Annotated in this window: 44 protein-coding genes and 2 pseudogenes (1 of these 46 running past the window's edge); 26 read left to right on the forward strand and 20 right to left on the reverse strand. The window is 61.9% G+C overall.

Annotated elements, in window-relative coordinates; genetic code table 11:
* A partial coding sequence (locus AACY42_RS17855; RefSeq protein WP_339481320.1) for a retention module-containing protein occupies positions 1-1,093 on the reverse strand: 1,093 nt, incomplete at its 3' end.
* 358 nt (positions 1,094-1,451) lie between these two features.
* On the opposite strand from AACY42_RS17855, the gene AACY42_RS17860 reads away from it, so the two are divergent.
* The 9 genes from AACY42_RS17860 (at position 1,452) to AACY42_RS17900 (ending at position 13,030) form a co-directional block, all read left to right on the forward strand.
* A complete protein-coding gene (locus AACY42_RS17860) occupies positions 1,452-2,801 on the forward strand; it encodes a TolC family outer membrane protein (protein ID WP_339481322.1) in 1,350 nt (449 codons plus the stop codon).
* Positions 2,802-2,838: 37 nt separating this feature from the next.
* Positions 2,839-4,995, forward strand: a complete 2,157-nt coding sequence (locus AACY42_RS17865; RefSeq protein ID WP_339481324.1) for a type I secretion system permease/ATPase — start codon at positions 2,839-2,841, stop codon at positions 4,993-4,995.
* Positions 4,985-6,352 (forward strand): HlyD family type I secretion periplasmic adaptor subunit, encoded by a 1,368-nt coding sequence (locus AACY42_RS17870; RefSeq protein WP_339481326.1) that lies wholly within the window; start codon positions 4,985-4,987, stop codon positions 6,350-6,352. The genes AACY42_RS17865 and AACY42_RS17870 overlap by 11 nt, the downstream gene beginning before the upstream one ends.
* Positions 6,353-6,767: 415 nt before the next feature.
* Positions 6,768-7,670 (forward strand): TauD/TfdA dioxygenase family protein, encoded by a 903-nt coding sequence (locus AACY42_RS17875; protein WP_339481328.1) that lies wholly within the window; start codon positions 6,768-6,770, stop codon positions 7,668-7,670.
* A gap of 37 nt (positions 7,671-7,707) precedes the next feature.
* On the forward strand, positions 7,708-8,037 hold the full coding sequence (locus AACY42_RS17880) for a hypothetical protein (RefSeq protein WP_445261519.1): 330 nt from the start codon (positions 7,708-7,710) through the stop codon (positions 8,035-8,037).
* A 301-nt stretch (positions 8,038-8,338) separates the two neighbouring features.
* Entirely contained in the window at positions 8,339-9,115 is a 777-nt protein-coding gene (locus tag AACY42_RS17885) for an efflux RND transporter periplasmic adaptor subunit (RefSeq protein ID WP_339481330.1), read from the forward strand.
* Complete coding sequence (locus AACY42_RS17890) at positions 9,112-10,431, forward strand: efflux RND transporter periplasmic adaptor subunit (protein WP_339481332.1); 1,320 nt, start codon at positions 9,112-9,114, stop codon at positions 10,429-10,431. The genes AACY42_RS17885 and AACY42_RS17890 overlap by 4 nt, the downstream gene beginning before the upstream one ends.
* A gap of 1 nt (position 10,432) precedes the next feature.
* Positions 10,433-12,529 carry a biotin/lipoyl-binding protein gene (locus AACY42_RS17895; protein WP_339481334.1) on the forward strand — a complete coding sequence of 699 codons (2,097 nt, stop codon included), beginning with the start codon at positions 10,433-10,435 and terminating at the stop codon, positions 12,527-12,529.
* A 9-nt stretch (positions 12,530-12,538) separates the two neighbouring features.
* On the forward strand, positions 12,539-13,030 hold the full coding sequence (locus AACY42_RS17900; protein ID WP_339481336.1) for a GNAT family N-acetyltransferase: 492 nt from the start codon (positions 12,539-12,541) through the stop codon (positions 13,028-13,030).
* 214 nt (positions 13,031-13,244) lie between these two features.
* Here AACY42_RS17900 and AACY42_RS17905 read toward each other — a convergent pair whose 3' ends face one another.
* Together AACY42_RS17905 and AACY42_RS17910 are read right to left on the reverse strand one after the other, a co-directional pair.
* Positions 13,245-13,556 carry a DUF6916 family protein gene (locus AACY42_RS17905; RefSeq protein ID WP_339481338.1) on the reverse strand — a complete coding sequence of 104 codons (312 nt, stop codon included), beginning with the start codon at positions 13,554-13,556 and terminating at the stop codon, positions 13,245-13,247.
* Positions 13,557-13,602: 46 nt separating this feature from the next.
* Positions 13,603-14,190: a phage tail protein gene (locus AACY42_RS17910; protein WP_339481339.1), complete on the reverse strand. Its 588-nt coding sequence runs from the start codon at positions 14,188-14,190 to the stop codon at positions 13,603-13,605.
* Between the two features lie 287 nt (positions 14,191-14,477).
* On the opposite strand from AACY42_RS17910, the gene AACY42_RS17915 reads away from it, so the two are divergent.
* Genes AACY42_RS17915 through AACY42_RS17935 form a run of 5 tightly spaced genes read left to right on the forward strand, consistent with a single transcriptional unit; the run spans position 14,478 to position 25,906 of the window.
* Positions 14,478-15,323: a sulfotransferase family protein gene (locus AACY42_RS17915; protein WP_339481340.1), complete on the forward strand. Its 846-nt coding sequence runs from the start codon at positions 14,478-14,480 to the stop codon at positions 15,321-15,323.
* Between the two features lie 51 nt (positions 15,324-15,374).
* The gene (locus AACY42_RS17920; protein ID WP_339481341.1) at positions 15,375-22,613 is read left to right on the forward strand and encodes an Ig-like domain-containing protein; all 7,239 of its coding nucleotides are present in this window, start codon (positions 15,375-15,377) and stop codon (positions 22,611-22,613) included.
* A gap of 39 nt (positions 22,614-22,652) precedes the next feature.
* Positions 22,653-24,167, forward strand: a complete 1,515-nt coding sequence (locus AACY42_RS17925) for a TolC family protein (RefSeq protein ID WP_339481342.1) — start codon at positions 22,653-22,655, stop codon at positions 24,165-24,167.
* A gap of 12 nt (positions 24,168-24,179) precedes the next feature.
* On the forward strand, positions 24,180-24,965 hold the full coding sequence (locus AACY42_RS17930; RefSeq protein WP_339481343.1) for an aspartyl/asparaginyl beta-hydroxylase domain-containing protein: 786 nt from the start codon (positions 24,180-24,182) through the stop codon (positions 24,963-24,965).
* Complete coding sequence (locus tag AACY42_RS17935) at positions 24,953-25,906, forward strand: sulfotransferase family protein (RefSeq protein ID WP_339481345.1); 954 nt, start codon at positions 24,953-24,955, stop codon at positions 25,904-25,906. Before AACY42_RS17930 ends, AACY42_RS17935 begins: the two co-directional genes overlap by 13 nt.
* A 34-nt stretch (positions 25,907-25,940) precedes the next feature.
* On the opposite strand, the gene AACY42_RS17940 is transcribed toward AACY42_RS17935, so the two are convergent.
* Together AACY42_RS17940 and AACY42_RS17945 are read right to left on the reverse strand one after the other, a co-directional pair.
* A complete protein-coding gene (locus AACY42_RS17940) occupies positions 25,941-26,702 on the reverse strand; it encodes a slipin family protein (RefSeq protein WP_339481347.1) in 762 nt (253 codons plus the stop codon).
* A gap of 1 nt (position 26,703) precedes the next feature.
* Positions 26,704-27,228 (reverse strand): NfeD family protein, encoded by a 525-nt coding sequence (locus AACY42_RS17945; protein WP_339481348.1) that lies wholly within the window; start codon positions 27,226-27,228, stop codon positions 26,704-26,706.
* Between the two features lie 148 nt (positions 27,229-27,376).
* Between AACY42_RS17945 and AACY42_RS17950 the strand changes: the two genes are divergently transcribed.
* The 4 genes from AACY42_RS17950 (at position 27,377) to AACY42_RS17965 (ending at position 30,493) form a co-directional block, all read left to right on the forward strand.
* A complete protein-coding gene (locus AACY42_RS17950; protein ID WP_339481349.1) occupies positions 27,377-27,622 on the forward strand; it encodes a DUF2789 domain-containing protein in 246 nt (81 codons plus the stop codon).
* A 211-nt stretch (positions 27,623-27,833) separates the two neighbouring features.
* The gene (locus tag AACY42_RS17955) at positions 27,834-28,415 is read left to right on the forward strand and encodes an alpha/beta hydrolase (RefSeq protein WP_339481350.1); all 582 of its coding nucleotides are present in this window, start codon (positions 27,834-27,836) and stop codon (positions 28,413-28,415) included.
* 46 nt (positions 28,416-28,461) lie between these two features.
* Entirely contained in the window at positions 28,462-29,394 is a 933-nt protein-coding gene (locus AACY42_RS17960) for a sigma 54-interacting transcriptional regulator (protein WP_339481351.1), read from the forward strand.
* Positions 29,395-29,710: 316 nt separating this feature from the next.
* Positions 29,711-30,493, forward strand: a complete 783-nt coding sequence (locus tag AACY42_RS17965) for a MetQ/NlpA family ABC transporter substrate-binding protein (RefSeq protein ID WP_339481352.1) — start codon at positions 29,711-29,713, stop codon at positions 30,491-30,493.
* 93 nt (positions 30,494-30,586) lie between these two features.
* Here AACY42_RS17965 and AACY42_RS17970 read toward each other — a convergent pair whose 3' ends face one another.
* On the reverse strand, positions 30,587-31,747 hold the full coding sequence (locus AACY42_RS17970) for an AAA family ATPase (protein WP_339481353.1): 1,161 nt from the start codon (positions 31,745-31,747) through the stop codon (positions 30,587-30,589).
* Positions 31,748-31,987: 240 nt separating this feature from the next.
* Here AACY42_RS17970 and AACY42_RS17975 point away from each other — a divergent pair, with 240 nt between their 5' ends.
* The 3 genes and pseudogenes from AACY42_RS17975 to AACY42_RS17985 all read left to right on the forward strand — a co-directional run bounded on the left by AACY42_RS17975 (position 31,988) and on the right by AACY42_RS17985 (position 37,196).
* Positions 31,988-33,091 carry an efflux RND transporter periplasmic adaptor subunit gene (locus AACY42_RS17975; protein WP_339481355.1) on the forward strand — a complete coding sequence of 368 codons (1,104 nt, stop codon included), beginning with the start codon at positions 31,988-31,990 and terminating at the stop codon, positions 33,089-33,091.
* A pseudogene (locus tag AACY42_RS17980) lies at positions 33,088-34,152 on the forward strand (efflux RND transporter periplasmic adaptor subunit). The gene AACY42_RS17975 and the pseudogene AACY42_RS17980 overlap by 4 nt, the downstream one beginning before the upstream one ends.
* Positions 34,149-37,196 (forward strand): efflux RND transporter permease subunit, encoded by a 3,048-nt coding sequence (locus tag AACY42_RS17985; RefSeq protein ID WP_339481356.1) that lies wholly within the window; start codon positions 34,149-34,151, stop codon positions 37,194-37,196. Before AACY42_RS17980 ends, AACY42_RS17985 begins: the two are co-directional and overlap by 4 nt.
* Positions 37,197-37,351: 155 nt before the next feature.
* Here AACY42_RS17985 and AACY42_RS17990 read toward each other — a convergent pair whose 3' ends face one another.
* Complete coding sequence (locus tag AACY42_RS17990) at positions 37,352-39,571, reverse strand: heavy metal translocating P-type ATPase (RefSeq protein WP_339481358.1); 2,220 nt, start codon at positions 39,569-39,571, stop codon at positions 37,352-37,354.
* An 86-nt stretch (positions 39,572-39,657) separates the two neighbouring features.
* On the opposite strand from AACY42_RS17990, the gene cadR reads away from it, so the two are divergent.
* Positions 39,658-40,104 carry a Cd(II)/Pb(II)-responsive transcriptional regulator gene (cadR, locus tag AACY42_RS17995; RefSeq protein ID WP_339481360.1) on the forward strand — a complete coding sequence of 149 codons (447 nt, stop codon included), beginning with the start codon at positions 39,658-39,660 and terminating at the stop codon, positions 40,102-40,104.
* Positions 40,105-40,319: 215 nt separating this feature from the next.
* On the opposite strand, the gene AACY42_RS18000 is transcribed toward cadR, so the two are convergent.
* The 4 genes from AACY42_RS18000 to AACY42_RS18015 all read right to left on the reverse strand — a co-directional run bounded on the left by AACY42_RS18000 (position 40,320) and on the right by AACY42_RS18015 (position 43,826).
* Positions 40,320-40,664, reverse strand: coding sequence for a hypothetical protein (locus tag AACY42_RS18000; RefSeq protein WP_339481361.1), 345 nt, complete (start codon positions 40,662-40,664; stop codon positions 40,320-40,322).
* 481 nt (positions 40,665-41,145) lie between these two features.
* Positions 41,146-42,117 carry a thymidylate synthase gene (locus tag AACY42_RS18005; RefSeq protein ID WP_339481363.1) on the reverse strand — a complete coding sequence of 324 codons (972 nt, stop codon included), beginning with the start codon at positions 42,115-42,117 and terminating at the stop codon, positions 41,146-41,148.
* Positions 42,118-42,165: 48 nt separating this feature from the next.
* Positions 42,166-42,975: a prolipoprotein diacylglyceryl transferase gene (lgt, locus tag AACY42_RS18010; RefSeq protein ID WP_339481365.1), complete on the reverse strand. Its 810-nt coding sequence runs from the start codon at positions 42,973-42,975 to the stop codon at positions 42,166-42,168.
* Between the two features lie 68 nt (positions 42,976-43,043).
* Positions 43,044-43,826 (reverse strand): sulfite exporter TauE/SafE family protein, encoded by a 783-nt coding sequence (locus AACY42_RS18015; RefSeq protein ID WP_339481366.1) that lies wholly within the window; start codon positions 43,824-43,826, stop codon positions 43,044-43,046.
* A gap of 316 nt (positions 43,827-44,142) precedes the next feature.
* On the opposite strand from AACY42_RS18015, the gene AACY42_RS18020 reads away from it, so the two are divergent.
* Positions 44,143-44,889, forward strand: a complete 747-nt coding sequence (locus AACY42_RS18020; protein ID WP_339481367.1) for an NRDE family protein — start codon at positions 44,143-44,145, stop codon at positions 44,887-44,889.
* Between the two features lie 189 nt (positions 44,890-45,078).
* Here the strand turns inward: AACY42_RS18020 and ptsP are convergent, their stop codons facing one another.
* Both ptsP and AACY42_RS18030 read right to left on the reverse strand, forming a co-directional pair.
* On the reverse strand, positions 45,079-47,358 hold the full coding sequence (gene ptsP / locus AACY42_RS18025) for a phosphoenolpyruvate--protein phosphotransferase (protein ID WP_339481369.1): 2,280 nt from the start codon (positions 47,356-47,358) through the stop codon (positions 45,079-45,081).
* A gap of 22 nt (positions 47,359-47,380) precedes the next feature.
* Positions 47,381-47,860, reverse strand: coding sequence for an RNA pyrophosphohydrolase (locus AACY42_RS18030; RefSeq protein ID WP_003186867.1), 480 nt, complete (start codon positions 47,858-47,860; stop codon positions 47,381-47,383).
* Between the two features lie 303 nt (positions 47,861-48,163).
* Here AACY42_RS18030 and AACY42_RS18035 point away from each other — a divergent pair, with 303 nt between their 5' ends.
* Entirely contained in the window at positions 48,164-48,820 is a 657-nt protein-coding gene (locus tag AACY42_RS18035) for an HAD family hydrolase (RefSeq protein WP_046065246.1), read from the forward strand.
* A 104-nt stretch (positions 48,821-48,924) separates the two neighbouring features.
* On the opposite strand, the gene AACY42_RS18040 is transcribed toward AACY42_RS18035, so the two are convergent.
* Together AACY42_RS18040 and ilvA are read right to left on the reverse strand one after the other, a co-directional pair.
* Positions 48,925-49,350: a DUF2269 family protein gene (locus tag AACY42_RS18040; RefSeq protein ID WP_339481372.1), complete on the reverse strand. Its 426-nt coding sequence runs from the start codon at positions 49,348-49,350 to the stop codon at positions 48,925-48,927.
* Positions 49,351-49,395: 45 nt separating this feature from the next.
* Entirely contained in the window at positions 49,396-50,910 is a 1,515-nt protein-coding gene (ilvA, locus tag AACY42_RS18045) for a threonine ammonia-lyase, biosynthetic (RefSeq protein ID WP_339481374.1), read from the reverse strand.
* Positions 50,911-51,047: 137 nt separating this feature from the next.
* On the opposite strand from ilvA, the gene rpiA reads away from it, so the two are divergent.
* Positions 51,048-51,722 (forward strand): ribose-5-phosphate isomerase RpiA, encoded by a 675-nt coding sequence (gene rpiA / locus AACY42_RS18050; protein WP_014336005.1) that lies wholly within the window; start codon positions 51,048-51,050, stop codon positions 51,720-51,722.
* A gap of 97 nt (positions 51,723-51,819) precedes the next feature.
* Here rpiA and AACY42_RS18055 read toward each other — a convergent pair whose 3' ends face one another.
* The 4 genes from AACY42_RS18055 to AACY42_RS18070 all read right to left on the reverse strand — a co-directional run bounded on the left by AACY42_RS18055 (position 51,820) and on the right by AACY42_RS18070 (position 56,120).
* On the reverse strand, positions 51,820-52,734 hold the full coding sequence (locus AACY42_RS18055; RefSeq protein ID WP_339481376.1) for an SdiA-regulated domain-containing protein: 915 nt from the start codon (positions 52,732-52,734) through the stop codon (positions 51,820-51,822).
* Between the two features lie 121 nt (positions 52,735-52,855).
* On the reverse strand, positions 52,856-53,788 hold the full coding sequence (locus AACY42_RS18060) for an SdiA-regulated domain-containing protein (RefSeq protein ID WP_339481377.1): 933 nt from the start codon (positions 53,786-53,788) through the stop codon (positions 52,856-52,858).
* A gap of 229 nt (positions 53,789-54,017) precedes the next feature.
* Entirely contained in the window at positions 54,018-54,683 is a 666-nt protein-coding gene (locus AACY42_RS18065) for a fumarylacetoacetate hydrolase family protein (RefSeq protein ID WP_339481378.1), read from the reverse strand.
* A gap of 42 nt (positions 54,684-54,725) precedes the next feature.
* Positions 54,726-56,120, reverse strand: a complete 1,395-nt coding sequence (locus tag AACY42_RS18070; RefSeq protein WP_339481379.1) for an FAD-binding oxidoreductase — start codon at positions 56,118-56,120, stop codon at positions 54,726-54,728.
* Between the two features lie 205 nt (positions 56,121-56,325).
* On the opposite strand from AACY42_RS18070, the gene serA reads away from it, so the two are divergent.
* Positions 56,326-57,555, forward strand: a complete 1,230-nt coding sequence (serA, locus tag AACY42_RS18075) for a phosphoglycerate dehydrogenase (protein WP_339481380.1) — start codon at positions 56,326-56,328, stop codon at positions 57,553-57,555.
* Between the two features lie 108 nt (positions 57,556-57,663).
* On the opposite strand, the pseudogene AACY42_RS18080 reads toward serA, so the two are convergent.
* Positions 57,664-57,671, reverse strand: a pseudogene (locus tag AACY42_RS18080) (DUF4399 domain-containing protein) (it continues 418 nt past the right edge of the window).

The following is a 57,671-nucleotide window of genomic DNA, read 5'->3' on the forward strand; positions in this document are numbered from 1 at the left end:
TGACCGCAGGCGTGGTGCTTGGTACCAGGTTTTCAAAGTTGCCACCCGTCGCACCGGTAATGGTGGTGCTGACCGTGCTGCCGTTGTTGTAGACGTCATTGGCTGGCGTCTCGACGGTCACGGTGCCAGTGCTCTGGCCGGCGGCGATGGTGATGACCGAGCCGTTGCTCAAGGTCACGGTCACCGGGGTTTGGGCTGGGTTAGTCAGGGTGGCGGTGTAGGTGATCTGGCCGCCTTCGGTCACGGTGTTGCCCGCCGTCAGGGTGACGGTGGTGGTGTCGATGGTATCGGTGATCTGAGTCACGGCCGGCGTGGTCGGCAGGGTGACGGCGATGCCGCTACCGCCAGTGGTGCCGGTGACGGTCACGCTGATCTGGCTGGCGTCGTTATAGACGGTGTCGTTCGGCGCCAGTGGTACGTTGACGCTGCCAGTGGTTTGTCCGGCAGTGATTACGATCACGGAGCCGTTGGACAGGGTCACGGTCAGGTCGGTCCGGGGCGCCTGGGTGACAGTGGCGGTGTACACCAGCACACCGCCGGCCTCGGTCAGGGTCGGGGTGGCGCTCAAGGTCAGCGTCGCGTCGAGCACTGCGTTGGCTGTGGTATCGGTGTCCAGAGCAGTAATGTCTGTGTCGGTTATCGCGGCTGTGCTCAACCCTTCAGTCGGAAAGCCGATGGTAGGGTCGACGCTGCCAGCGGTAGCATCCAGCACCACAAAACTGTGCCCGCCACCGGCAGCTCCACCCGTACCTGCGGCAGTGGCGCCAGCGGCGGTGGCTTCCAGGGCGGTCGTCGGATCGACGCCCGCGGCGATGGCTTGTTGCAGCTCTTCTACCGACGGCGCGGCCTGCGCTGCGGCCTGTTGAAGATCGGTAGACGAGTCTGGGGCATTGGCGCTCCACTGGGTGTCGCGGCCCAGGTCCAGGGTACGGCCATCGGCCAGGTCCAATGTGACGGCGCCAGAAGGGCCAGTGTCCAACTGATCGCCGGTGTACAGGCGATCACCTTCAATGAGTACGCGTCGGATACCTTCTGGGGATACGACGAAAACCTGACCAACAATGCTTTTGACGATGGCAATAACACTGCTCATTGAAGACTCTCCCGGTGCAACGCTCAGTAGACTTCCATGTACCCGCCAGCTTGTAGGCAGCAGGGGTCTGGACGTTCATGTTCACAGAATAAGATTATTTGACGCTTTTGCGTGTCAATATTTTGGCAATTTTTTTTTCAGGTTTTTGTTTGTGCCAAACTATTGACCTTATGCTGGCCATCCTAAACAATCGCTGCCGCAATGTCACATTGATATTTAAGCGGCGACCTGTTCTTCCGGTGCATGTTCCAGCTCCTGCTTTGAACTTTCCGATATACGGTCATTCCGGTTGCCATCATCCGATGCAGCGCCACGTTTCGCTGTGATCCAAGACAAGTGTTTCAGGAAGAAATCCACCATGCGTTCGCCTCTGTTCATGGCTTTACCCTTCGCCCTCGCCGCCAGTTTCGTACAAGCACAAACCTTGCCGCAGGCCATGCAACAGGCGCTGGATGTCCATCCTGAGATCCAGGCCGGCGTGAACAGTCGCCTCGCGGCGGATTACCAGCTCAAGGCGGCCAAGGGCGGCTATCTGCCCAGGGTGGACCTGGCAGCCGGATATGGTCGTGAAGGCACCGACAGCGTCACCACCCGTTCGGGTGGGACTAATCATTGGGAGACCCTGAACCGCAGCGAGTCGAGCCTGCGCTTGACGCAAATGGTCTTTGACGGTTTTGCGACGTCCAGCGAAGTGGGGCGTCAACAAGCCACCGTGAATGCTCGTGCCTACTCGTTGCTGGACGCGTCCGAGCGCACCGGGTTGACGGTGGCCCAGGTCTACCTGGACGTGCTGACCCGTCGCGAATTCGTGCGCCTGGCCGAGGCAAACCTCAAGAGCCACGAGCGCATCTTCGACCAGATCAAACTGCGCACTTCCCGCGGCGTGGGCAGCGGTGCCGACCTGGACCAGGCCGAAGCGCGCATGGCCCAGGCCCGCAACAACCTGATCACCGAACAAACCAACCTGGCCGATGCCGAGACCAACTACCTCAGCGCCGTCGGCCAACTGCCCGATCAACTGGAGCGTCCTGCCGATTTTCTGGCGTTGCTGCCGGCCAATCTGACCGAAGCCCGCGCCCAGATGCTGGACAACAGCCCGGTGCTGCGTTCGGCCGAAGCTGACATTGCCGCTGCCGAGCAACAGTACGAAGCCGCCAAGTCGAGCTTCTACCCACGCTTTGACGCCGAGTTGGGCCGCACCGCCGACAATGACCTGGACGGCCAGAACGGGCACAATAATGAATGGCAAGCCATGCTGCGCATGCGTTTCAACCTGTATGCCGGCGGCAGCAACAAGGCGGACCTGGAATCCAAGTCGTACCTGTCCAACCAGGCCTTGGACATCCGCAACAACGCCCTGCGCCAGCTCAATGAAGAGCTGGGCCTGGCCTGGAATGCCTTGAACAACGCCAACGCCCAAGTGCCGATCGCCCAGCAATATGTCGATCACAGTACCAGCGTGCGCACTGCCTACCAGAAGCAGTTTAGCCTCGGCGAGCGTACCCTGCTCGACTTGCTCGACAGCGAAAACGAGCTGTTCAGCGCTTCCCGTCGCCTGGCGGAAATCAAGAATGTGCAGCTGTTTACCCAGTACCGGATCAAGGCAACCATGGGGCAGTTGTTGAAAAGCCAGGGTGTTGTCGCGCCGTTGGCATCGGTTGTGCAGAACGACGTGAAGCCCAGGGTTCAGTTGCCTGGGATGAATTGAGTCCTACCACCCGTTTTAATCAGTCAGAGTGCCGAGCGTGGAATCAGAAGTCAGTCCAGTCGAACTAGTTCATGACCCGCGCACGCTGCACGACGACCCGCTGCTGGACGGTTTGCTGGCACTCTGCATGCTGCATCAGAAGCCGGCCAGCGCGGCGATGCTCACCACCGGCCTGCCACTGCCCAAGCAACGGCTGAGCGTCGAATTATTGTCGCGCGCGGCGGCCCGGGCCGGTTTGCAAGGCCGGGTGCTGCAACGCAAGCTTGAGCAAATCCCGGCCATCGCCATGCCGGCGCTGTTGCTGCTCAAGGATGGTCGCAGCGCCGTGCTGCTGGGCTGGGTCGGCGACGACCAGGCTCGGTTGCTGCTCAGCGAAAGTGACGGCGGTGAAGTCACGGTCAACCGCGAGCTGCTGTCCGATGACTACAGTGGCAAGGTCTTCTTCGCCCAACCGCAGCATAAATTTGACGTGAACCACGGCACGCTAATCCCTCGGGCGCGTTCGTGGTTTCGCGACACCCTCAAACGGTCCCGCTGGCTGTATGCCGACGCTATCGCGGCGAGCCTGTTGATCAACATCATTGCCATGGCCGCGCCGTTGTTCGTGATGAACGTCTACGACCGCGTAGTGCCGAACCAGGCTGAAGCGACACTGTGGGTGCTGGCCGTTGGGATCACCGGTGCCTATGTATTCGACCTGATCCTCAAGATGTTGCGCAGCCTGTGCCTGGACCTGGCCGGCAAGAAAACCGACCTGATCATTTCGGCGACGCTGTTCGAGCGTATCGTCGGCATGGCCATGAAATACCGCCCGGCGCGGGTCGGCAGCTTTGCCCAGAACATCCATGAATTCCAGAGCCTGCGGGACTTCCTCGCCTCGCTGACCCTCACCAGCCTGATCGATCTGCCATTTACCCTGCTGATCTTTACGGTCATCGCGATCCTCGGTGGGCACCTGGTGTGGATTCCGGTGTTGGCGTTCCCTATTGCCCTGCTGATCGGCTACGCGTTGCAAAAACCCTTGGTGGCGACCATGGAGCGAACCATGGCCTTGGGCGCCGAGCGTCAGTCCAGCCTGATCGAAACCCTGGCCGGCCTGGACGCCGTGAAGGTCAACAACGCCGAAAGCGAGCGCCAGTACCAGTGGGAACAGACCATCGGCACCCTCAGCCGTCTCGAACTGCGGGTGAAGATGCTGTCCGGCCTGGCGATGAACATCACTTTGCTGATTCAGCAATTGGCCGGGGTGATCATGATCGTCTTCGGCGTGTACCAGATCATCGCTGGTGACTTGAGCATGGGTGGGCTGATCGCCTGCTACATGCTCAGCGGTCGTGCCCTTAGCCCATTGGCTTCGCTGTCGGGCCTGCTGACTCGTTACCAGCAGGCGCGGGTGACCATGACCTCGGTCGACCAGATGATGGAGCTGCCCCAGGAGCGCAATTTCGACGAGCGCCCGTTGAGTCGCAAGGTCCTGCAGGGCGCCATTGAATGCCGCCAGTTGAATTTCACCTACCCGAACCAGCAGCACGCCGCGCTGAAGAACATCAACCTGGTAATCAAGCCGGGCGAGAAAGTCGGCATCATCGGCCGCAGCGGTTCGGGCAAGAGCTCCCTGGCCAAGTTGCTGGTGGGCCTTTACCAACCCGATGACGGTGCCTTGCTGGTGGACGGCATGGACATCCGCCAGGTCGATGTCAGCGAGCTGCGCTACAACATTGGCTACGTGCCCCAGGACATCCAGCTGCTGGCCGGTACGCTGCGGGACAACCTGACCTCCGGCGCCCGGTACGTCGAAGATGAGCTGGTGCTCCAGGCCGCTGAGCTGGCGGGGGTGCATGAGTTTGCCCGCCTGCACCCGCAAGGCTATGAACTGCAAGTCGGTGAGCGCGGGCAGAACCTGTCCGGTGGTCAGCGCCAGAACGTCGCCCTGGCCCGCGCATTGCTGCTCAACCCGCCCATCCTGTTGCTGGACGAACCCACCAGCGCCATGGACAACACCGGTGAAGAACGCTTGAAACAGCGCCTGGCCGCCGTGGTGGAAAACAAGACGGTGCTGTTGGTGACGCACCGGGCATCCCTGCTGTCGCTGGTGGATCGCCTGCTGGTGATCGACCGTGGACAGATCCTCGCCGATGGCCCGAAAGCGGCCGTCATGGAAGCGTTGAAGAAGGGGCAGATCAGTGTTGCTTAAAACCGGTTTAAAGGGCGCTGTGGGTCGCTATTTCAAAGGTTCCGACTCGCTGCACGGCCAACCGCTGCCCGAGGTCAACAAGGCGCTGATCGAGGACGCACCCCGGGTGGTGCGCTTGACGATCTGGAGCATCATCGGCTTCTTTATATTCCTGATGTTGTGGGCCAACTTCGCCGTGATCGACGAAGTGACCAAGGGTGACGGCAAGGCGATTCCCTCGTCCAAGATCCAGAAAATCCAGAACCTGGAAGGCGGCATCGTCGCTGAACTGTTCGTCAAGGAAGGGCAGATCGTCGACGCCGGCGCCCCGTTGATTCGCCTGGACGACACCCGGTTTGTCTCCAACGTCGGTGAAACCGAGGCGGATCGCCTGTCCATGTTGTTGCGGGTCGAGCGCCTGAGTGCCGAGGTCGATGACCGGCCGCTGAATTTTCCGGCCGATGTGCTCAAGGCGGTGCCGCGCCAGGCTGCCAGCGAGGAGTCGCTGTACATCAGCCGCCGGCAGCAGTTGCATGATGAAATCGGCGGTTTGCAGGAGCAGTTGATCCAGCGCCAGCAGGAACTGCGCGAATTCGTGTCCAAGCAGGCGCAGTACCGCGCCGGCCTGGCGCTGCAACGCCAGGAAATCAACATGTCCGAGCCGCTGGTGGCCCAGGGGGCGGTGTCGCCGGTGGAAGTGCTGCGGCTCAAGCGCGCCGAGGTCGAGACCCGTGGGCAACTGGACGCCACGACGCTGGCGATCCCTCGTGCCGAGTCGGCGATCAAGGAAGTGCAGCGCAAGATCGACGAGACTCGCGGCAAGTTCCGCAGCGAAGCGCTGACTCAGCTCAACGAAGCTCGCACCGACCTGAACAAGGCCCAGGCCACCGGCAAAGCCCTGGAAGACCGGGTGAGCCGCACCCTGGTGACGTCGCCCGTGCGCGGCATCGTCAACAAGTTGTTGGTGAACACCATCGGCGGCGTGATCCAGCCCGGCAGTGACCTGGTGGAAGTCGTGCCGCTGGACGACACCATTCTGGTGGAAGCGAAAATCCGTCCCCAGGACATCGCCTTCCTGCACCCCGGCCAGGACGCCACGGTGAAATTCACCGCGTACGACTACACCATCTACGGCGGTATGAAAGCCAAGCTGGAACAGATCGGCGCCGACACCATCACCGATGAAGACAAGAAAACCACCTACTACGTCATCAAGCTGCGCACCGAACGTAGCCACCTGGGCACCGATGACAAGCCGCTGCTGATTATTCCGGGCATGGTGGCGTCGGTGGACATCATCACCGGCAAGAAAACCGTGCTCAGTTACCTGCTCAAGCCAATCATCAGGGCCCGGTCCGAGGCGCTGCACGAGCGGTAGCACCTCAGAGCTGACTCCCCAAACTGCCGATTTGTGGCTTGAGGGTTTGAGGACTTGAGGCTTTTGTGGCGGGGCGAGGGAGCTTGCTCCCGCTTGAGTGCGCACCGCTCATCGCTTTTTTGGGGCCGCTGCGCGCCCCAGCGGGAGCAAGCTCCCTCGCGAAGGCGGTTTGTCAGTCAATGTATATGTAGCTGCCCCGACGCATTCGCGAGCACATTTGGTTTTGCAACTCTAGCCAAAAGCCATATGGTTATTCGCTAACGGTATTTAAATTGCTGTTCTTATGCCTTTAAAGTCATCCCCCTGCGTACCTGCCGACCAATCGGCGCGCCGCACGACACAAACCAACACGGTTACGCCGTGAGTTTTGATCGACTGCGCGCCCATTGAAGCGCGCCGTGCGTGGGAGTGATGTATGCCAGCCGTCTCTTTTTCTCCAGATTCAAATGCCGCGAACAGCGCGCCGCAATCGTTCGAAATTCTCCCGTTCCGCGATGCCGTAGGCGTCGAGATCGTCGGGCTGGACCTGTCCCGCCCCATCAACGACCAGGATTTCACCCGAATCCACCGCGCCCACCTGGACTATCACGTCGTGGTGTTCCGCGACCAACGCATCACTCCCGAACAACAGATCGCCTTCAGTCGCCGCTTTGGCGTGCTGCAGATCCATGTGCTCAAGCAGTTCCTGCTGGCCGGGCATCCGGAAATCCTCATCGTCTCCAACATCATCGAAAACGGCCAATCCATCGGCCTGGGGGATGCCGGCAAGTTCTGGCATTCGGACCTTTCCTATAAAGAACTGCCCAGCCTCGGCTCGATGCTTCACGCCCAGGAGTTGCCGAGTGAAGGCGGTGACACGTTGTTCGCCGACATGCACAAGGCCTGGGACGCTCTGCCCGAAACGTTGCGTCAAGCGGTCGAGGGCCGTTCGGCGGCGCATTCCTACACCGCGCGCTACAGCGAAAACAAATTCGAAGGTAACTGGCGCCCGACGTTGACGCCTGAGCAACTGGCCCAGGTGGCCGAAGTCGTGCATCCGATCGTGCGCACGCATCCGGAAACCGGGCGCAAGGCGTTGTTCGTCAGCGAAGGCTTCACCACCCGCATCGTCGGCCTGCCGGAGGATGAAAGCAAAGCCATCCTGGCCGAGCTATATGCCCACAGCGTGCGGCCCCAGAACATCTATCGCCATCAATGGCAGCCCCATGACCTAGTGTTCTGGGACAACCGCTCGCTGATCCACTTGGCCACCGGTTGCCCGAGCCATCTGCGCCGCAAGCTGTATCGCACCACCATCCAGGGCGACGCCCCTTTCTGATCGGCTGCGCAGCGCGCAAAGAGCCCGGAGGCTCATCATGTCCAAACGCATTGCTTTTGCACCGCTGGCCGCCGCCGTCGGCCTCGGCTTCAGTTTGCTCGTCAGCCGCCTGGTCGCGCCGGCCAGCGCCCACGCCGAGGGCGAGATTCGGATCGCCGAGCAGTTCGGCATCGTCTACCTGTTGCTGAACGTGGTCCGCGACCAGCAATTGATCGAGAAACACGGCAAGCAAGAGGGCATCGATATCAAGGTCGACTGGACCCAACTGTCTGGCGGCGCGGCGGGTAATCCGGCCCATGACTGGAAGAACGCCATGAATCAGTTCGCGGTTTTGTACGGAGATCGATTTATCAGGCCGACCTGGTGAAAATAAAGGCCTGCCTGACGGCAGGCCATTACCGGCTCGCACACAAAAAATCTGACACTCTCGCTAATGGCTGTTCTCAATCCCCAGAAACGAAAAAACCGGCCGAAGCCGGTGTTTTCACCCCAACGGCCAGAGAATTTAATCTCTGCGTACGGGGTTGAGCAGTGAGCGACTCCTAAGTTGAAGAAATCACGAGGTCAACACTACCGTTGCCACAGAGATTTCCCTCTCTTCACCGCTACTCCCTTGACGCCCCCCACCGCTGTCGTAGACTCCGCCCATCCGTCAGGGAGTAACGGTCATGCGACGTTTGAGTAGTTGGGTTGTGGGATTGGCCTTTGTAACGTGCGGGGTCCAGGCGCAAACGCCGGCTTTCGACGATCCGTTGCTTGAGAGCAACGTGTCGGCCAGTGCGCCTGGCAATGAGGCGCGAGGGGTGCTTCGAGCGCGGGATCAGGCGGTGCTGGCCAGCGAGTTGGCCGGGCGGATTGTCGAGTTGCCGTTCAGTGAGGGCGAGTCGTTCAAGAAGGGCGACACCCTGGCGCGTTTCGATTGCTCGGCCTATCAGGCCCAGCTCAATGCGGCCCAGGCCGCCAGCCGTGGTGCGGGTGAAGAGCTGGCGCATAACCGGCAGTTGGCGGCGTTGAAATCCGTTGGGCGTTTCGAGGTGTCGCGGGCCGAAGCCCGGCTCAGCGAGGCCCAGGCGCAGTCCCAGGTGTATCAGGTCCAGGTCAAGCGCTGCAGCGTGATCGCCCCGTTCGACGGGCAAGTGGTGGCGCGCAAGGTCCAGCGTTATGAAAGCGTCGCGGCCGGTGCGCCGTTGCTGGACGTGGTCGACAACCGCACCCTGGAGATTCACCTGCTGGTGCCTTCCCGCTGGATGGACAGGCTCAAGCCCGGCCAGCCCTTCACCTTTGTCCCCGATGAAACCGGCAAGCCGTTGCAAGCGACGGTCAAGCGCCTGGGCGCGCGTATCGACGAGGGTAGCCAGACCCTGCTGCTGGTGGCGAACGTGCCGGATGCCAGCGGCTTGCTGTCGGGCATGAGCGGCACGGCGCGTTTCGCGGAGCTCAAGTGAACGCGCCGATTTCAGGCAGCGCCGAGCAGGTGTTTGCCCGCTTCCTCGACCTTGAGCGCCAGACACGGGCAGCGCGGACACCGGCACAATTGAGCTACAGCCTCGTCAACGACGGCCAGGCCCTGTTCGGGTTTCGCCACGTTGCGTTATTGATTGCCGGCAAGGTCCAGGCCGTGACCGGCGTCAGCACCGTGGAGCCGAATGCGCCGTTCGTGGCGTTTGTCGAGCAGGCTGTGGCGCAATTGTTCAAACAGGGCCTGTTGAATCAGGCCCGAGTGATTGCCGCCGATGGGGTGAGCGAATCCGTCCGGGCAGACTGGCACAGCCTGTCGGCCGGACAAGTGTTCTGGCTGCCGTTGATCGATCATCAGGGCCAGGTGTTCGGCGGTTTGTGGCTAGCTCGCGACCTGCCTTGGACTCCTCCCGAACAAGTGCTGCTGTCGCAGCTGGGCGACACCTACAGCCATGCGTGGCTGGCGCTGCAACCGCGCAAGCCGTGGCGCCTGCGCTGGACGCGCAAGCGCCAGGTCGCCCTGGTGGCGGTGTTGCTGCTGGGCTTGCTAATCCCTGTGCGCCAGTCGGTGTTGGCCCCGGCCGAAGTGGTGCCGCTGGGCGGACAGGTGGTGGCGGCGCCGTTGGATGGCGTGATCGCCGAGTTCCTGGTCAAGCCCAACCAGACCGTCAAGAACGGCGACCTGCTGCTGCGTTTCGAAAGCACCAGCCTCAAGGCCCAGGCCGATGTGGCCGAACGTGCGCTGGGCGTGGCCGAGGCGGAACTCAAGGCCAACTCTCAGCGCTCGTTTGCCGATGCGGAGTCGAGTTCGAAGATTGACTTGCTGGCCGCCCGCGTCGAACAGAAACGCGCCGAGCACAACTACGCGCTTGAGCTGCTCAAGCGCAGCGAAGTACGTGCCGAGCGGGACGGCATCGCGGTGTTCGCCGATGCTGAGCGCTGGCTTGGCAAGCCCGTGCAAACCGGCGAGCGGCTGATGGAAATCGCCGATCCGAACCAGGCCGAGTTGCGTATTGAGTTGGCGGTGGGCGACGCGATTGCCCTGGAGCCCGGTGCGCAAGTGGCGTTGTTTCTCGACAGCGACCCGTTGCAGCGACACCTGGCCTGGCTCGAGCGCTCGGCCTATGAAGCGCAGCCTACCGCCGCCGGGCAACTGGCGTATCGGTTGGATGCGCGTTTCGATGCTCAAGCGCCGCGTATCGGCCTGCGGGGCACGGCGAAGGTCTTCGGCGACCGCGCGCCGCTGGCGTTGTACCTGTTGCGTCGGCCACTGGCCGGCTTGCGCCAGAGCGTAGGCCTGTAGTATGGCGCTGCCGAGCCTGCGGCCGGACCTGCAACTGTCCCCGGCGGCGCCGGACCCGGACGGTTCGCCGCAGTGGACCTTGGCCGATCCGGTGCGTGGGCGCTATTTCAAGCTTGGCGCGGCGGCGATGCGCATGTTGCGGCACTGGTCCCTGGGTGATCCGCAGCAGGTGCTGCAGGCCGCGAACCGCGAGCCGGGCCTGCCACTCAATGGTGAATCGCTGGAGCAGTTGCTGGGCTTCTTGCGCGGCCATGATCTGATCAGCGCGATGGACCCGCAACAGCGCGACAGCTACCTCTTCAAGACCGCCGCGCAGCGCCAGAGCCTATGGCAGATCTTGCTGCATCAATACCTGTTTTTTCGCATTCCGCTGTGGCGACCGGACGCTTTTCTCAATCGTGCCTGGCCCTGGTTGGCGCGGTTTGGCCCCGGGATCCTGCGCTATGGCCTGCCGCTGACCCTGGGCGTCGGCATCTTCCTGGTGTCGCGGGACTGGCAGCGTTTTATCGCCACGTTCCCGCATTTGTTCAGCCTGGGTGGTGCGTTGGCGTTCGGGGTGGCGTTGCTCTTCGCCAAGCTGTGCCACGAATTTGGCCATGCCTTCATGGCCAAGCGCGCGGGCTGTCGTGTGCAAAGCATGGGCGTGGCGTTCATGGTGCTGTTGCCAATGTTCTACACCGACGTCAGCGACGCCTGGCGGATCAATGATCGCCGCGCGCGGTTGCTGATCGGTGCCGGCGGGGTCCTGGCCGAACTGCTACTGGCGTGCATCGCGCTGCTGGCCTGGTCGCTGCTGCCCGACGGGCCGGCGCGCACCGCGGCGTTCATGCTCGCCAGCGCCACCTGGATCACCACGTTGATCATCAACCTGAACCCCTTCATGCGCTTCGATGGATATTTCCTGCTCAGTGATTTCTGGGCGGTGGATAACCTTCAGGGCCGTGCGTTCGCCCTGTGCCGCTGGCGCCTGCGCGAAGCCTTGTTCGGTTATGGCGCGGCTGCACCGGAACCCTGGTCGCCGAAGATGCGTCGTCGTTTGCTGGTGTGGGGCTATGGCTCCTGGCTGTGGCGGGCGCTGTTGTTTTTCGGGATTGCCCTGGCGGTCTATCACCTGTTCTTCAAGGTGCTGGGCATTTTTCTGATGATGGTGGAATTGGCGTGGTTCATTTTTATGCCCATCGTGAATGAATGGCGGCAATGGTGGAGTCGTCGTGAGCAAGCCCATGGTGCTCGGGTGTTCCTGAGCGGCCTGGTCGTGCTGGCGGTGCTGTTGGTGCTGTTGCTGCCTTGGCGCAGCGCGGTGGAAGTGCCGGCCATGCTCGAGGCCGGGCGCGCCAGTGCCTTGCATGCGCCGGTGGCGGCGCGGGTCAAGCAGGTGAATGTGCACGATGGCCAGACCGTGGCCCAGGGCGATGTGTTGATTGAGCTGGCGTCGCCGGACATGGCGTCGCGCCTGGCCATCGTGCGTCGGGAAATCCAGATCCAGCAGTTGCAGATGCGCCGTCAGGCCGGGCGCAGCGAAACCGCTGCCGATGCTGGCATCATCGAGCAGCAACTGGCCGAAGCGGTGGCCGAGTACCGCGGCCTGGTCGCCCAGCGCGAACGGCTGTTGTTGCGCGCACCCCATGCCGGTCAGGTGCGCGATTTGATGCCGCAGCTGGCGGTAGGGCGCTGGCTGTCACCGACGCAGGCGCTGGCGCGGGTGGTGCAGACCGATTCGCGGTTGCGCGGCTACCTGACCGAAGCCGAGCTTTGGCGGGTCGCGCCGGGCGCTACGGGGCGGTTCATTGCTGACGATCCGATGCACACCTCCATTGCTGTGCAACTGAATGAAATCGATACCAATGGCGTGGCCTGGGTCGAACAGCAAGCGTTGACGTCTGACCATCACGGGCCGATTGCGGTGCGCCGCGACTCGCAGCAACGGGCCGAGCCGGTGCAGGCGCAATACGGCGTGCGCCTGAGTGCGGTGGACGACACGTCGGCCCCGGTGCAACCGCTGCGTGGTGTGGCGGTGTTGCAGGGCAAGGGCGAGTCGGTGTTGGGAGCGGCCTGGCGCCGGTTGGCGGCGTTGGGTGTCAGGGAAAGCGGGTTCTAAGGGGCGAGCATGGATTCAGTGGCAGCAGAGGGATTGGTGGTGCGTCCATCGCGGGTCAGTGATGGGCCGTTCTTGCAGGGCCTGTACCAGGCGGCGCGACCGGACCTGCAATGGATCGATGGCGAGCATGAACAGGTGCAGCAGGTGATTGCCCAGCAGTTCCAGGTGCAGGAGCAGGGGTTGGGCGAAAATTTCCCCAACGCTATGCATTACGTCGTGGAAAAACTCGGCACCGCCATCGGCGCCTTGAGCACGGATTTCGGCCCCAATGAAATTCGCGTGCTGTACCTGGCCTTCATCCCCCAGGCGCGTGGGCAGGGGTATGGCCGGGCGGTGTTGCAAGGGGTGCAGAAAGCCGCGCAGCAGATCCGTTGCCCGGTGGCGACCGTGGTCTGGAGCAGCAACCCCCACGCCCGCCGGCACTACCTGGCGCTGGGTTTCGAAGTGCAAGAGCGCAACCCGGCAGCGGAGCGGTTGGTCTGGTATCCGAAAGGGGACTGAGCGTCCCCTGTAGTCCTGTGCGAGCTTCCATCCATCCGTAACCCGTGGCGAGGGAGCTTGCTCCCGCTCGGCTCTGTAGGTGCTGGCGCAGCCTGCGATCTTTTGATCTTTCGCTCCAGACTCAATTGGCAGTGAAAAGATCGCAGCCTCGCTTCACTCGTCAGCTCCTACAGATCCAGTGGGAGCAAGCTCCCACAGTTTGAAATGAGTCCAGTCAGTTAAACGCGATGTAAAAATATCCCAGCGCTGGATCCCGTCCCATGGGCGGTATGCGTGACACGAACACCCCTTCGATCTTGCCCAGTTCCGGCACTTCCAACCCACAGAGCCCGTCGACGAACGCCGTACTTTCCAGGCTGTTGAACTCGACGCTGAAGGGCATGCGCTCGGTGTTTGGCATCTTCGCCCGAGGTGTTTCTTCGAGGGTTTCGAAGCGCACCGGTAGGCAACTGCCGTCGGGCAGGATCAGGCTGCCGGTCTGGCCCAGCAGCGGTTGGAAATGGCGGCTATGAACCTGTTGCAGCATGTCGACACTCCAAAAGGCCGGAGGACCGCAGCCCTCCGGCGGTTCATCAGTTACGGGACGGGAAGTAGCCTTGAAGGGCGATGCTGAAATTGATGGCCAGGAAGGGGTTCATGACCGCCATGGGCATGCTGTTGCCCGTGGCGGACACCGAGCCGCTGACCGCGGTGGTCACGCCTTGCAGCGGCACTGGCGAAGCGCCTATCTGGTCGGAATAGATCGCCGCTGCGCCCGGCCCGGTGCCCGAAGTGCCGATGAACGAGTTGGTGCCCGTAGGGGTGGTCACCGGGTTGCTGGCCGGGTTGGCCAACTGCAGGGTGGTCGAGGCAGTGATGCCCGTGAGCGTGTGGGTGTGGTTGGGCAGGTTATTGATCGTGGCGCTGACGTTTTCGGTGCCGGAGATTTCACCGATGACGCGCGGGGTCAGGCCCGGGCCATTACCTTGGCCCAAGGGTAGGCGACCTTGAAGGTTGGGTAGCAAGAAGGTGGTCTGGCCGTTGCCGCCGTACGTTACGCCGATCAGGGCGAACAGGGTCTGGTATTGGGAAAGGGAAAGTGTCTGCCCGTTGCATAGGGCCCAATCCCTGGGCGCAAAGTTAAAGGCGAATGATTGGATAGTGCCGATGAATACTTCCATAGATTCCTCATCCCTCAGGTTATTGGTCTGGCGATGCCGGCAGGATTCTGGGAGAGAGGCTTCACTTCCTGGCCCGGTCATGCACGGCTGAGCGTAGACGCGGTTGTTTCATTTTGCCGGGTGAAGGAAGGGTGAAAATATTTCCAGTGCGCTTAATCGATTCACGCATGCCATTGGCCTGTACCGTCCATCTTTTTTACGGTTCAAGGTGAATTTGATATCAAAGTACTACTAGTCGGCGATTATTTCCTCGGCTACGCTTGGCGATACAAAGGGACTACAAACAGGTGAAGGGATTGTCGCAGTTTCACTTTATCTCCGGTTTACCGCGCTCAGGCTCGACCCTGCTTTCTGCCATTTTGTTGCAGAACCCGCGCTTTCATGCCGGCATGACCAGTCCCGTTGGCACGCTGTTCAGCAGCGTCTTGCAGCAATGCAGCGCCGGCAGCGAGTTCGGTTCGGTGATCGACACCGACCTGCGCCGCCGCCTGCTGCGCGGTCTGTTCGACTCCTACTACGCCGACAAATCCGATAAGCCGGTCATCTTCGATACAAATCGCCAGTGGTGTGCCCGCTTGCCCGCCCTGCAGGACCTGTTTCCCCAGGCCAAGACCATCGCCTGTGTGCGTAACGTTGCCTGGATCCTCGATAGCCTGGAGCGGCTCTACCGCGCCAACCCCTTTGAAAACACCAAGCTGTTCAATGACGATGACGAGCGCAACACCGTCTACAGCCGCTGCGAGACCCTGGCTCAGCGCAACCGCCTGGTGGGTTTCGCCTGGACCGCGCTCAAAGAGGCCTACTACGGTGAGAACGCCGAGTCGCTGCTGATCGTTGATTACGATTTGTTGAGCCAGGCCCCGGAGCGGGTGATGCGCCTGGTGTACGAATTCATCGGCGAACCCTGGTTCGAACACGATTTCAATCACTTGACCTACGACGCACCGGCCTTTGACCAGGCCCTGGGCGTTGCCGGCCTGCACAAGGTCAAGCCCAAGGTCGCGCCGCAAGCCCGGCGGACCTTGTTGCCGCCGGATCTGTTTGAAAAGTATGCCGAGTTGTCGTTCTGGTGCGATGGATCTGCAAGCGCCGCCAATGTCATTCGTATGAAAACCGATGCCGCCGTCAGCTGACTGCGGTTTTTTTTCATTTGCGTTCAAAAAGTTCGAGTCCAGGTGATCGTCATGTGGTGGAGCAAAGGCAAATCGCGGGTAACCGAGGGCACACAAGCCCTGGCATCGCCAATGATCATGTCCCTGGAGCCGCGAATGCTATTCGACGGCGCGGTGGCGGCAACCGTGGCCGATGCCGCGCAGCCGGACGCCCATCCCACCGCCGAGGCGACCAAGGCGCCCACGACGGATCAGCCAGTCGACAGCCATGCTCCCCAGGGCCAGGTCGATGCCACCCAGGCCGCCGTGCCGGGCAAGACCGTGGTGTTCGTCGATTCCCGGGTCAAGGATTCCGCCAGCCTGCTCGAAGGTGTGGCGCCCGGTACCCAGGTCGTGCAGCTGGATGCCAGCAAGGACGGCTTGCAACAGATCGCCGATTACCTGGACACCCACCAGGGCATCAGCTCGGTGCAGATCATCGCCCACGGTAACGCCGGTGATTTGTGGCTGGGCAACAGCTACCTGTCGGCGGATAACGTCCAGGCGCGCAGCGAAGTGCTCGCGCAGATCGGCCAGGACATGAACGCTGGCGGCGATATCCTGATCTATGGCTGCTACACCGCCGAAGGCGAGCGTGGCTTGAACCTGGTCGATTCATTGGCGCAGTTGACCGGCCGCGACGTGGCGGCGTCCAACGACCGCACTGGCCTGGGCGGCGACTGGGACCTGGAAATTGCCACTGGCAACATCGAAAGCGCCAACGTGCTGTCGAGCAAGGCCATGAGCGAGTACCAATGGGGCCTGGCCACCTGGACCGCTACCAACAACCTCAATAGCGGCGTGGGCTCCCTGCGCGCCGCCTTGTCGTCTGCACAGAGCGGCGATATCGTCACCTTCAATGCCAGCATGACCGTCGCGCTGACCCAGGTGCTGGTCGTCGACAAGAACGTCACCATCGATGGTGACCTCAACAACGACAACGTGGCCGATGTGACCCTGGATGGGCAATACCGCACCCAGATCATCAACGTGACGTCGGGGACCACCGCGACCCTCGATGGCCTGGTGATTACCCGGGGCATGGTGGCAGGCAACGGTGGTAACGGCGGCGACGATGCGCTGGTGTCCCAGGGCGGTGGTATCTACAACGCCGGCACCTTGACCCTTAGAAACGTCACAGTGACCGCAAACGCCGCTTCGGGCGGTGGTGGTGGCGGTGGTGTAACGCCGCAGTACGCCGGCGGCGGCGGTGGTGGCGGTGGCGCGATCACTGGGGGTACCGGTGGCAAGGGCGGCAATACGCTCAACTCCTCGGGCGCCAACGGCACGCCCGGACAGGGCGGCGCGGGCGGCGGTTTCTTCAACATTGGCGGGCGCGGCGGTTCCACTAGCGGTGGCGCGGGCGGTGCGGCTTATCCGGGCTACAGCACCGGTTCGGCCGGTGGCACGGCCACCAGCGGTGGCTTGTCCATCGGCGGTGGCGGCGGTGGCGACGGCTATAACGACATCGGCGGCGCCGGCGGCGGCGCGGCGGGGGGGATCTATAACGATACCGGCGCAACCCTGCGGATCATCGGCAACTCGGTCATCTCCAACAACGTCGGCGCGGGTGGCGGCGGCGGCGGCGGTGGTGCCGGTGGTGGTTATCTCCAGGCGGGTGGTGCCGGTGGTGTCGGTGTCGGCGCCATCTGGAACAAAGGCTCGATCCTGATCACGGCCGCCAACTTTGCCGCCCTGGCCGGTAACGTCGGCGGCAGCGGCGTGGGCGGGACCAGCGCCGGCAGCGCTGGTGTTTCGCCGGCGTCGGTGGCCAACGTCTACGGCGATGGCGGCACGATCAACACCAACTATACGCCGGACGAGACGCCGCCCACCGCGACCGTCGTCGTGGCCAATACCAACCTGAACTCCGGTGGCACGTCGCTGGTGACCATCACCTTTTCCGAAGCCGTGACCGGTCTTACCGCGGCGGACCTGACGGTGCAGAACGGCAGCGTCGGCACCTTGACCAGTGGCGATGGCGGCATCACCTGGACCGGCACGCTGACCGCGGCCAGCAACATCGCCGACACCACCAACATCATCACCCTGAACAACACCGGCGTTGCCGACCTGGCCGGCAATGCCGGCGTGGGCACCACCGACTCGAACAATTACATCGTCAACGACACCGTGGCGCCCACGGCGTCCATCGTGGTGAGCGACACTGCCCTCAGGATTGGCGAGACCTCCACGGTCACCATCACCTTCTCCGAGGCCGTTTCCGGCTTTACCACGGCCGACATGACGGTGGCCAACGGTACGCTCAGCGGCCTGAGCAGCGGCGACGGTGGCATCACTTGGACGGCCACGCTGACGCCGGATGCGGCGACCACCGATACCTCCAATCTCATTGTCCTGAACAATACGGGCGTGGCGGACCTCAATGGCAACGCCGGCGTGGGGACGACCAACTCCAACAACTACGCCGTCGACACGCAACGCCCGACCGCCACCATCGTGGTGTCTGACACCGCGCTGCGCGTCGGTGAAACCTCCGTGGTGACCATCACCTTCACCGAGGCCGTGAGTGGTTTCACCACCGCCGATCTGACGGTCGCCAATGGCACGGTCACCGGCCTGAGCAGCAGTGACGGTGGTATCACCTGGACCGGGACGCTCACACCAAGTGCCAGCGTCAACGACACCAGCAACCTGATCACCCTGGATAACACCGGCATTGCCGACCTGTCTGGAAACGCCGGCAGCGGTATCACCGACTCCAACAACTACGCCATCGACACGCTGCGCCCGACCGCCACCATCGTGGTGGCCGATACCGCGCTGAACATCGGCGAAACCTCGTTGGTGACGATTACCTTCAGCGAGGCCGTGACCGGTTTCACCCTGGCCGACCTGACGGTGGCCAACGGCAGCCTGAGCGGGCTGAGCAGCAGCGACGGCGGCATTACCTGGACCGCGACGCTCACCCCGAGCGCCAGCGTCAGCGATGCCACCAACCTGATCATCCTGGCCAATACCGGTGTGGCGGACGCGGCGGGCAACACCGGCAGCGGCACCACCAGCTCCAACAACTACGCGGTCGACACGCTGCGGCCAACCGCTAGCATCGTTGTAGCCGACACCTCCCTGAGCGTTGGCGAAACCTCCCTGGTGACCATCACCTTCAACGAGGCGGTGACAGGCTTTACCACCGCCGACCTGACGGTCGCCAACGGCACGGTCACTGGCCTGAGCAGCGGCGACGGCGGCATCACCTGGACCGGCACGCTCACGCCAAGTGCCAGCGTCAGCGACACCAGCAACCTGATCACCCTGGATAACACCGGCGTTGCGGACGCGGCGGGCAACGCCGGCAGCGGCACCACCGACTCCAACAACTACGCCATCGACACCGCGCGTCCGACCGCCACCATCGTGGTCGCCGACACGGCCATCGCCGTTGGCGAAACATCGGTGGTGACGATCACCTTCAGCGAGCCCGTGACGGGTTTCACCCTGGCGGACCTGAGCGCCGTCAACGGCAGCCTGAGCGGCCTGAGTACCAGCGACAACATCACCTACACCGCGACCTTCACGCCAAGCGTTGGCATCAGCGATGCCACCAACCTGATCACGCTCGATAACACTGGCGTGGTGGACGGCGCGGGCAATGCCGGCAGCGGCACCACCGATTCCAACAACTATGCCGTTGACACCCAGCGTCCGACCGCCACCATCGTGGTGGCTGACACGGCGCTGAGCGTCGGCGAAACCTCGCTGGTGACCATCACCTTCTCCGAAGCGGTGACGGGTTTCGACAATTCGGACCTGAGCGTGGCCAACGGCACGCTGAGTGCGGTCAGCAGCAGTGATGGCGGCATCACCTGGACCGCCACCTTCACCCCGGCCCTCGGGGTCAGCGACACGTCCAACGTGATCACCTTGAACAACACCGGCATCAGTGATGTGGCGGGCAACACCGGCACTGGCACCACCGATTCCAACAACTACCAGGTCGACACCAACGTGCCGACGGCGACCATCGTGATTGCCGATACCACGTTGAGCATCGGCGAGACGTCGTTGGTCACCGTGACCTTCAACTCGGCGGTCAGCGGGTTCGACAATTCGGACCTGACCGTCAGCAATGGCACGTTGAGCAACGTGTCGTCCTCCGACGGCGGTGTCACCTGGACGGCCACGTTCACGCCGAGCGTCAGCATTTCCGATACCAGCAATGTGATCACCCTGGACAATACCGGCTTGATCAACGGCGCGGGCAATGCGGGCGTGGGCACCACAGACTCCAACAACTACACCGTCGATACGGTGCGGCCAACCGCGACCATCGTCGTGGCCGACACCGCCATAGCCGCCGGCGAGACCTCCGTGGTGACCATCACCTTCAACGAGGCCGTGACCGGTTTCACCTTGGCCGACCTGACGGTGGCGAACGGCAGCCTGAGTGGGCTGAGCAGCAGCGACGGCGGCATCACCTGGACCGCGACCTTCACGCCAACCGGTGGCGTCACGGACACCAGCAACGTCATCTCGCTCAACAGTGGCGGCATCGTTGACGTGGCAGGCAACGCCAATGTTGGCACCACCGACTCCAACAACTACGCGCTGGACACCGAACGTCCGACCGCAACGATCGTGCTGGCCGATTCCAACCTCAGTGTCGGCGAAACCTCGTTGGTGACCATTACTTTCAGCGAGGCCGTGACCGGTTTCACCAACGCTGACCTGAGCGTTGCCAACGGCACCCTCAGTGCCGTCAGCAGTAGCGATGGCGGCCTGACCTGGACGGCGACCTTCACGCCAACCCTCGGCGTGCGGGATACATCCAACCTGATCGTCCTGGACAATACCGGGGTGAGTGACGCGGCGGGCAATACCGGAACCGGCACCACCAACTCGGCCAACTACGCGATCGACACGCAGGTGCCGACGGCGACCATCGTGGTGGCCGACACGTCCCTGAGCATCGGTGAAACCAGCCAGGTGACCATCACTTTCAATGAAGCGGTGAGCGGTTTTGATAACAGCGACCTGACCATCAGCAATGGTACGTTGAGCAACGTGTCGTCCTCCGACGGTGGCATCACCTGGACGGCCACGTTCACGCCGAACGCGAGCATTGCCGATACCAGCAACCTGATCACCCTGGACAACACCGGTGTCATCAACATTTCAGGCAATGCGGGTGTCGGCACCACCGACTCAAACAACTACGCCATCGACACCGTGCGGCCAACGGCGACCATCGTCGTCGCCGACACTGCCATTGCCGCTGGCGAGACTTCGCTGGTGACCATTACCTTCAACGAGGCCGTCACCGGCTTCACCAGCGCCGATCTGAGCGTGGCCAACGGTACGCTCAGCGGTTTGAGCAGCAGTGACGGCGGCCTCACCTGGACCGCGACCTTCACGCCAACCGCTGGCATCACCGACACCAGCAACATCATCACCCTGACTAACAGCGGCGTCGCCGACCTGGCGGGCAACGCGGGCAGCGGTACCACCGATTCGAACAACTACAGCGTCGACAGCCAGCGTCCGACCGCCACCATTGTGCTAAGCGATTCGCAGTTGAAACCGGGTGAAACCGCGCAGGTGACCATCACCTTCAGCGAGGCGGTGACCGGGTTTACCAACGCTGACCTGAGCGTTGCCAACGGCACCCTGAGCGCCGTCAGCAGCAGCGATGGCGGCCTGACCTGGACCGCGACCTTCACGCCGACCCTGGGCGTGACCGACACCAGCAACCTGATCACCCTGGACAATACCGGCGTGAGCGATGCGGCCGGCAATACCGGGACAGGCACCACTGATTCGGCCAATTATGTGGTCGAGACGCAGGTACCGACGGCCACGATCGTGGTGGCCGACAGTGCGCTGCAGATAGGGGAAACCTCGCAGGTCACTATTACGTTCTCGGAAGCGGTGAGCGGTTTCGACAACAGCGACTTGACCATCAGCAACGGCACGCTCAGCAATGTGTCGTCCACCGACGGCGGCATTACCTGGACGGCCACGTTCACGCCGAGCGCCAGCATCACCGACACCAGCAACCTGATCAGCCTGGACACCAGCGGTGTGGTCAACGTTTCGGGCAACAGCGGTGTCGGCGTGGTGGACTCCAACAACTACGCGATCGACACGGTTCGCCCTGGCGCCACCATCACCGTGGGCGATACCAGCCTGGGCATCGGCCAGAGCACCACCGTGACCATCCGCTTTACCGAGGCCGTGTCCGGTTTCGATTTGTCGGATCTCAGTGTCGCCAATGGCGTGTTGTCCAACCTTGCCAGCAGTGACGGTGGCCTGACCTGGACCGCGACCCTGACGCCGACTGCGGGCGTCAACGATGCCACCAACCTGATCCTGCTCGACGCCAGCAATGTGCAGGACCTGGCCGGCAACGCCGGCGTGGGCATCGCGATTTCCGCCAACTACGCGCTCGACGCCACCCGGCCGACGGCAACCATCGTGGTCGCCGACCCGAACCTGACGGTGGGCGAGACGACCCAGGTGACCTTCACCTTCAGCGAAGCGGTGACGGACTTTGACCTGTCGGACCTCAGCGTCACCAACGGCGAACTGACCAACCTGACCACCAGCGATGGTGGCAAGACCTGGACAGCAACGTTCACGCCAACGGTGAGCCTTACCGACCCGAGCAACTTCATTGCCCTGGACACGAGCAACGTCAGTGACCTGTCGGGCAACGCCGGGGCCAGCGTGGCGGTGTCCAACAACTATGCGATCGACACCGTGGTGCCCAACGATGTGAAGCCGCCGCCGGACTTCCTGACCGCCGACCCGGTCACGGTCACTCCTCCGTCCGAGGTGCCGTTGCAACCGATCGTCTTTACACCGCCGACCGGCAACCTGGGGTCGCCACTGGGCTTCCCAGCGCTGTTCGAGCAACGGGACGTGGGCGGGGGCCTGCGACCGATTGGGGATATTTTCATCAACCATGGCGCACTGGCGCCGAGCTACATCGCCCAGGTGTTCGGCAATGACGCCTCCGGTGATGGCGCCGGCCAAGGGTTCCTGGGCTTTGGTGGTGGTGATGGCGGGGTGTTTGGCAGCAGCACGCTTTCGACCCTGTTCAACCAGGACTCCGGCTCCGAGGGCGAATCAATGGACGCCTTCGGCAGCCAGTCGATGCAGGGCGATGGTGTGTCCCAAGGCCTGCGCGGGATGTTCGGGGCGCCAACCCTGGGTCAACAACTGCAACAGCTCAAGGACACTGAACAACGTCAGGTCGACAGCCTGGCAACCGCGTTACGACAGGTCGGCATCAGCCAAGTGCAGGCTTGAATTCTAAATATATTGGGGCAGTCAGGGGCAATCCAGGGAATGAATAGAAGTCAGAAGTTATTCGGAATGAGTTTGCTGGCGTTGGTGGTGAGTGGTTGTGCGGTCACTAGCGATCCGATCGAGCGTAGCGTCAGCGAACAGCGCGCTCGAACCGACCTGCAGAATATGTACAAGGATCAGGAGCCGCTCAGCGGCCCGCTGACCCTGCACCAGGCCATGGCCCGGGCAGTGAAGTACAACCTCGAAGGTCGCTTGAAGATCATGGAGGAAGCCCTGGCCAAGCGTCAGTTGGACCTGGCCAGTTTCGACATGCTGCCGCGCATGGCCCTGGACGCCGGGTATGTGGGTCGCAACAACGTCAACGCCTCCAGCAGCCAGAGCGTGGAAACCGGTACCCAGTCCCTGGAGCCGTCGACCTCCCAGGATCGCGACCGTGAGGTGGCTGACCTGACCATGGTCTGGAACGTGCTCGATTTTGGCGTCAGCTACATCAGCGCCAAGCAGGCCGGGGACCAGCGACTGATCGTGCAGGAGCGCCGGCGCAAGGTGATCAACACCATCGTCCAGGACGTGCGTTCGGCCTACTGGCGCGCCATGGCCGCCGAGCGCCTGCTCAAGCAGATCGACAGCCTGATGGTTCGGGTCGAGGCGGCGCGCGACAACAGCCAGAGCATGAGCGAACAGCGCATCGGTGACCCGGTGCAGGCCCTGGGTTACCAGCGCTCGCTGATCCAGGCCACCCGTCAACTGGAAGAGCAGCGCCGGGCGCTGTCCCTGGCCAAGACCGAACTGGCGACCCTGATCAACTTGCCTTTGGGTACCGAGCTGACCTTGGCGACCCAGGATGAATACGCCGTCCCGGAACTCAAGGTCGACCTGGCCCGTCTCGAACAGGAAGCCCTGGCCAGCCGTCCGGAACTGCGCGAGCAGGATTACCAGACCCGCATCACCGCCGCCGAAACCCGCAAGGCCATGCTGCGCCTGCTGCCGGGGCTGGAGTTTTCCGCCGGCGGGCATTACGACAGCAACTCGTTCCTGGTGGAACAGGGCTGGGCCGACTATGGCGTGAAAGTCACCTGGAACCTGTTCAACGTGATTTCCGCCCCGGCGGCCATCGACGTGGCCAAGGCCGGTGAAGAAGTGGCGTCGGCGCGGCGCCAGGCGATGTCGATTGCTGTATTGGCGCAGTTGTACGTGGCCAATGCCAACTATCGCGAAGCGCTGCGCCAGTTCAAGACCAGCCAGCAACTGGCGGACATCGACGGGCAGATTGTCGGTCAATTGCGCAACCGTCACCAGGCTGCCGGCATTGGCGAGCTGGATCTGATTCAGGGTGAACTGAACACCCTGCAGGCCGATCTGCGTCGGGACCTGGCCTACGCCGACCTGCGTAACGCTTACGGGCAGATTTTTGCCAGTGCCGGTCTCGACCCATTGCCAAACGAAGTGCAATCGACCGAAGTCCAGTCGATTGCCACAGCGCTGGCTAACCGTGAAGCAGCCTGGGCTCAGGGCGATATCACGGAGCCGACGACCGCCGCAGTGACTCAATAACCGGGCGCAGGCATGACGCGCCCGGCGTTTTCCCGGCTGCCAGTGTCGGTGAACCTGCCGTTGCTGTTGCAGGCACTGGCCGCCATTGAAGACGAGCGCTGGCAGGGGCATTTCAACCATGCCTATTACAGCGGCGACTGGAGTGGGGTGGCGCTGATTTCGGCGGCCGATGCCGTCACCGAGCTGTCGCCGGGGCGCGGTCAGCCCTTGCACCGCGCGCCTTGGTCAACGGATGGCCGCTGGCACGAAGCGTTGCGCGACTGGCCCCTGGAGATTGTTTCGGCCCGGCTGCTACGGCTCGGGCCCGACGGGTGCATCCACGAACATCGCGACTATGACCTGGGCGGGCCGGACGCCGACCTGCGCCTGCACGTGCCGCTGCTCAGCTCGCCTGGCGTGGACTTCTTTCTGGATGGGCAAATCATTGCGATGACGGCGGGCGAGTGCTGGTTTCTCGACTTGGCGCGGCCTCATCGGGTGGTGAATCGAAGTGCTCTTTCGCGGGTTCACCTGGTGCTCGATTGTCGCCCCGGACCGTGGCTGGCCCAGCAGATCGCCGATGGGCTGCCCACCACCCCCGCCGCGGGCGTCGGGCAAAGCGACTTTGTCCGCTTTCAGCAGCGCGTGGCAACCGATCCTGACCTCGCCCGCACCTTGCAGAGCCTGCGCGACCTCGACGCTTTCATTGAGTCGGCGCTGGCGCTGGGGGCCGAGCAAGGGCTTCATTTCACCCGGGAAGAATTGCGCGCTGCGATGCGCGCCGGTCGCCAGCAGTGGAGAAACCAGTGGAAGACCTGAACCTGCACGGCTGGCTGCCGATCCGCGTAGGGCAAGAGGCCGGGCAATGGTGGGTCGATTGGTGCTGGTTTGGCGACGCGCGACTGTCGCAGCCTTTTTTCGGCGACGCCGTGGAAGACGCCCTGCGCTTGCCCTTCAACCAGGCGTTCCACCGCCAGACACCCTTGGACGTGCTCGGTCAGTGGCAACGACAAAGCCCGGGTCTGGCGCCCAGTGCGTTCATTTTTCATGCTTCCCGCTGCGGCTCGACATTGATCAGCCAGATGCTTGCCCAGTTGGACGACCACATCGTCATCTCGGAACCGCCGCCCCTGGATACCCTGCTGCGCAGTGATTTGCCACCGGCCGAGCGGTGCGTGGCACTCAAGGGTTTGATGTCGGCCTACGGGCAGCGCCGCCGAGGTGTGGAGCAACGCCTGGTGGTCAAGCTCGACGCCTGGAACATCGGTGAGCTGGCGCTGTTGCGAGAATGTTTTCCCGACACGCCTTGGCTGTTCCTGTACCGCGATCCCTTGGAAATCGCCGTCTCCCATCTGCGTCGTCCTGGCATGCACATGGTGCCGGGGATGATCGGGACGAGTGTCTTGGACGATGGCTTGCCGTTCAGTGGCCCGGAAGATTTCATCTCGCGCCGGGTGGGGCGGTTGTTGGCGACGGGCTTGGAACACTGTCAGGCATTGACCGCAATGGCGGTCAACTACACCGAGTTGCCCGAGGCGATGACGGGCCGGCTGGCGGCGTTTTTCCGCCTCGATGAGGCGCAATGCAGGCAAGTGTTCGCCGCCGTGGGGCAGCATGCCAAGCAGCCGGCGCAGGCGTTTGTCGGCGATAGCGAGGACAAGCGCCGGGAAGCTTCGGCGTTGTTGCGTGAGCGGGTCATGCGCTGGGCGCAGGGGCCTTATGAAACACTCGAAACATTGCACTGTGGCAAGGGGATTTAGCAAAACGTCGCCGCGCCCCACAGTGAGCAACGCATCAAGTTTTGTTGGGCGACAACTCCGCCATCCCCTTGAGCAATTCAATCGGCAAGGGGAAGACGATGGTGGAGCTTTTATCCCCGGCAATCGAGCCCAGCGTCTGCATGTAGCGCAACTGCATGGCGCCTGGCTGGCGACCGAGCATTTCGGCAGCCTGCATGAGTTTTTCCGAGGCTTGCAGCTCGCCTTCGGCGTGGATCACCTTGGCCCGGCGTTCCCGCTCGGCTTCGGCTTGTCGGGCGATGGCGCGGATCATGGATTCGTTGAGGTCCACGTGCTTGATCTCGACGTTCGCGACTTTGATGCCCCAGATGTCGGTCTGGGCGTCGAGCACCTGTTGGATATCGCTGTTCAATTGCTCGCGCTCGGCCAGCAGTTGGTCCAGGTCATGCTTGCCGAGGACCGCACGCAACGTGGTCTGGGCCAGTTGACTGGTGGCCATGAGGAAGTTTTCGACCTGGATGATGGCTTTCTGCGGATCGAGCACACGGAAATACAGCACCGCGTTGACCTTCACCGAGACGTTGTCGTGGGTGATCACGTCCTGGGCTGGCACGTCGAGGACAATGGTGCGCAGATCGACGCGGATCATCTGCTGCACCACCGGGATCAGCAGGATCAACCCCGGCCCCTTGACCTGCCAGAATCGACCGAGCTGAAACACCACTGCCCGTTCGTATTCACGCAGGATCCGGAATGTCGAAGCCGCCAGTGCGATCAACAGCAGCAACAGCAGCGTAAAACCGATTTGCATGCCCATCTCATACCCCTCCTGAGTCAGCGGCGGCTACTTCCAGCAGCAAACCCTTGCGTGCGATGACTCGCACCGCTTGCCCAGGCCGCAGCGGTGTTGCGCTTGCCACCTGCCAGCGTTCGCCTTCCAACTGGACCCAGCCATGATGATGATTGCCGGCCTGCAGCGCGGTCACTGCCGTGACGCTGCCCAACAGCGCGGCATCGCCGCTGACAGGCTGGCGCGGCCGTGTTTTCAATGCACGGACCAACAGGACGATCAGCAGCAGGGCGCTGACCAGGCCCAGGCCGAGCATCAGCGGAACCGGGACGTCGGCGTTGGTCAGGATGACCGCGCCGATCACACACAGGACAATCCCGCCCAGCCCCGCGACGCCATAATTGGGCAGGGCCGCCTCGAAGACCAGCAAGCTCACGCCAACGGCGATCAGCCAGAAACCCATGGGATCGGTGCCCGGCAGAACCGGGCCGTCGGCGCCGAACGCAGGCCCGCTGATCGCCAGCAGCGCAACCGTTAACCAATGAATGTTCACAGGATCCTCCGCAACGTGTATTCGTCGGGATGTTATCCAAAGTCTAGTCGAATCGAGGGCTGATTGAATTTTGATCAGTCTGGCGGTCGTCGAGGGGCTAGACTGCGGAGAAACACCCAGCCATCTCCATTATGTTCAGGAGGCCCGTATGGAACCCCCAATTCACCCTCTTTCCTCTTTATTCAAGCAACTGGGCTTGCCCGATGACGCTCAGGGCATTGATCAATTTATCACCAGCCATTCCCCCCTCAAGCCTGGGCTGCACCTGGCCGATGCGTTTTTCTGGAGCGAGAGCCAGCGGCAAATGCTGCGCGACGAAATCCTCGAGGATGCGGACTGGGCGGAAGTGATAGACCAGTTGGATGTGTTGTTGCGCAAGGGGCGTAGCGAGTGAGGCACATACCAAGCCTATGCGGGCTTGCTCGCGAATGCGTCGTGTCAGGCAACATCAGTGTCAACTGATCCACCGCTTTCGCGAGCAAGCCCGCTCCCACAGAGATGCTCGCTTATTCTTTATTTGCATTAACAAATAGCTTCTTATTCCTTAAACAATATAGCTCTCCTCCCTATACTCGTCCGGGAACAGACACGCAGGAGAGCCCCCCATGCGCAACGAATCGATTCGCTACCTGATTGTGCCGGGCTGGCAAGGATCGCCGCAAAATCATTGGCAAACCCACTGGCAGAACAGCCTGCCCAACAGCGCCAGGGTCGAGCAGGCCGACTGGGTCACGCCCCGGCGTGAAGACTGGGTCGCGGCGTTGGCCGAGGCCGTGGCCGCCGACAGCACGCCAGTGATCCTGATTGCCCATAGCCTGGGCTGCATCACGGTGGCCCATTGGGCCGCCACCGCGCCGGTGCAGTTTCTGCGGCAGGTGCGTGGGGCGTTGCTGGTGGCGCCGGCGGATGTCGAGCGGCCGACCTGTGTTCCGGCGCTGCGCAACTTCGCGCCGATTCCCACCGCTTTGTTGCCGTTCCCAAGCCAAGTGGTCAGCTCTGACAACGACGCCGCCGTGAGCGCCCCGCGCGCCCTGGCGCTGGCGCGCAACTGGGGGGCCGAGGCCGGGATCCTGGCCGGGGCCGGGCATATCAATGTGAAGTCCGGTCACCAGCGTTGGGAGCAGGGTTTCGCTTACCTCTATCGCCTGCAAAACCGCATGGAGCATCACGCCCTGCGCCGCGCCTGAATGTTTAGCGCCCGCCGTCTCCCGGCGGTCTGGGCGGGAGCTTGTCATGAGTTTGCATGAAACCTTCGGTCAGCCGTTGCTGACCTTTCCCGATGCGGAAAAAAGCCCCCTGAGCATTCGCGCCAAGGCGCTGGTGTTCGTCGACCCTCGTTCGCGGCAGTTGCGCCAGGCGTTGGAGCAACTGGCGCCCCGGGCGATCTCGGTGCTGATACGCGGCGAAACCGGTAGCGGCAAGGAACTGCTGGCCCGGCATATCCACCGTGAAAGTGATCGCGGCGGGTTGTTTGTGTCGGTCAACTGCGGCGCCATCAGCCCGACCTACGCCGACGCCGAACTGTTCGGCTATGCCGCCGGCAGCTACAGCGGCTCCGCCAGCAGCCGGGCCGGTTGGTTTGGTTCGGCCAATGGCGGCACCCTCTACTTGGATGAAATCGGTGATTTACCGCTGCCGATCCAGATCAAACTGCTGGCGGCCCTGGAGAACCACGAAGTCACCCGTGTGGGCGCGCATCAGCCCAGCCCGGTGGATGTCCGCCTGGTGGCAGCGACCAGCATCGACCTGGCGCAAGCGGTGGCGGCCGGAAAATTCCACGAACGGCTCTACCATTACCTTGGCGAAGGCCAGCTGGAGCTGCCGGCCCTGCGCGAACGGGTGGGCGATATTCTGTCCCTGGCCGAATACTTTCTGGGCATCTACAGCCAGCGACTCGGCCTCACGGTGCCGCTGATCAGTGAAGCGGCGCAGTATGCCCTCGAGCGGCACAGTTGGCCGGGCAACACCCGCGAGCTGGAAAACGTCATTCACTTCGCGTTGCTGGTGAGCACGGGGGATGAGATTTTGCCGGAGCACTTGAATCTGCCGTCCCAGCCTTCAGCCCTGGAGCTGATTGATCAGCAGGTGGCGCAGGTCATTGCACGGGGTTCGGAGGCCGAGCGCACAGCCCTCAAGGCGCTGCTCAATCGTGCAGGAGCGGTGTAGGAGCGGTGTAGGAGCTGTCGAGTGCAACGAGGCTGCGATCTTGTCCCAGACAATTGAGTCGCAAGTGAAAAATCAAGATCAAGATCAAAAGATCGCAGGCTTCGCCAGCTCCTACAGAAGCTTAGCGCGAGCACGCGCCCTCGCCGCAAAAGCGGTGTTTTCTATATGAGTAAAATGAATATGAACTTGAACAAAAGATATTGTTAAGGAATAAAAAATATCGGTATCGTCCGCATCACGCCAGCGATAGCACTTCACTGGCACTCCACATTTGGCCGTCGTCCATGACGACTGTGATTTTCGATAAGGACACTGCATGAAAAAGGTTCTGTTGTTCACCGCATTGGCGGCAGCCCTGGCCTCTGGCCTGGCCCAGGCCGTGGAGAAACTGGTCGTCGCGGCCACCCCGGTGCCCCACGCTGAGATTCTCGAGCTGATCAAGCCGGCCCTGGCCAAAGAAGGCGTGGACCTGGAAATCAAGGTCTTCACCGACTACGTGCAACCCAACGTACAGGTTGACCAGAAGCGCCTGGACGCCAACTACTTCCAGACCCTGCCCTACCTCAAGAGCTTCAACGAAGGCAAAGGCACCGATCTGGTGACCGTGATCGGTGTGCATGTGGAACCCTTCGGTGGCTACTCGAAGAAAGTCAAAAGCCTGGCCGAACTCAAGGACGGTGCGACCATCGCCATTCCCAACGAAGGCAGCAACAGTGGTCGCGCCCTGATCCTGTTGCAGAAGGCTGGCCTGATCGAGCTCAAGGATCCGAAAAACGCTCTGGCAACGCCCAAGGACATCGCCAAGAACCCGCACAACTTCAAGTTCAAGGAACTGGAATCGGCCATGCTGCCGCGTGTGCTGGACCAGGTCGACCTGGACATGATCAACACCAACTATGCCCTGGAAGCGGGTCTTAACCCAGCCAAGGATGCACTGGTGATCGAAGGCGCGGACTCGCCTTACGTCAACTTCCTGGTGGCCCGTCCGGACAACAAGGACAGCCCGGCCATCCAGAAGCTGGCCAAGGCCCTGACCAGCCCTGAAGTGAAGGCGTTCATCGAGAAGAAATACAGCGGCGCGGTACTGCCGGCGTTCTGATTCGCAGGCTAAACCCTTTCACGGTTTCAAACGCCGACGGCTGATACAGCGTCGGCGTTTTTTGTGCTCGCGATTCGGTTGAGCAGGCGCTCATTAATCCGGCCAATGCCACGCCGGTTCATCCAACACCCGCTGCCCGACAATCCCAGTCTGCCCAAGCTCCTTTTCCAGCACGATGCAATTGCAACCCTCATCCTGCTCCAAGGCGGTGATCAGGCGCGTGGCGTGGGACACCACCCAGACCTGGCAATTGACTGAAGCCCGGATGATCAGTCGCGCCAAGGCTGGCAACAAATCGGGGTGCAGGCTGGTTTCCGGTTCGTTGAGCACCATCAGCGAGGGCGGTCGTGGTGTGAGCAGGGCGGCTACCAGCAACAGATAGCGCAGGGTCCCGTCCGACAGTTCAGCGGCGGACAGCGGGCGCAGCAGGCCATGCTGTTGAAACGCGATGGCGAAACGTCCGCCCTGCAATTGCTCGATATGCAGGTGGGCACCGGGGAACGCGTCGCCGATGGCGGCATCCAAGGCCTCGACATCGCCGATTTCAAGGATGGTCTGCAGTGCAGCGGCCAGGTCGCGTCCGTCGTGGTGCAGCACCGGCGTGCGGGTGCCCAGTTGCGGTTGGCGCGCCGGGGCGTCGGCATCGCTGCGAAAATGGTCATAGAAGCGCCAGCGACGAATGAACTCGCGCATCTGCAAGACCTCGGGCGAAGTACGCAAGCTGCCGACCTGGTCGAACAGGCTGTCGAAGGTCGGCGTGTGCTGGGCCAGCACATCCCAGGAGCGGCCTTCGCGGGCACGGATCATCGGCCCGTTGCGGTCCACCAGCAGGCTGGCAGGCCGAAACACCGGGCCGGCCCAGATGCATTCGCGCTTGATTTCAGGGTCCAGTGAAAACGCTGAGCCACCGTTTGCCGACAAGCCCAAGGCAATCGAATAGTTGAAGTCTTCACCGGCGAAGCCCAGGCGCAGGCGCTTGGTATCCCGGCGCAGAGTTGCCTGGACCGGCACTTCGCCGTTGCGCATGCGCCGGCTGATTTCTTCAGGCCCGGCCCAGAAGGTCGAGTCCAGTCCACCTTCGCGGGCCAGAGCGTTGACCACCCCGCCCTGGGCTGTCTCGGCCAACAGGCGCAGGGCGCGGTACAGATTGGACTTGCCACTGCCGTTGGGACCGGTGATCAGGTTCAGCCGGCCCAGGGGGATGACCAGTTTATTGATCGAGCGATAGTTGGCCACCGCCAATGTCTTGAGCATGGGCAGACTCCTGCTGCATGGGTTCGTAGGAGCTGTCGAGCGAAGCGAGGCTGCGATCTTTCCGAACCCCATTGATTCTCAAGTGAAAGATCAAAAGATCGCAGCCTCGCTTCGCTCGGCAGCGCCTACAGGAGGCGATCAGTTTGCCCGAGTTGCTGCGTCCATTGTATTCGTTGAACCCTGTTCTAAGCTCACAGTCGTATCGTCACTGGTACGTCCGTACAGCGCCAAGGAGTCTGCATGGCTGGTCCCCGAATCAAACTGGTAGTTGGCTTGTGCCTCTGCGCGCTGCTGGCCGGATGCGGTGATCAAAAGCCTGTGGAAAAAGCCCTGCCACGGGTGTTCGTGCAGCAAGCCGTGCCCAGCGAATACGCCGCCTCGGTGACCCTGACCGGCGATGTCCAGGCGCGGGTGCAGACCGACCTGTCGTTTCGCGTGGGTGGCAAGATCATTGAGCGCAAGGTCGATGTCGGCGACCGGGTCTCGGCCCGGCAAGTGCTGGCCCGGCTCGATCCTCGGGACCTGCAGACCAACGTCGACTCCGCCGAGGCCCAGGTGGCTGCCGAGCAGGCGCGGGTCAAGCAGAGCGCGGCGGCGTTCGTGCGTCAGCACAAACTCTTGCCCAAGGGCTACACCAGCCAGAGCGAATACGACGCCGCCCAGGCTCAACTGCGCAGCAGCCAGAGTGCGCTCACCGCCGCCCAGGCCCAGCTGGCCAACGCCCGTGAACAACTGAGCTACACCGCACTGGTTGCCGAGGCACCGGGCATCATCACGGCGCGTCAGGCGGAAGTCGGCCAGGTAGTGCAGGCCACGGAGCCGATCTTCAGCCTGGCCCGGGACGGCGAACGCGACGCGGTGTTCAACATCTACGAATCGCTGTTGAGCGAACCGCCGTCGGACCCTGCAATCACCATCAGCTTGTTGGATAACCCCACCATCAAGACCACCGGCACGGTGCGTGAGATCACCCCGGCGGTGTCTGCCCAGACCGGCACCGTGCAGGTCAAGGTCACCCTTGATGATTTACCCGAAGGCATGCGCCTGGGCTCGGTGGTCAGCGCCACGGCCAAGTCCGCCGGCAAGCCCGCCTTCGAGCTGCCTTGGTCGGCACTGACCAAAAACCTCAGTGACCCGGCCGTGTGGCTGGTGGACGGCGAGGGCAAGGCGCAGTTGCAAACGGTGACCGTCGGCCGCTACCTGACCGGCAAGGTCATCATCAGCGACGGCCTCAAGGGCGGTGAGAAAATCATCACCGCAGGCGGGCAACTGCTCCACCCCGGCGTACGCGTCGAGATTGCTGAAAACACCGCTGAAAAAACAACGCCGGGAGTTCAGCCATGAAGCGCTTGTGGATGATCTCGGCCGGCCTCTTACTGGCCGCCTGCTCCAAGGAGGAAGCGCCGCCCGAACCGGTGCGTCCGGTGTTGTCCGTTGAGGTCAGGGCCCTCGACCAGCAAGCGCTTGGGCGGTTCGCCGGGAATATCCAGGCTCGCTACGAGAGCAACGTGGGTTTCCGCGTGCCAGGACGGATCGCCAGTCGCAATGTCGATGTCGGCGCGCAGGTGAAGAAGGGCGACCTGCTTGCCACGCTCGATCCCACCGACCAGCAGAACCAGTTGCGCGTCGCCCAGGGCGATCTGGCGCGGATCGAGGCGCAATACATCAATGCCCAGGCCAATGCCCGTCGCCAGCAACAATTGTTCGACCGTGGCGTCGGTGCCCAGGCGCAGTTGGACATCGCCCAGACCGACTTGAAAACCACCGGCGCCTCTCTCGAACAAGCCCGGGCCTCGGTGGAGCAGGCCCGCGACCAGCTCAACTATAGCGAACTGCACACCGACCACGACGCCGTCGTCACCGCCTGGAATGCCGAGGCCGGGCAGGTGGTCACCGCCGGCCAGCAAGTGGTGACTCTGGCTCGCCCGGACATCAAGGAAGCGGTGATCGACCTGCCGGCCGGGCTGGTCGAGCGCCTGCCCTCGGACGTGGTGTTCGAGGTTGCCGCGCAAATGGACCCGAGCATCCACACCAGCGCCACCGTGCGCGAGATCGAACCCCAGGCCCAGAGCGCCACCCGCACGCGCCGCGCGCGTCTGACGTAGGTCGATACACCGCCAGGTTTTCGTCTGGGCACGGCCATCAGTGTGACCCTGAGTTCGACCATCGAGCCGCGCATCGAGCTGCCACTCAGCGCGTTGCAAGAGATCGACGGCAAGGCGCGGATCTGGCTGGTCGACCCGCACAGCCAGACCGTCTCACCCCGTGACGTGCGGATTCTCGAACGTTCGGCCAGCTCGGTGCTGGTGGCCAACGGCATCAAGGCTGGCGATCGCGTGGTCAGTGCGGGTGTGAACAGTCTCCAGCCGGGGCAGAAAGTGAAACTCGACGAGGACGCACGATGAAAGGGCCTTTCAACCTGTCCGAATGGGCCCTGCGGCATCAGTCATTCGTCTGGTATCTGATGTTCGTTGCATTGTTGATGGGCGTGTTTTCGTACATGAACCTGGGGCGCGAAGAAGACCCATCGTTCACCATCAAGACCATGGTCATCCAGACCCGTTGGCCCGGCGCGACCCAAGAGGAAACCCTCAAGCAGGTCACCGACCGCATCGAGAAAAAACTCGAAGAGCTCGATTCCCTCGACTACGTCAAAAGCTACACCCGCCCGGGAGAGTCGACGGTGTTCGTGTACCTGCGTGATACCACCGGGGCCAAGGAAATCCCCGAGATCTGGTATCAGGTACGCAAGAAGATCAACGACATTCGCGGCGATTTCCCTGACGGCTTGCAAGGGCCTGGCTTTAACGACGAGTTCGGTGACGTGTACGGTTCGGTGTACGCCTTCACCGGCGATGGCCTGTCGATGCGCCAGTTGCGCGACTACGTGGAACAGGCGCGCGCCGAGATCCGTGACGTGCCCGGCCTGGGCAAGGTCGAGATGGTGGGCGAGCAGGACGAAGTGCTGTACCTGAACTTCTCCACGCGCAAACTCGCCGCGCTGGGCATCGATCAGCGCCAGGTGGTGCAGAACCTGCAATCGCAGAATGCCGTGACCCCGGCCGGGGTGATCGACGCCGGGCCGGAGCGGATTTCCGTGCGCACGTCCGGGCAGTTCCAGTCGGAAAAAGATCTGGCCAATGTCAACCTGCGGCTCAAGGACCGCTTCTATCGACTGGCCGACATCGCTGACATCAGCCGGGGTTACGTCGACCCCGCTACACCGATGTTCCGTTTCAACGGTACGCCGGCCATCGGCCTCGCCATCGCGATGAAAAAGGGCGGCAACATCCAGGACTTCGGCAAGGCGCTGCATGCGCGCATGACCGAACTGACCGCCGACCTGCCGGTGGGCGTTGGCGTGCACACCGTGTCGGACCAGGCCGAAGTGGTTGAGGAGGCGGTCGGCGGCTTTACCAGTGCCTTGTTCGAGGCGGTGATTATCGTGCTGGCCGTCAGCTTCGTCAGCCTCGGCGTCAGGGCCGGACTGGTGGTGGCCTGTTCGATTCCGCTGGTGCTGGCGATGGTCTTCCTGTTCATGGAATACAGCGGCATCACCATGCAACGGATTTCCCTCGGTGCGTTGATCATCGCCCTTGGCCTGCTGGTGGACGATGCGATGATCACCGTGGAGATGATGGTCACGCGCCTGGAAAAAGGCGACAGCAAGGAACAGGCCGCGACTTTTGCCTATACCTCGACGGCGTTCCCGATGCTCACCGGGACCCTGGTGACGGTCGCCGGGTTCGTGCCCATTGGCCTGAACGCCAGCTCCGCCGGCGAATACACCTTCACCCTGTTCGCGGTCATCGCCGTGGCGATGCTGGTGTCATGGGTCGTCGCGGTGTTGTTTGCCCCGGTGATCGGCGTGCACATCCTCAGCACCCACGTAAAACCCCACAGCGCCGAGCCGGGGCGGATCGGCCGGGCGTTCAACAGCGGCCTGCTGTGGGCAATGCGCAATCGCTGGTGGGCCATCGGCATCACCGTGCTGCTGTTCGTGCTGTCGGTGTTTTGCATGCGCTTTGTGCAGAATCAGTTCTTCCCCTCCTCGGATCGGCCGGAAATCCTGGTGGACCTCAACCTGCCGCAAAACGCCTCGATGGACGAGACTCGCCGGGTGGTCGATCGCCTGGAAGCGACCCTCAAGGGCGACCCGGACATCGAGCGCTGGAGCACCTACATTGGCGAAGGCGCGATTCGTTTTTACCTGCCGCTGGACCAGCAATTGCAGAACCCGTACTACGCGCAACTGGTGATTGTCAGCAAAGGCCTGGAGTCGCGCACGGCCCTCACCGAGCGCCTGCAAAAGCGTCTGCGTGAAGATTTCGTCGGGGTTGGCAGCTACGTGCAGGCCCTGGAAATGGGCCCGCCGGTGGGAAGGCCGATTCAGTACCGGGTCAGCGGCAAGGACATCGACCGGGTGCGCAAGCATGCGATCGAACTGGCCACCGAGCTGGACAAGAACTCGCACATTGGCGAAATCATTTACGACTGGAACGAACCGGGCAAGGTGCTGCGCATCGACATCGCCCAGGACAAGGCGCGGCAGTTGGGCTTGTCTTCCGATGATGTGGCCAGGCTGATGAACAGCATCGTCAGCGGCTCGCCAGTGACTCAGGTCAACGACGATATTTATCTGATCGACGTGGTCGGTCGTGCCGAAGATGCCGAGCGTGGTTCGCCGGAAACCCTGCAGAACCTGCAAATCGTTACCCCGGGCGGCATCTCGATTCCGTTACTGGCGTTCGCCACGGTGCGCTATGAACTGGAACAGCCCTTGGTGTGGCGTCGTGACCGCAAGCCGACCATCACCATCAAGGCTGCTGTGCGCGACGAGATTCAGCCCACCGATCTGGTCAAGCAACTGCAACCGCAGATCGACACGTTCGCCGCCGGCCTGCCAGTGGGCTACAAGGTCGCCACGGGCGGTACGGTGGAAGAGAGCAGCAAGGCCCAAGGGCCGATCGCCAGTGTCGTGCCGTTGATGCTGTTCTTGATGGCGACCTTCCTGATGATCCAACTGCACAGCGTGCAGAAGCTGTTCCTGGTGGCGAGCGTCGCGCCCCTGGGGTTGATCGGCGTGGTGCTGGCGCTGGTGCCGACGGGCACGCCCATGGGTTTCGTGGCGATCCTCGGGATCCTCGCGTTGATTGGCATCATCATTCGTAACTCGGTGATCCTGGTGACCCAGATCGATCAATACGAACGTGACGGTTACGAGCCCTGGGATGCGGTGGTGGAAGCCACCGAGCACCGGCGCCGGCCGATCCTGCTCACGGCGGCTGCGGCGAGCCTGGCGATGATCCCGATTGCCCGGGAAGTGTTCTGGGGGCCGATGGCCTACGCGATGATCGGTGGGATCATCATCGCGACGCTACTGACGTTGCTTTTCCTGCCGGCGCTGTATGTGGCCTGGTACAAGATCCGCGAGCCGAAGCGCGATTGAATTGGCGTTAAATCATGAGGGCCGTGTGCAGCCCATCGCGAGCAAGCTTTGCTCCCACAGTTGGATCTTTGCGAAGACAGAATCTGAATTCACTACGGATCTGCTGTGGGAGCAAAGCTTGCTCGCGAGGCGTCCTTTGAGTCACCCCGGATGCTTCATTTGCGCAACAACCGCAACCCATTGAACACCACCAGCAAGCTCACCCCCATGTCGGCAAACACCGCCATCCACATGGTGGCGAACCCGGCGAAGGTGACCCCGAGAAAGATCGCTTTGATCACCAATGCCAGGGCGATGTTCTGTTTCAGGATGCTTGAAGTCTGCCGCGACAGGCGAATGAAGGCCGGGATCTTGCGCAGATCATCGTCCATCAAGGCGACATCGGCGGTTTCGATGGCCGTGTCGGTGCCGGCCGCGGCCATGGCGAAACCGATTTCCGAACGGGCCAGGGCCGGGGCGTCGTTGATGCCGTCGCCGACCATGCCGACGCGGTGACCCTGGGCGTACAACGCTTCGATGGCTTGCAGCTTGTCTTCCGGCAACAGGTCGCCCCGAGCCTGATCTATGCCCACCTGCGCGGCAATCGCGTCGGCGGTGTGGGTGTTGTCGCCGGTGAGCATCAAGGTCTTGATGCCCAGCTCATGCAGTTGCCGGATGGCTTCGCGGCTGGAGTCTTTCACGGTGTCGGCCACGGCAAACAGCGCCAAGGGGCCTGTAGTGTCGAGCAGCAGCACCACGGATTTGCCTTGTTTTTCCAGGGCGAAGAGTTTCTCTTCCAGTTCGGGGGAGCACAGGCCGAGGTCTTCCACGAGGCGGTGATTACCCAGGTGATACGTCTGGCCGTCGATGTCGCCGCGCACGCCGCGCCCGGCAAGTGCCTCGAAGTTATCCACAACCTGCTGCGTCAGTTGCTTATCCACAGCCGCGCTGGCAATTGCCCGGGATACCGGGTGGTCGGAGCGGGCGGCGAGGCTGGCGGCCAGGGCCGCAGCGGTGGTTTCCACGCTCGGGTCCAGCGCCACATAGTCGGTTTGCACCGGCTTGCCGTGGGTGATCGTACCGGTCTTGTCCAGGGCCAGGTAGTCGAGCTTGTAGCCCCCCTCCAAGTACACGCCACCCTTGACCAGGATGCCTTTGCGCGCAGCGGCGGCGAGGCCGCTGACGATGGTGACGGGGGTGGAGATCACCAATGCGCATGGGCAAGCGACCACCAGCAGCACCAGCGCCCGGTAGATCCAATCGAACCAGACTGCGCCCATGAACAGCGGTGGGATGATGGCTACCGCCAGGGCCAGGACAAACACCGCCGGGGTGTAGATTTTCGAGAACTGGTCGACGAAGCGCTGGGTCGGCGCGCGGGAGCCCTGGGCCTGTTCCACGGCGTGGATGATCCGCGCCAGGGTGGAGTGATCGGCCGCCGCGGTCACGGTGTATTCCAATTCGCCGGCCTGGTTGATGGTGCCGGCAAACACCTTGTCGCCGATGGTTTTTTCCACCGGCAGGCTCTCGCCCGTGATCGGTGCCTGGTCAATGGTCGAACGACCGGCGACCACGTCGCCGTCCAGGCCAATCCTTTCCCCCGGGCGAACCCTCACCCGCGCACCGAGGGCGATGACTTTTACGTCTTGCGCCTGCCAGCTGCCATCAGTCTGTTGCACGGTGGCCTGTTCCGGGGCCATCTGCATAAGGCCGCTGATGGCGTTGCGGGCCCGGTCCAGGGATTTGGCTTCGATCAGCTCGGCCACGGTGAACAGGAACATCACCATCGCCGCTTCCGGCCATTGGCCGATCAGCACGGCGCCGGTCACGGCGATACTCATCAGGGCGTTGATGTTCAGGTTACGGTTCTTCAGCGCGATCCAGCCCTTTTTGTAGGTACCCAGGCCGCCGCTGAGGATCGACACCAGCGCCACCAGTGCGACCACCCAGTTTGGCGCGGCGTTGGTGAAGTGGATCACCTCGGCACCCAAGGCCGTCACGCCGGACAGCGCCAGCGGCCACCAAGGCTTGGCCGGGGCGGGCAAGTCGTTGGTTTCCGGTTTCTGGCCGGGGGTCAGTGGCTCGGCCTGCATCCCTAAGGATTCGATAGCCTTGATGATGGGCGCGTCGCTCGACAAATCGTGGGTCACGCCCAGCACGCGGTTGATCAGGTTGAACTCCAGTTGCTGCACGCCTTCGAGCTTGCCGAGCTTGTTCTGGATCAGCGTCTGTTCGGTGGGGCAGTCCATGGCTTCGATGCGGAAACTGCTCAGCCGTGCACCGTCCGTCGGCGCCTTGCCGAGGTTGACCTGCGACGGCGCTGCTTTCGATGCGCAGCAGGAATGCCCGTGGTCATGGCCGTGGTCGGGTTTGTGGATATGAAGGGAATCGCTCATCGGGTGACGTCCGTGAAAAGTGCCTGTTGCGCAGTAAAGACCCTGTAGCCACTATAGGGTCAAGCACCTATTTTGGAGGCCGCATCATGAAGATCGGAGAACTGGCGAAAATCACCGACTGCCAGGTCGAAACCATCCGCTACTACGAACGCGAAGGCCTGCTGCCGGAACCGGCCCGCAGCGACGGCAATTACCGCGTCTACACCCAGGCCCACGCCGAGCGGCTGACGTTCATCCGCAACTGCCGCACCTTGGACATGACCCTGGAAGAAATCCGCAGCCTCCTGAGCCTGCGCGACAGCCCCCAGGACCAATGCGAAAGCGTCAATGCGCTGATCGATGAACACATCCAGCACGTCAAGGCCCGTATCGACGGCCTGCAGGCCTTGCAGACGCAACTGATCGACCTGCGCCATCGCTGTGGCGAAGGGCCGGACCTGGATCAATGCGGGATCTTGCAGCGGTTGGAAGTGAGTGGGGCGGTGGCGGCGGAGGTGGAGCATTCCCATGTGGGGCGTAGTCATGGGCATTGAGCCGATCTTGGAGCACATGCAGATCCAATGTGGGCGAGCTTGCTCGCGATAGCGGTGGATCAGTCACATAAGTATTGAATGTGAGGACGTGAACGAGCAACCGCCGTAGGACTCCTCATAGGAGCTTTACCAGTACCGCTCCGAGCAGTATCCCAATCGACGCGACGAGCATCATCACCACGCGAGTAGCGTCAGTTCAGCTGGCTTTGATCGAGTTATTTAAATTGGATTAGCACGGCTGCAAGTGCCATCCAGACGAGGGCGACGATTATTATCGTCATTTCAATTAATAGGAGCCGTTTCAAATAACGCGGGAAGTTCTCGATATCGACCGGGTCTACTTCACCAATACGGATTGATACTCCAGGCCACAACACCATCCCGGCAATTTTTCCTATCTCCAAGAACGACCAAATCAAACCCCGTCTCCCCAGGTTCGGGCCCCAAAGATAAATATAGCGGCTGTTCTTCAAAGCCTCCTTCATCGCATCCAGATGGCGGTGGCTCAGGTATAAGCTAAATACCGCACCTACAAAGCTCAGCAGAGTGGGGCCGGCCATAAGCCAAAAAGCCAGCCAAGACTTCCAGAACTCCTCCGGTATCATTGCAGCGTTTTCTCGTATAGTACTTCTCCGATTCCCTCACCTCCCATAGCTCCAAGGGCCGTGCCTCCCCACGCGCCAGTCGCCACCACGGCCCCGACGCAGAGAACACCCTCCGCATACAAGGGGGAAGGTGATGAGGCTTAAACCAACATCGACGCGGTCATTGGCGCATGGTGCTGATAACCTTCAAGGGGGCGAGTATTTCCTGAGCTATACCGCCCAGCAAAAGAAGAAAGGCTCTGAAGTTATGATCGATGGCCCTGAAATTATTGTCCTAGAGCGTGGCTTGAATCGAATAACCTCCTGATTATGCGGAAATGAATCAACTTGTGTATCTTCCCTCAAATTCGTTCCCAGCCCGGAGCGTGAGTATTAAGTCTAGGCTTAAATTGATCGCCGCCACCCAGGGTGTGGAGGCAATCAACAATAGTATTTTCTAGACCGCCATCGGCGCGGTCATCGGCGCATGGTGTTGGTAGCCTTCGAGGGTGAAGTCGCTCGGCTCCACCAACTCCAGCCACTCAGGCTGGTACACGCCGGTCTTGGCAAACTCCGGCACTCGCTCGCAAATCACCAGCTTGGGCATCGGGAACGGCTCGCGCGTGAGTTGCTCCTTAAGCATATCCAGATGATTTTCGTAGACGTGGGCATCGCCGATGAAATAGGTGAACCAGCGCGGCGTGTAGCCGGTCAGGCGAGCGATCAGGCTCAGCAGCGCGGCGCCTTCGGTGAGGTTGAACGGCGTGCCCAGGCCCAGGTCGTTGGAGCGGATGTAGAGGGTCAGGGAAATTTCCTTGGTCTCGACATTCGGGTGGAACTGGTAGAGCAGATGGCACGGCGGCAGGGCCATCTCATCAAGCTGGGCGCAGTTCCAGCCGTGGAACAGGATGCGCCGGCTGCCCGGGTCCTTGATGATGGTGTCGACGCACTGGCGCACCTGGTCGATGGCCTTGTACAGCACCACGTAGGCCTGACCGTTTTCTTCGCCTTCGGCGATCTGCCGGTAACCCAGGGCCAGCGTCTGCTCGATGGCCGCCGGGTTGCTCAGGGGGATCTGTTTGTAGGCTGGCCACTTGCGCCATTGCACGCCATAGATCTCGCCCAGGTCGTCTTCGCCCTGGCGGAACGGGTTGGCCAGCCACTGGGCGTTTTCGTTGGCGTTCTGGTCCCAGACCTTGCAGCCCAGGGCACGGAATTCGGCGGCGTTGTTCACGCCACGGAGGAAGCCGCACATCTCGCCGATGGCTGATTTGAAGGCCATTTTGCGGGTGGTGATGGCCGGGAAGCCTTTCTTCAGGTCGTAGCGCAGCATGGCGCCGGGGAGGCTGATGGTATTGACGCCCGTGCGGTTGGCTTGTCGGGTGCCGTGCTCGATGACGTCGGCCACCAGATCGAGATATTGCTTCATGGATTACCTGTGTCCTTGAACCTGAGGCCTGCGCCCCGGGTTCGAATTTTAAACCTTGGCCGCCGCAGCCGGCGCACGATTATAAGCCAGCCAGATCAGCGCCAGGCCGCCGATGATCATCGGCAGGCACAGCACCTGACCCATGGTCAGCCAGTTCCACGCCAGATAGCCGAGCTGGGCGTCCGGGACGCGGACGAACTCAACGATGAAACGGAAGATGCCATAGAACAGCGCGAACATGCCCGACACCGCCATGGTTGGCCGCGGCTTGCGCGAGAACAGCCAGAGAATCAGGAATAGTGCCACGCCTTCGAGGGCGAATTGATAAAGCTGCGACGGGTGGCGCGGCAACTGCGCCGGGTCGCTGAACGGCGGAAAGATCATCGCCCATGGCACGTCGGTCGGCTTGCCCCACAACTCGGCATTGATGAAGTTGCCGATGCGCCCGGCACCCAGGCCGATCGGCACCATCGGCGCGACGAAGTCCATCAGCTCGAAAAACGATTTGTTGTTGCGCTTGCCGAACCACAACGCCGCCAGCATCACGCCGATGAACCCGCCGTGGAACGACATGCCGCCCTTCCAGACTTCGAAGATCAGTGTCGGGTTGGCCAGGTACGCACTCAGGTCGTAGAACAGCACGTAGCCCAGGCGCCCACCGACGATCACGCCCATGGATAGCCAGAACACCAGGTCGGAGAGTTTTTCCTTGTTCCAGGTCGGGTCGAAACGGTTGAGTCGACGCGACGCCAGTAACCAGGCGCCGCCGATGCCGACCAGGTACATCAGGCCGTACCAGTGGATTTTCAGCGGGCCGATGGCCAGGGCCACCGGATCGATCTGCGGGTAAGGCAGCATTGATACTCCTCGTAAACGTCAAAAATACCCGGGTGACGCTGCCACCTCGGGATTAAACCAGGATTGCGTCAGAACAGAAAACTCAAGCCTACGCACAATAGCAAGCCGGCGAACAGCCGTTTGAGCAAGCGCGGTGACAGGCGATGGGCCAGCCGCGCACCGAAGCGGGCGAAGACCATGCTGGTCAGGGCGATGCCCAGCAGCGCGGGCAAATACACAAAACCGAGACTATGGGCCGGCAGCAGTGGATCGTGCCAGCCCAGAATCATGAAACTTAGCGCGCTGACCACGGCGATGGGCAGTCCGCAGGCCGATGAGGTCGCGACCGCTTGCTGCATCGGTACGCTGCGCCAGGTCAGGAACGGCACGGTCAGCGAACCGCCACCGATGCCGAAAATCGCCGAGGCCCAGCCAATCACCGTGCCGGCCAGGGTCAGTCCGGCCTTGCCTGGTACGCTGCGACTGGCGTTGGGCTTGAAGTTCAGGGTCAGTTGCACGGCAACGATCAGGGCGAACACGCCGATGATCTTTTGCAGGTGTGGGCCGGAAATCGCTTCGGCGGTGATCGCGCCGAATCCGGCACCGATCAGGATGCCGACGGTCATCCAGGCGAACACCGGCCAGCGCACCGCGCCTTTGCGCTGATGCTCGCGCACCGCATTGACCGAGGTGAAGATGATCGATGCCAGCGACGTGCCAACGGCCAGGTGCGTCAACACCTGCGGGTCGAAACCCTGCAGGGTGAAACTGAACACCAGCACCGGGACAATGATGATCCCGCCCCCCACACCGAACAACCCGGCCAGCACGCCGGCGCAGGCGCCGAGCAGCAGATAGAGCACAAATTCCACCAGCGTCTCCCCGTCCATCCCTGAAATAAGAGCGGCATGGTAACGGATCCAGGGTCCCAGGCTCCACTGAAGGTGATGGATGCGAGGGCGATGTGTGGGTAGAGTGGTGAACAGATGTTGTGGCGAAGGAGCAAGCTCGACTGCACCCGCAGGAGCTGTGTAGGAGCTGTCGAGTGCAACGAGGCTGCGATCTTTCCCCAGACACTTGAATCTCAAGCGAAAGATCAAAAGATCAAAAGATCGCAGGCTTCGCCAGCTCCTACAGAGCCCTGTGCGAGCCTTATTTGGTGATTGGCATTTTTAACAGGACGACCTGATGTGCCTGATCGTATTTTCCTGGCGACCCGGCCATGCCCGGCCACTGATCGTGGCGGCCAACCGCGACGAGTTCTATGCCCGGCCGACCTTGCCCCTGGCCCAGTGGCCTGATGCGCCCCATGTGCATGCCGGTCGCGATCTGGAGGCCGGCGGCACCTGGCTCGGCATTGGCGCCGAGGGGCGCTTTGCGGCGCTGACCAACATTCGTGACCCGGGCCAGTTACCGGCTTTCAAGTCCCGCGGCGAACTGGTGGCGCGGTTCCTGACCGGGAATCTTTCGATTGTCGAGTATTTGAGCGAAGTCGTGCCCCGCGCCAGCGAGTATGGAGGGTTCAACCTGCTGCTCGGCGATGGCGTCGAACTGTGGCACCACAACGCTCGCGATGCCCAGGCGCAGCGGTTGGACGAGGGGGTCTATGGCTTGTCGAACGCTGGGCTGAACACGGCATGGCCCAAGTTGCTCAAGGCCCGCGCGGCGCTGAGCGAGGTGCTGGACGATCCGCAGCCCCAGGCACTGCTTGCGCTGCTGAATGACCCGCAGCCTGCGCCGGTGGCTGAGCTGCCTGATACGGGGGTGGGAGTGGCGACCGAAATGCTGCTATCGAGTGTGTTCATCGCCAGCCCGGCTTACGGGACGCGGGCCAGTACGGTGTTGATTGTCCATGCCGACGGGACGCGGCAGATGGTCGAGCGCAGTTTCGGGCCCCATGGGGGGCATTTGGGGGAGGTGGCGCTGCACATTTGATTCAGCCCTGTAGGGACTGTGTAGAAGCTGTGTAGGAGCTGTCGAGTGCAACGAGGCTGCGATCTCTCCCCTGACACTTGAATCTCAAACGAAAGATCAAAAGATCGTCCGAACGCGGCCCCAGCCTTCGCCAGCTCCTACAGAGCTCAGCGGGAGCAAGCTCCCTCGCCACAAATGCTCGTTGAACGGTCAGAGGGTCTTGTTCGAGGCCGGATTGATCATCCGCGCCAACCCAAGGTTCTTCAGCGCCAGTTGCAAGGAGCTGTGAATCACTTGTGGGTTGTCGATGGTCATCACTTCCGCGAGCAATTCCTGGGCCTTGCTGAGGTTGATCTGGCGCAGCATCCACTTCACTTTCGGCAGGTTGGTGGCGTTCATTGACAAACTGTCGAACCCCATCGCCATCAACAGCACTGCCGCCGCCGGGTCGCCGGCCATTTCGCCGCAGATGCTCACCGGCTTGCCTTCGGCATGGGCGTCACGCACCACGTTCTGCAGGGCTTGCAGCACCGCCGGGTGCAGGTAGTCGTACAGGTCCGCGACCCGCGGGTTATTGCGATCAACGGCCAGCAGGTATTGCGTCAGGTCGTTGGAGCCCACCGACAGGAAGTCCACCTGCCGCGCCAGTTCCTTGGTTTGATACACCGCTGCCGGAATCTCGATCATCACGCCAACCGGCGGCATCGGTACGTCGGTGCCTTCGTCGCGTACTTCGCCCCAGGCCCGGTGGATCAGGTGCAGGGCTTCTTCCAGTTCATGGGTGCCGGAGATCATCGGCAACAGGATGCGCAGGTTGTTCAGGCCTTCGCTGGCCTTGAGCATGGCGCGGGCCTGGACCAGGAAGATTTCCGGGTGGTCGAGCGTCACGCGAATACCGCGCCAGCCGAGGAACGGGTTCTCTTCCTTGATCGGGAAGTAGGACAGGGACTTGTCGCCGCCGATGTCCAGGCTGCGCATGGTCACTGGTTGCGGGTGGAACGCGGCCAGTTGTTCGCGGTAGATCGCCAGCTGTTCCTTTTCGCTGGGGAAGCGCTGGTTGATCATGAACGGCACTTCGGTGCGGTACAAGCCCACACCTTCGGCGCCACGTTTCTGCGCCCGGGCCACGTCGGCCAGCAGGCCGGTGTTGACCCACAGTGGCATGCGGTGGCCGTCGAGTGTCACGCACGGCAGGTCCCGCAGCGCATCCAGGCCCAGGGACAGTTGTTTTTCTTCCTCGACCACATCGGCAAACTGCTTGCGCAGCACGTCGCTGGGGTTGGTGTAGACCTCGCCGTGGTAGCCATCGACGATCATCTGGATGCCGTCGACCTTGGAGTACGGCAGGTCCACTAGGCCCATCACCGTCGGGATGCCCATGGCCCGGGCCAGGATCGCCACGTGGGAGTTGCCCGAACCCAATACCGAGACCAGCCCCGCCAGCTTGCCTTCGGGCACTTCGCCGAGCATGGCCGGGGTCAGCTCTTCGCTGACCAGGATGGTGTTGTCGGGGTAGACCAGGGTCTGCTGGCGCTCTTGCTGCAAGTAGGCCAGCAACCGGCGGCCAAGGTCCTTGACGTCCGAGGCCCGCTCGCGCAGGTAAGCGTCGTCCATCAGTTCGAAACGGTTTACGTGGTCGGTCACCACCTGGCGCAGTGCGCCCTGGGCCCACTGGCCGGTCTTGATGACGGTGGTCACTTCGCTGCCCAGGGAGGCATCGTCGAGCATCATCAGGTAAACGTCGAACAGCGCGCGCTCTTCAGGACGCAGTTGCGTCGCCAGCTTGGCCGACAGGGCGCGCATGTCGGCGCGCACGCCTTCAATGGCGGTCTTGAACAACCCCAGTTCGGCGTCGATGTCGGTGATGGCCTTGTCCGGCACCACGTCCAGGTCGGCGGGCGGCAACATGACCACCGCCGTGCCCACCGCCGCGCCCGGTGAACCCGGTACGCCGACGAACTTGGCTTCCTGGATGCCCTTGCCCTGGCGACCCAGGCCGCTGATCGAACCGGTGGCCTCGGCGTGGGCGATCACCCCGGCCAGTTGCGCGCTCATGGTCACGAGGAAGGCTTCTTCACCCTCATCGAACTGGCGGCGTTCTTTTTGCTGGATGACCAACACGCCGACAACGCGGCGGTGGTGGATGATGGGGGCCCCGAGGAACGAGGCGTAGCGTTCTTCGCCGGTTTCGGCAAAGTAGCGGTAACGCGGGTGATCCGCGGCGTTTTCGAGGTTCAGGGGTTCTTCGCGCGTGCCGACCAGACCGACCAGGCCTTCATTGGGGGCCATGCTGACTTTGCCGATGGAGCGCTTGTTCAAGCCCTCGGTGGCCATCAGCACGAAACGATTGCTCTCGGGATCCAGCAGGTAGACCGAGCAGACCTGGCTGCCCATGGCCTCTTTGACACGCAATACAATAATCCCCAACGCCGCCTTGAGATCCTTGGCGGAGTTAACTTCCTGGACGATCTTGCGCAGCGTATTGAGCATGGCTCGGGGTCGAACTCCGTCGTCAGTCGCGCGTCAGCAGGCGCGGGGCAAGCTCTTTGAGAGCGCGTCGGTACACTTCGCGCTTGAATGTCACCACCTGGCCCAACGGATACCAATAGCTGACCCAGCGCCAGCCATCGAACTCCGGTTTACCGGTCAAATCCATCCGCACCCGCTGCTCGTTGGAGATCAGGCGCAGGAGAAACCATTTCTGCTTCTGGCCGATGCACAGCGGTTGGCTGTGTGTCCTGACCAAGCGTTGAGGCAAACGATAGCGCAACCAGCCTCGGGTGCAGGCGAGTATTTCGACATCTTCTCGCTCAAGCCCCACTTCTTCGTTCAACTCGCGGTACAAGGCCTCTTCCGGCGTCTCCTGGGGGTTGATCCCGCCCTGGGGAAACTGCCAGGCGTCTTGATTGATACGGCGAGCCCATAGCACCTGCCCTGCATCATTCGTAAGAATGATCCCCACATTGGGGCGGAAACCATCGGGGTCGATCACGGCAACAACCTCGCAAACGCATGTCGCCGCATTGTTCCACAAAGGTTGTGAAAGCAGCAACGAGCCTGCGCAGTGGCCTGTGTAGTTAGTTCTGTTGGTCAACTTCGGCGCCAGAAGCGCCTGGCCTGTGTTGTTGCTCCTCGCCATAGCGGGCTATGACTCGTCGCAACGCCTTGACCAGGCACTTCTGACATCCGAATTTGAACCAACGAACTCACCACACAGGCCACCACCTTATGTGCACGTTTGTGAAAAGTCCGTATTCTGGACGCCTTTCTTCAGATTTTTCAGCGAGTAACTGCAATGCGGCTGGCTTTATTCGACTTGGATAACACATTGCTGGGCGGCGACAGCGACCACGCGTGGGGCGATTACCTGTGCGAGCGCGGTTTCCTGGACGCTGTCACGTACAAGGCGCGCAATGACGAGTTCTACCAGGATTACCTGGCCGGCAAGCTCGACAACGCCGAGTACCTGAATTTTTGCCTGGAAATCCTCGGTCGTACCGAAATGCACGTGCTGGCCCAGTGGCACCTGGATTACATGCGCGACTGCATCGAGCCGATCGTGTTGCCCCAGGCCATCGAATTGCTGGAAAAACACCGTGACGCCGGCGACAAGCTGGTCATCATTACCGCCACCAACCGCTTCGTTACTGGGCCGATTGCCGAGCGCCTAGGGGTCGAAACCCTGATCGCCACCGAGTGCGAAATGATCGACGGGCGCTACAGCGGGCGCAGCACTGATGTCCCGTGCTTTCGCGAGGGCAAGGTGACCCGGCTGAACCGTTGGCTGGAAGAGACCGGGCATTCGCTCGATGGCAGCTATTTCTACAGTGACTCGATGAATGACCTGGCGCTGCTGGAGGTGGTGACGCATCCGGTGGCGGTGGATCCGGATCCGAATCTTCGGGCCGAGGCCCAGAAGCGGGGTTGGCCGGTGATTTCGTTGCGCAATTGACTGTGGGAGCTAAGCTTGCTCGCGATGGCGTCCGCACCTGCGCCGCACAGGGTTTCAGACCTATCGTGTAAGCCAATCGCGGGCAAGCCTTGCTAGGCAGTGTTTTAAACCGGCTTTGCGCCCATCAATCCCGCAATGGCGATAAAGCAGACAACGCTGAACAGCGCCAAGGCAAAGGTAAACTTCCCGCTACCTCCCGGCGTCTTGCGCAACGCGTTCAAACGCACCATCAGCCAGGCCCCCGCCAGCGCCGCCAGGGTGTAGAGCACGCTGGAAGCCAACAGCCACGTCTGCCCCAGCGGCCAGCCGACCTGATGCACCATCCACCAGCCCGTGAAGGGCAGGCTCGCCAGTGCCAGGATCATCACCAGCCAGATGAACAGCCGCGGACGTTGCAACGTCCGCGCGGCCGCCGTGGCATCGCCGTTGCGGCGCGTGCGCCAGACCCAGGCGGCCAACCCCAGGGCGCCCGCCAGCAGCAGTACGGTGGCGATGCCGTGAGCGATCTTCAGCGCAGTCAATGTTTCCATTGTTGGATCTTCCTTAAGTCTTGCTCACAGCCTAGCCCGGCTTTATCAACCGAGGAACAGTTGATAGGCCGGGTTATCGCTTTCATCCCAGTACGGGTAGCCGATTTCTTCCAGGGCGGCCGGCACCAGGTGGCGCTCATCGTGAGGCACCTGTAGCCCGGCGACCACACGGCCATCCGCCGCGCCATGGTTGCGGTAGTGGAACATCGAGATGTTCCAGCGCCCGCCCAGCTTGTTGAGGAAGTTGAACAGCGCACCCGGGCGTTCCGGGAATTCGAAGCGCAGCACCACTTCGTCGATGACATGGGCCGCATGCCCGCCCACCATGTGGCGAATGTGCAACTTGGCCAGCTCGTTGTCGGTCAGGTCCAGCACCGGAAAGCCTTGATCGGTCAGGCTGGCGATCAGCGCGCTGCGCGGGTCGTTTTCCGGGTGGGTCTGCACGCCGACGAAGATGTGCGCCTCACTGCCGGTGTTGTAGCGATAGTTGAATTCGGTGATCTGGCGCTTGCCGACGGCTTCGCAGAACGCCTTGAAGCTGCCCGGCTTCTCGGGGATGGTCACGGCGATGATCGCTTCGCGGCCCTCGCCCAGTTCCGCGCGTTCGGCAACGTGGCGCAAGCGGTCGAAGTTGACGTTGGCACCGGAGTCGATGGCCACCAGCGTCTGCCCGCTAATGCCCCGTGACTCGACGTATTTCTTGATTCCTGCCACGCCCAGGGCGCCGGCAGGTTCGGTGATCGAGCGGGTATCGTCGTAGATGTCCTTGATGGCTGCGCATATCTCGTCGGTGCTGACGGTGATGACTTCGTCCACGTAGTGCTTGCAGATATCGAAGGTATGTTGGCCGATCTGCGCCACGGCGACGCCGTCGGCGAACAGCCCCACGGTCGGCAGGACCACGCGCTCGCCAGCCGCCATGGCCGCTTGCAGGCAATTGGAGTCGTCCGGCTCGATGCCGATGACCTTGATGTCCGGGCGCAGGTATTTCACGTAGGCCGCGATCCCGGCAATCAGCCCGCCACCGCCCACCGGGACGAAAATCGCATCCAGGCGCCCCGGGTGCTGACGCAGGATTTCCATCGCCACGGTGCCCTGCCCGGCAATGGTGTGGGGATCGTCATACGGGTGGATGTAGACGTAACCTTTTTCGTCGACCAGTTTCAGCGAATAGGCCAGGGCTTCGGGGAACGAGTCACCGTGCAGCACCACTTTGCCGCCCCGTGAGCGCACGCCTTCGACCTTGATTTCCGGGGTGGTCTTGGGCATCACGATGGTGGCCTTGACGCCCAGCACCTTGGCCGCCAGGGCCAGGCCCTGGGCGTGGTTGCCCGCCGAAGCCGTGACCACGCCGCGTGCGCGCTCTTCGTCGCTGAGCTGGGTCAGCTTGTTGTAGGCCCCGCGAATCTTGAACGAGAACACCGGCTGCAAGTCTTCGCGCTTGAGCAAGATGCTGTTGCCCAGCCGTTCGGAGAGCTGGCGAGCGGTCTGCAGCGGGGTTTCTACGGCAACGTCGTAAACGCGCGAGGTGAGGATCTTTTTGACGTACTGTTCAAGCATCGGAAAGCATCACTGAGCGGGTTGGGCAGGGCCAAGGAGTCTAACCCGGCTTTTAGCTGGGCGACCACACGAATCCCAAGGTTTTGTTGGGTTATACTCGCCCCCCTCTTTACTTCCTGCCCGCTTTCGGAGCCCGCATGACCCAGGATCAACTCAAACAGGCCGTGGCCCAGGCCGCCGTCGACCTCATCCTCCCGAAGCTGGATGACAAGAGCGTCGTCGGGGTTGGCACCGGCTCTACGGCCAATTGCTTCATCGACGCGCTGGCGCAACACAAGGGCGCATTCGACGGCGCGGTCGCCAGCTCCGAAGCAACCGCCGCGCGTCTCAAGGGCCACGGGATCCCGGTGTACGAGCTCAACACCGTGAGCGATCTGGAGTTCTACATTGACGGCGCCGACGAAAGCGACGCGCACCTGAACCTGATCAAGGGCGGCGGCGCGGCCCTGACTCGCGAGAAGATTGTCGCGGCCGTGGCCAAGACCTTCATCTGCATCGCCGACGCCAGCAAACTGGTGCCGGTGCTCGGCGCGTTCCCATTGCCGGTGGAAGTCATTCCCATGGCCCGCAGCCATGTGGCCCGCCAACTGGTGAAGCTGGGCGGCGACCCGGTGTATCGCGAAGGCGTGCTGACCGATAACGGCAACATCATCCTGGACGTGCACAACCTGCAGATCACCAACCCGGTGGAGCTGGAAAGCCAGATCAACGCCATCGTGGGCGTGGTCACCAACGGTTTGTTCGCTGCACGTCCTGCGGATGTGCTGCTGCTGGGGACCCCTGAAGGGGTGAAGACCCTGCGGGCTGAGTAAGCCCGGAGCTGGTCATTTATTGATCAGAGCTCGAACCCTGTGGGAGCGGGCTTGCCCGTTCCCGCATTGGTTTTTGTGGTGGGTCGGAGTGAGTGGATCAAGACTGCGGTTTCTTGAACACGTAGAACAGATTCGGCTCGCTCACCAGATACAGGTTGCCATCGTCGTCCATGGCGAGGCCTTCGGCCTGGGGCACGTTTTTTTGCAGGCCCTGGCGGCCTTTGCTCAGCGACAGCGTGCTCAACGGCCGGCCGTCGATATCCAATTCGATAATCAACCGCGACTCCTCGGACAGCGCCAGCAAATGGCCGCTGCGTTCGTCGTATTGCAGGCTTGAGAGGTCGCGTACGAACAGCCTGGCATCGCGCTTGGGGTTGTTGATCACATGGACTGCATAGGACTTTTCTGGATTGTGGTGGGGAAACCCATGCACTTCATAAATCAGCATCGGGTCGCGTTCCTTCGCCACGAACAGGCGTTTGCCCACCGAATCGTAGGCCAGCCCTTCGAACCCCTTGTTGCCACTCATGTGCACGCCCAGGGTCATCTGTTCGGCTTCGGCGGCGTCGAGGAATTGGGTGTCGTCCTCCAGGTGAATCTTGATCAGGCGCAGCTGGCGCTCGTCGGTGATGACGTAGATGTCTTCGCTGATGAATTCCACCGCCTCCGGATCGCCAAAGCCGATCAGGGCGATGCGCCGCAAAATCTTGCCGTCCAGCGACAACTCGATCAGCTCGGCATTTTTATTGGTGACGGTGAACAGGCTCTTGCGGATCGGATCGAACGTCAGCGCTGAAACGTCATCGTCCAGGCCGTCGATCACCTGCGCTTCGACCGTAACCCGGTATTGATCCAGGGCGATGGCCTGTTCGCTGGTGGTTCTCCAGAGGGTGTTGAGGTTGAACCAGGCGCGTTCGAACAGGCGCAGATGTTGGCCGGCGGCGATCAGAAAGATCAGCGCCAGCGCCAGCAGTATCAGGATCAAGGTTTTGGAGCGGGCGAGTCGACGCATGTTGGGGTGGGCTCGGATAAGAACAGGTGCGTGGAAATACCACGGATGCCTGAACTGAAGCTTAATGGCTGTGTGCCACACCCTACAACGAAGGAGGATTTATCCTACAGAGTTAGTGCTGTCAGCGCTGTTTTTCGAAACGATAGAACAGATTCGGCTCGCTGACCATGTACAGATTGCCGGCTTCATCGACGGTGACGCCTTCGGCACGAGGGATTGTGTCTTTCAATCCGTTTAGGCCGCCCAGCAAGGTCATGAAGCTGACCTGTTCGCCTTTTTCGTCCAGTTCCAGCAGCAGATGGGAGTCGGCGGAAAGTGCCAGCATGTGACCGCTGCGCGGGTCGATCGCCAGTGCCGAGAGGTTGCGCAGGTCCAGTTCATGGCTGGCATGGCTCTGCTTGTCGCCCTTGAGCGACTGGCTGCCATCGCTTTTCCAGGTGAACAGCGCGGGTGGGCGTTCCTCTCCGAGCACCAGTTGCTGGTTGCGCGGGTCCCAGGCGATCGCTTCGAACCCTTTGTTCTGGTTCTTGGATGGGCCGAGATCATAGTGGGGGAAGTCGGCATTGTTCAGTTCGCGGGTATCGGCATCAACGTGGACGATGGTCAGTGTGTGATTTCGTTCGTCGGTGATGGCCAGCAGGCCGTTTTCCATATAAGCCACGCCCTCGGGGTTGTTCCAGCCCACCAAGGGCATCTTGCGCAGCACGTCGCCTTGCAGGGTCAGTTCCACCAGGAACGGGTACTTGCCCATGACGGCGAACAAGGTCTTGGTCTGCGGGTTGTAGGTCACATCGGACGCCTCGTCCTTCTCCATGCCGGGTAGTGGCTTGGCGTCGATTACGGCGCGGTAGTCCGGCAACCAGATGCTCTCCTGGCGCTGGGCCGGGCTCTGGAAGTGTTCCGATAGCCAAAGCAGGCCGCGGTCGTCCCAATGCATCGCAAACGTCAGGCCATAGGCAGCGGCCACCGCCAGCAGCGACCAGGCATACCAGGGCAGGGCGAAGCGGGAGCGGCGGGCAGGTTTGGCAGCAGGCAGTGCTTGGGTTTTGGCCATCGGGGAATGCGTTCCAGAGAATTCGGCTAGGGGGTGTTGGCTCAGATGCCGCATTCCCCGGAATTATCCGGATGACATGTGAAAAAAACGGTAAATGATCGGATATGCGCCATATATACCTGTGGGGGCGAGCCTGCTCGCGATAGCGGTGTGTCAGCCAACATTAATGTGTCGGATAGACCGCTATCGCGAGCAGGCTCGCTCCCACAGTGAGGTCAGCATTGCGTTTTTAACGAACGCTGCTTTCGAAGCGGCTCGCCCCGGGCAGTTCCAGGATCAGTTCGTCGCCTGCATTCAGCGGCCCGACGCCCGCCGGGGTGCCGGTGAGGATCACGTCGCCAGCCAGCAGCGAGAAACAGCCGGCCATGTACTGGATCATCGGCACGATGGGGTTGAGCATCAGGCTGCTGTTGCCGTCCTGGCGCACTTCGCCGTTGATGGTCAGGCGAACGGCGATATCGGTCAGGTCGGCAAAGGTGCCGCTCGACACGAACGGGGCGAGCACTGCCGCGCCGTCGAAGGACTTGGCCACTTCCCAGGGCAGGCCCTTGGCCTTGAGTTCGGCCTGCTTGTCCCGCAGGGTCAGGTCCAGGGCCGGGGCGAAGCCGGAGATGGCGTCCAGCACTTCCTCGGCGCTTGGGCGTGGCGACAGCGGTTTGCCGATCAGCACGGCGATTTCCGCCTCGTAGTGCACCGAGCCACGGTCGGCAGGAATGCTGAAACCGCCTTCCAGCGGCACCACGCAACTGCCCGGCTTGATGAACAGCAAGGGTTCGGTGGGCACCGGGTTATCCAGTTCCTTTGCATGTTCGGCGTAGTTACGGCCAATGCACACCACTTTCCCTACCGGGAAGTGAATACGTGTGCCGTCGACATACTGGTGCTGATAGCTCATTACCGACTCCTGCTTCAGGGATTCATCAGGTGTTTTTAGGCGTCAAACCGCGAAAATCTTGCCCGGGTTCATGATGCCGTTCGGGTCGAATACCGCCTTCACGGCTTTCATGTACTCGATTTCCACGGGCGAACGACTATAGGTCAGGTAGTCGCGCTTGGTCATACCCACGCCGTGTTCGGCGGAAATCGAGCCGTTGTATTTCTCGACGGTTTCAAAGACCCACTTGTTCACGGTTGCGCATTTGGCGAAGAACTCATCCTTGCTCAGGCTTTCCGGCTTGAGGATGTTCAGGTGCAGGTTGCCGTCACCGATGTGGCCGAACCAGACGATTTCGAAGTCAGGGTAGTGTTCGCCGACGATCGCGTCAATTTCCTGCAAAAATGCTGGAACTTTCGAGACGGTCACCGAGATGTCGTTCTTGTACGGCGTCCAGTGGGAGATGGTTTCGGAGATGTACTCGCGCAGCTTCCACAGGTTCTGCAGTTGGGTTTCGCTCTGGCTCATCACGCCGTCCAGCACCCAGCCTTGCTCCACGCAATGCTCGAAGGTTTCCAGGGCGTGGTTGGCGACTTCTTCAGTGGTGGCTTCGAATTCCAGCAGCGCGTAGAACGGGCACTCGGTTTCGAACGGTGCGGGCACGTCGCCGCGAGCGAGGATTTTGGCCAGGGCCTTGTCGGAGAAAAACTCGAAGGCGGTCAGGTCCAGCTTGCCCTGGAAGGCGTGCAGCACCGGCATGATCGAATCGAAGTCCGGTGTGCCGAGCACCATGGCGGTGAGGTTTTTCGGCGCACGGTCCAGGCGCATGGTGGCCTCGACCACGAAGCCCAGGGTGCCCTCGGCGCCGATGAACAGCTGCCGCAAGTCGTAGCCGGTGGCGTTCTTGATCAGGTCTTTGTTCAGCTCCAGCAGGTCACCCTTGCCGGTGACGACCTTCATGCCCGCCACCCAGTTGCGGGTCATGCCGTAGCGAATGACCTTGATCCCGCCGGCATTGGTGCCGATATTGCCGCCAATCTGGCTCGAGCCGGCCGAAGCGAAGTCTACCGGGTAGTACAGGCCATGTTCTTCGGCCTTGTTCTGCAGTTGTTCGGTAACCACGCCAGGCTGGCAGACCGCGGTGCGGTCGGTGAGGTTCACGTCGAGCACCTGGTTCATGTAGTCGAACGACACGACCACTTCGCCGTTGGCCGCCACGGCTGCGGCGGAAAGCCCGGTACGTCCGCCCGATGGCACCAGCGCGATTTTGTGTGCGTTGGCCCAGCGCACGATGGCCTGGACCTGTTCGGTGGTCTTGGGAAAGACGATGGCCGAAGGCGCAGGGGCAAAATGCTTGGTCCAATCCTTGCCGTAAGCGTTCAGGGAGTCGGCATCGGTCAGGACCTTGCCAGGCTCAACCAGGGTCTTCAGCTCATCTATCAGGGCAGGATTGGTCATCGACAGAACTCTCGAACAATTCATGGTCATCCTGAGAACGCTTCACGTCGCAGGAATGAGTGTTTAGCGGGGTGCGTATGCTAGCATACCGGCCCCGCAGCGTAGTGCCCAACGGCTGTTCTGCGGCGACGGCTGTCATGCCGGTCGGGCCAGCATGCGCTGTCCGATTCCCTGCCATTTTTCTCCGGGACACAGGTTTACGCAGATGAGCAAGACTTCTCTCGATAAGAGCAAGATCAAGTTCCTTCTTCTCGAAGGCGTCCACCAATCGGCTGTCGACGTCCTCAAGTCGGCGGGCTACACCAGCATTGAGTACATCACCAGTTCTCTGCCGGAAGCCCAGCTCAAGGAAAAGATCGCCGATGCTCACTTCATCGGCATTCGCTCCCGTACCCAATTGACCGAAGAGGTCTTCGATCACGCCAAGAAACTGGTGGCGGTCGGCTGCTTCTGCATCGGCACCAACCAGGTTGACCTCAACGCGGCGCGCGAGCGCGGTATCGCGGTGTTCAACGCGCCGTACTCCAACACCCGTTCCGTTGCCGAACTGGTGCTGGCCGAAGCGATCCTGCTGCTGCGCGGCATCCCTGAGAAGAACGCTTCCTGCCACCGTGGCGGCTGGATCAAGAGTGCGGCCAACTCCTTCGAAATCCGTGGCAAGAAGCTGGGTATCGTCGGCTACGGCTCGATCGGCACCCAGTTGTCGGTACTGGCTGAAGGCCTTGGCATGCAGGTGTTCTTCTACGACACCGTGACCAAGCTGCCCCTGGGCAACGCTACCCAGGTCAACAACCTGCACGAGTTGCTGGGCATGGCCGACATCGTGACCCTGCACGTGCCGGAAACCGCTGCCACCCAGTGGATGATCGGCGAGAAGGAAATCCGCGCCATCAAGAAGGGCGGGATCCTGATCAACGCCGCTCGCGGCACCGTGGTCAAGCTCGACGCCCTGGCCGACGCGATCAAGGACAAGCACCTGATTGGCGCCGCCATCGACGTGTTCCCGGTGGAGCCACGCTCCAACGACGACATCTTCGAAAGCCCGCTGCGTGGCCTGGACAACGTGATCCTGACCCCGCACATCGGCGGTTCCACCGCTGAAGCCCAGGCCAACATCGGTCTGGAAGTGGCGGAAAAACTGGTCAAGTACAGCGACAACGGTACGTCGGTATCGTCGGTGAACTTCCCGGAAGTGGCCCTGCCGGCACACCCTGGCAAGCACCGCTTGCTGCACATCCACGAAAACATCCCGGGTGTGATGAGCGAGATCAACAAGGTCTTCGCCGAAAACGGCATCAACATTTCCGGTCAGTTCCTGCAGACCAACGAGAAAGTCGGCTACGTCGTGATCGACGTCGACGCCGAATACTCGGACCTGGCGCAAGAGAAGCTGCAGCACATCAATGGCACCATTCGTTGCCGCGTGTTGTTCTAAGCAGGCCTGGCTTGCAATAAAAAACGGGAGCCTCGCAAGGGACTCCCGTTTTTTTTGCCTGACGCAACATCAAAACCCTGAAGGGTGGTGGTGTGTCGGCCAGGGCTGTTACTTCA

Origin of the sequence: Pseudomonas sp. RL_5y_Pfl2_73, from assembly GCF_963970515.1 — a bacterium.
In the GTDB taxonomy this organism is placed as follows: Bacteria; Pseudomonadota; Gammaproteobacteria; order Pseudomonadales; family Pseudomonadaceae; genus Aquipseudomonas.

Coding starts and splice junctions, on each gene's coding strand:
- AACY42_RS17860 (WP_339481322.1), top strand. CDS start 1,452: ATGCGTTCGCCTCTGTTCATGGCTTTACCCTTCGCCCTCGCCGCCAGT.
- AACY42_RS17875 (WP_339481328.1), top strand. CDS start 6,768: ATGCCAGCCGTCTCTTTTTCTCCAGATTCAAATGCCGCGAACAGCGCG.
- AACY42_RS17880 (WP_445261519.1), top strand. CDS start 7,708: ATGTCCAAACGCATTGCTTTTGCACCGCTGGCCGCCGCCGTCGGCCTC.
- AACY42_RS17885 (WP_339481330.1), top strand. CDS start 8,339: ATGCGACGTTTGAGTAGTTGGGTTGTGGGATTGGCCTTTGTAACGTGC.
- AACY42_RS17895 (WP_339481334.1), top strand. CDS start 10,433: ATGGCGCTGCCGAGCCTGCGGCCGGACCTGCAACTGTCCCCGGCGGCG.
- AACY42_RS17900 (WP_339481336.1), top strand. CDS start 12,539: ATGGATTCAGTGGCAGCAGAGGGATTGGTGGTGCGTCCATCGCGGGTC.
- AACY42_RS17905 (WP_339481338.1), bottom strand. CDS start 13,556: ATGCTGCAACAGGTTCATAGCCGCCATTTCCAACCGCTGCTGGGCCAG.
- AACY42_RS17910 (WP_339481339.1), bottom strand. CDS start 14,190: ATGGAAGTATTCATCGGCACTATCCAATCATTCGCCTTTAACTTTGCG.
- AACY42_RS17920 (WP_339481341.1), top strand. CDS start 15,375: ATGTGGTGGAGCAAAGGCAAATCGCGGGTAACCGAGGGCACACAAGCC.
- AACY42_RS17925 (WP_339481342.1), top strand. CDS start 22,653: ATGAATAGAAGTCAGAAGTTATTCGGAATGAGTTTGCTGGCGTTGGTG.
- AACY42_RS17930 (WP_339481343.1), top strand. CDS start 24,180: ATGACGCGCCCGGCGTTTTCCCGGCTGCCAGTGTCGGTGAACCTGCCG.
- AACY42_RS17940 (WP_339481347.1), bottom strand. CDS start 26,702: ATGGGCATGCAAATCGGTTTTACGCTGCTGTTGCTGCTGTTGATCGCA.
- AACY42_RS17950 (WP_339481349.1), top strand. CDS start 27,377: ATGGAACCCCCAATTCACCCTCTTTCCTCTTTATTCAAGCAACTGGGC.
- AACY42_RS17955 (WP_339481350.1), top strand. CDS start 27,834: ATGCGCAACGAATCGATTCGCTACCTGATTGTGCCGGGCTGGCAAGGA.
- AACY42_RS17960 (WP_339481351.1), top strand. CDS start 28,462: ATGAGTTTGCATGAAACCTTCGGTCAGCCGTTGCTGACCTTTCCCGAT.
- AACY42_RS17965 (WP_339481352.1), top strand. CDS start 29,711: ATGAAAAAGGTTCTGTTGTTCACCGCATTGGCGGCAGCCCTGGCCTCT.
- AACY42_RS17970 (WP_339481353.1), bottom strand. CDS start 31,747: ATGCTCAAGACATTGGCGGTGGCCAACTATCGCTCGATCAATAAACTG.
- AACY42_RS17975 (WP_339481355.1), top strand. CDS start 31,988: ATGGCTGGTCCCCGAATCAAACTGGTAGTTGGCTTGTGCCTCTGCGCG.
- AACY42_RS17985 (WP_339481356.1), top strand. CDS start 34,149: ATGAAAGGGCCTTTCAACCTGTCCGAATGGGCCCTGCGGCATCAGTCA.
- AACY42_RS17990 (WP_339481358.1), bottom strand. CDS start 39,571: ATGAGCGATTCCCTTCATATCCACAAACCCGACCACGGCCATGACCAC.
- cadR (WP_339481360.1), top strand. CDS start 39,658: ATGAAGATCGGAGAACTGGCGAAAATCACCGACTGCCAGGTCGAAACC.
- AACY42_RS18000 (WP_339481361.1), bottom strand. CDS start 40,664: ATGGCCGGCCCCACTCTGCTGAGCTTTGTAGGTGCGGTATTTAGCTTA.
- AACY42_RS18005 (WP_339481363.1), bottom strand. CDS start 42,117: ATGAAGCAATATCTCGATCTGGTGGCCGACGTCATCGAGCACGGCACC.
- lgt (WP_339481365.1), bottom strand. CDS start 42,975: ATGCTGCCTTACCCGCAGATCGATCCGGTGGCCCTGGCCATCGGCCCG.
- AACY42_RS18020 (WP_339481367.1), top strand. CDS start 44,143: ATGTGCCTGATCGTATTTTCCTGGCGACCCGGCCATGCCCGGCCACTG.
- ptsP (WP_339481369.1), bottom strand. CDS start 47,358: ATGCTCAATACGCTGCGCAAGATCGTCCAGGAAGTTAACTCCGCCAAG.
- AACY42_RS18035 (WP_046065246.1), top strand. CDS start 48,164: ATGCGGCTGGCTTTATTCGACTTGGATAACACATTGCTGGGCGGCGAC.
- AACY42_RS18040 (WP_339481372.1), bottom strand. CDS start 49,350: ATGGAAACATTGACTGCGCTGAAGATCGCTCACGGCATCGCCACCGTA.
- ilvA (WP_339481374.1), bottom strand. CDS start 50,910: ATGCTTGAACAGTACGTCAAAAAGATCCTCACCTCGCGCGTTTACGAC.
- rpiA (WP_014336005.1), top strand. CDS start 51,048: ATGACCCAGGATCAACTCAAACAGGCCGTGGCCCAGGCCGCCGTCGAC.
- AACY42_RS18055 (WP_339481376.1), bottom strand. CDS start 52,734: ATGCGTCGACTCGCCCGCTCCAAAACCTTGATCCTGATACTGCTGGCG.
- AACY42_RS18060 (WP_339481377.1), bottom strand. CDS start 53,788: ATGGCCAAAACCCAAGCACTGCCTGCTGCCAAACCTGCCCGCCGCTCC.
- AACY42_RS18065 (WP_339481378.1), bottom strand. CDS start 54,683: ATGAGCTATCAGCACCAGTATGTCGACGGCACACGTATTCACTTCCCG.
- AACY42_RS18070 (WP_339481379.1), bottom strand. CDS start 56,120: ATGACCAATCCTGCCCTGATAGATGAGCTGAAGACCCTGGTTGAGCCT.
- serA (WP_339481380.1), top strand. CDS start 56,326: ATGAGCAAGACTTCTCTCGATAAGAGCAAGATCAAGTTCCTTCTTCTC.